Origin of the sequence: Pseudomonas sp. AK181 (genome assembly GCF_051122975.1) — a bacterium.
Lineage (GTDB): Bacteria > Pseudomonadota > Gammaproteobacteria > Pseudomonadales > Pseudomonadaceae > Aquipseudomonas > Aquipseudomonas lactis.
On sequence record NZ_CP146348.1, the window covers coordinates 1,019,744 to 1,076,854 of the forward strand.

Annotated in this window: 51 protein-coding genes, 1 other RNA gene and 1 riboswitch (2 of these 53 only partly in view); of the genes, 31 read left to right on the top strand and 21 right to left on the bottom strand. The window is 61.2% G+C overall.

The window, feature by feature from the left end; translation table 11 throughout:
- Positions 1-437, bottom strand: partial view of a 1-acyl-sn-glycerol-3-phosphate acyltransferase gene (locus V8689_RS04930; RefSeq protein WP_177343023.1) — the start only. The gene continues 727 nt to the left of window position 1, outside the view; 437 of the gene's 1,164 nt are visible here — the first part of the coding sequence; it begins with the start codon at positions 435-437; the stop codon falls past the left edge of the window.
- Between the two features lie 132 nt (positions 438-569).
- Between V8689_RS04930 and V8689_RS04935 the strand changes: the two genes are divergently transcribed.
- From V8689_RS04935 to V8689_RS04950, 4 genes are all read left to right on the top strand, one after another.
- Positions 570-752 (top strand): CPXCG motif-containing cysteine-rich protein, encoded by a 183-nt coding sequence (locus V8689_RS04935; protein WP_056789662.1) that lies wholly within the window; start codon positions 570-572, stop codon positions 750-752.
- 11 nt (positions 753-763) lie between these two features.
- Positions 764-1,024: a putative signal transducing protein gene (locus V8689_RS04940; protein ID WP_003188624.1), complete on the top strand. Its 261-nt coding sequence runs from the start codon at positions 764-766 to the stop codon at positions 1,022-1,024.
- Between the two features lie 37 nt (positions 1,025-1,061).
- A complete protein-coding gene (locus tag V8689_RS04945; RefSeq protein ID WP_056789665.1) occupies positions 1,062-1,682 on the top strand; it encodes an SOS response-associated peptidase in 621 nt (206 codons plus the stop codon).
- A gap of 121 nt (positions 1,683-1,803) precedes the next feature.
- On the top strand, positions 1,804-2,622 hold the full coding sequence (locus V8689_RS04950) for a M48 family metallopeptidase (RefSeq protein WP_014716953.1): 819 nt from the start codon (positions 1,804-1,806) through the stop codon (positions 2,620-2,622).
- Positions 2,623-2,738: 116 nt separating this feature from the next.
- On the opposite strand, the gene V8689_RS04955 is transcribed toward V8689_RS04950, so the two are convergent.
- The 3 genes from V8689_RS04955 to V8689_RS04965 form a co-directional block, all read right to left on the bottom strand.
- Complete coding sequence (locus V8689_RS04955) at positions 2,739-3,323, bottom strand: TMEM165/GDT1 family protein (RefSeq protein WP_054897011.1); 585 nt, start codon at positions 3,321-3,323, stop codon at positions 2,739-2,741.
- 87 nt (positions 3,324-3,410) lie between these two features.
- A riboswitch (yybP-ykoY riboswitch) is annotated at positions 3,411-3,532 on the bottom strand.
- 50 nt (positions 3,533-3,582) lie between these two features.
- The gene (locus tag V8689_RS04960) at positions 3,583-4,581 is read right to left on the bottom strand and encodes a class I SAM-dependent methyltransferase (protein WP_056789668.1); all 999 of its coding nucleotides are present in this window, start codon (positions 4,579-4,581) and stop codon (positions 3,583-3,585) included.
- Between the two features lie 30 nt (positions 4,582-4,611).
- Entirely contained in the window at positions 4,612-5,577 is a 966-nt protein-coding gene (locus V8689_RS04965; RefSeq protein WP_056790533.1) for a 2-hydroxyacid dehydrogenase, read from the bottom strand.
- Positions 5,578-5,661: 84 nt separating this feature from the next.
- Between V8689_RS04965 and V8689_RS04970 the strand changes: the two genes are divergently transcribed.
- The 5 genes from V8689_RS04970 (at position 5,662) to V8689_RS04990 (ending at position 15,204) form a co-directional block, all read left to right on the top strand.
- Positions 5,662-6,294, top strand: coding sequence for a LysE family translocator (locus V8689_RS04970; protein WP_056789671.1), 633 nt, complete (start codon positions 5,662-5,664; stop codon positions 6,292-6,294).
- A gap of 627 nt (positions 6,295-6,921) precedes the next feature.
- Positions 6,922-8,604, top strand: a complete 1,683-nt coding sequence (locus tag V8689_RS04975; RefSeq protein WP_003188638.1) for a fatty acid--CoA ligase — start codon at positions 6,922-6,924, stop codon at positions 8,602-8,604.
- 332 nt (positions 8,605-8,936) lie between these two features.
- On the top strand, positions 8,937-10,796 hold the full coding sequence (locus V8689_RS04980; protein ID WP_056789674.1) for a DUF1302 domain-containing protein: 1,860 nt from the start codon (positions 8,937-8,939) through the stop codon (positions 10,794-10,796).
- 42 nt (positions 10,797-10,838) lie between these two features.
- Positions 10,839-12,203 (top strand): DUF1329 domain-containing protein, encoded by a 1,365-nt coding sequence (locus V8689_RS04985; RefSeq protein ID WP_056789677.1) that lies wholly within the window; start codon positions 10,839-10,841, stop codon positions 12,201-12,203.
- 271 nt (positions 12,204-12,474) lie between these two features.
- On the top strand, positions 12,475-15,204 hold the full coding sequence (locus V8689_RS04990) for a LuxR C-terminal-related transcriptional regulator (protein ID WP_056789680.1): 2,730 nt from the start codon (positions 12,475-12,477) through the stop codon (positions 15,202-15,204).
- 9 nt (positions 15,205-15,213) lie between these two features.
- Here V8689_RS04990 and V8689_RS04995 read toward each other — a convergent pair whose 3' ends face one another.
- The 4 genes from V8689_RS04995 to V8689_RS05010 are packed head-to-tail and all read right to left on the bottom strand — an operon-like array spanning position 15,214 to position 18,647.
- Entirely contained in the window at positions 15,214-15,771 is a 558-nt protein-coding gene (locus V8689_RS04995) for a PqiC family protein (protein WP_056789683.1), read from the bottom strand.
- Between the two features lie 14 nt (positions 15,772-15,785).
- On the bottom strand, positions 15,786-17,435 hold the full coding sequence (locus V8689_RS05000; RefSeq protein ID WP_056789686.1) for an intermembrane transport protein PqiB: 1,650 nt from the start codon (positions 17,433-17,435) through the stop codon (positions 15,786-15,788).
- Positions 17,416-18,060 carry a paraquat-inducible protein A gene (locus tag V8689_RS05005; protein ID WP_056789689.1) on the bottom strand — a complete coding sequence of 215 codons (645 nt, stop codon included), beginning with the start codon at positions 18,058-18,060 and terminating at the stop codon, positions 17,416-17,418. Before V8689_RS05005 ends, V8689_RS05000 begins: the two co-directional genes overlap by 20 nt.
- Entirely contained in the window at positions 18,057-18,647 is a 591-nt protein-coding gene (locus tag V8689_RS05010) for a paraquat-inducible protein A (protein ID WP_014716964.1), read from the bottom strand. Before V8689_RS05010 ends, V8689_RS05005 begins: the two co-directional genes overlap by 4 nt.
- Positions 18,648-18,802: 155 nt before the next feature.
- Between V8689_RS05010 and V8689_RS05015 the strand changes: the two genes are divergently transcribed.
- Positions 18,803-19,447 carry an MBL fold metallo-hydrolase gene (locus tag V8689_RS05015; protein ID WP_056789692.1) on the top strand — a complete coding sequence of 215 codons (645 nt, stop codon included), beginning with the start codon at positions 18,803-18,805 and terminating at the stop codon, positions 19,445-19,447.
- A 193-nt stretch (positions 19,448-19,640) separates the two neighbouring features.
- The gene (locus tag V8689_RS05020) at positions 19,641-20,411 is read left to right on the top strand and encodes an OmpA family protein (RefSeq protein WP_020301258.1); all 771 of its coding nucleotides are present in this window, start codon (positions 19,641-19,643) and stop codon (positions 20,409-20,411) included.
- 200 nt (positions 20,412-20,611) lie between these two features.
- Here V8689_RS05020 and V8689_RS05025 read toward each other — a convergent pair whose 3' ends face one another.
- The 4 genes from V8689_RS05025 to V8689_RS05040 form a co-directional block, all read right to left on the bottom strand.
- Positions 20,612-21,193, bottom strand: a complete 582-nt coding sequence (locus V8689_RS05025; protein ID WP_003188655.1) for a BON domain-containing protein — start codon at positions 21,191-21,193, stop codon at positions 20,612-20,614.
- On the bottom strand, positions 21,190-21,783 hold the full coding sequence (locus V8689_RS05030; protein ID WP_007904374.1) for a phosphoheptose isomerase: 594 nt from the start codon (positions 21,781-21,783) through the stop codon (positions 21,190-21,192). Before V8689_RS05030 ends, V8689_RS05025 begins: the two co-directional genes overlap by 4 nt.
- Before the next feature lie 93 nt (positions 21,784-21,876).
- Positions 21,877-22,248, bottom strand: a complete 372-nt coding sequence (locus V8689_RS05035; protein ID WP_056789694.1) for a YraN family protein — start codon at positions 22,246-22,248, stop codon at positions 21,877-21,879.
- Entirely contained in the window at positions 22,248-24,059 is a 1,812-nt protein-coding gene (locus V8689_RS05040; protein ID WP_056789697.1) for a penicillin-binding protein activator, read from the bottom strand. The genes V8689_RS05035 and V8689_RS05040 overlap by 1 nt, the downstream gene beginning before the upstream one ends.
- Before the next feature lie 176 nt (positions 24,060-24,235).
- Between V8689_RS05040 and rsmI the strand changes: the two genes are divergently transcribed.
- From rsmI to lpxC, 18 genes are all read left to right on the top strand, one after another.
- Entirely contained in the window at positions 24,236-25,141 is a 906-nt protein-coding gene (rsmI, locus tag V8689_RS05045) for a 16S rRNA (cytidine(1402)-2'-O)-methyltransferase (RefSeq protein WP_020301255.1), read from the top strand.
- A gap of 96 nt (positions 25,142-25,237) precedes the next feature.
- An RNA gene (gene rnpB, locus V8689_RS05050) (RNase P RNA component class A) lies at positions 25,238-25,591 on the top strand.
- A 355-nt stretch (positions 25,592-25,946) separates the two neighbouring features.
- Positions 25,947-26,402 carry a division/cell wall cluster transcriptional repressor MraZ gene (mraZ, locus tag V8689_RS05055; protein WP_003171868.1) on the top strand — a complete coding sequence of 152 codons (456 nt, stop codon included), beginning with the start codon at positions 25,947-25,949 and terminating at the stop codon, positions 26,400-26,402.
- Positions 26,399-27,346 (top strand): 16S rRNA (cytosine(1402)-N(4))-methyltransferase RsmH, encoded by a 948-nt coding sequence (gene rsmH / locus V8689_RS05060; RefSeq protein ID WP_003188661.1) that lies wholly within the window; start codon positions 26,399-26,401, stop codon positions 27,344-27,346. The genes mraZ and rsmH overlap by 4 nt, the downstream gene beginning before the upstream one ends.
- Positions 27,343-27,636: a cell division protein FtsL gene (gene ftsL, locus V8689_RS05065; protein WP_003188663.1), complete on the top strand. Its 294-nt coding sequence runs from the start codon at positions 27,343-27,345 to the stop codon at positions 27,634-27,636. Before rsmH ends, ftsL begins: the two co-directional genes overlap by 4 nt.
- Entirely contained in the window at positions 27,636-29,378 is a 1,743-nt protein-coding gene (locus tag V8689_RS05070) for a peptidoglycan D,D-transpeptidase FtsI family protein (protein ID WP_019816949.1), read from the top strand. The genes ftsL and V8689_RS05070 overlap by 1 nt, the downstream gene beginning before the upstream one ends.
- Positions 29,378-30,841 carry a UDP-N-acetylmuramoyl-L-alanyl-D-glutamate--2,6-diaminopimelate ligase gene (locus V8689_RS05075; protein WP_056789700.1) on the top strand — a complete coding sequence of 488 codons (1,464 nt, stop codon included), beginning with the start codon at positions 29,378-29,380 and terminating at the stop codon, positions 30,839-30,841. The genes V8689_RS05070 and V8689_RS05075 overlap by 1 nt, the downstream gene beginning before the upstream one ends.
- Positions 30,834-32,204, top strand: coding sequence for a UDP-N-acetylmuramoyl-tripeptide--D-alanyl-D-alanine ligase (locus tag V8689_RS05080; RefSeq protein ID WP_056789703.1), 1,371 nt, complete (start codon positions 30,834-30,836; stop codon positions 32,202-32,204). The genes V8689_RS05075 and V8689_RS05080 overlap by 8 nt, the downstream gene beginning before the upstream one ends.
- On the top strand, positions 32,204-33,286 hold the full coding sequence (mraY, locus tag V8689_RS05085; protein WP_003188670.1) for a phospho-N-acetylmuramoyl-pentapeptide-transferase: 1,083 nt from the start codon (positions 32,204-32,206) through the stop codon (positions 33,284-33,286). The genes V8689_RS05080 and mraY overlap by 1 nt, the downstream gene beginning before the upstream one ends.
- A gap of 6 nt (positions 33,287-33,292) precedes the next feature.
- Positions 33,293-34,639 carry a UDP-N-acetylmuramoyl-L-alanine--D-glutamate ligase gene (gene murD, locus V8689_RS05090; protein ID WP_056789705.1) on the top strand — a complete coding sequence of 449 codons (1,347 nt, stop codon included), beginning with the start codon at positions 33,293-33,295 and terminating at the stop codon, positions 34,637-34,639.
- A complete protein-coding gene (gene ftsW, locus V8689_RS05095; RefSeq protein WP_003188673.1) occupies positions 34,636-35,859 on the top strand; it encodes a putative lipid II flippase FtsW in 1,224 nt (407 codons plus the stop codon). Before murD ends, ftsW begins: the two co-directional genes overlap by 4 nt.
- Positions 35,849-36,919: an undecaprenyldiphospho-muramoylpentapeptide beta-N-acetylglucosaminyltransferase gene (gene murG / locus V8689_RS05100; RefSeq protein ID WP_003188675.1), complete on the top strand. Its 1,071-nt coding sequence runs from the start codon at positions 35,849-35,851 to the stop codon at positions 36,917-36,919. The genes ftsW and murG overlap by 11 nt, the downstream gene beginning before the upstream one ends.
- Entirely contained in the window at positions 36,912-38,360 is a 1,449-nt protein-coding gene (gene murC, locus V8689_RS05105) for a UDP-N-acetylmuramate--L-alanine ligase (RefSeq protein ID WP_003188677.1), read from the top strand. Before murG ends, murC begins: the two co-directional genes overlap by 8 nt.
- Positions 38,357-39,313 carry a D-alanine--D-alanine ligase gene (locus V8689_RS05110; protein WP_056789708.1) on the top strand — a complete coding sequence of 319 codons (957 nt, stop codon included), beginning with the start codon at positions 38,357-38,359 and terminating at the stop codon, positions 39,311-39,313. The genes murC and V8689_RS05110 overlap by 4 nt, the downstream gene beginning before the upstream one ends.
- A gap of 4 nt (positions 39,314-39,317) precedes the next feature.
- Entirely contained in the window at positions 39,318-40,187 is an 870-nt protein-coding gene (locus V8689_RS05115) for a cell division protein FtsQ/DivIB (protein WP_032893516.1), read from the top strand.
- 15 nt (positions 40,188-40,202) lie between these two features.
- Positions 40,203-41,465, top strand: a complete 1,263-nt coding sequence (ftsA, locus tag V8689_RS05120) for a cell division protein FtsA (protein WP_003188682.1) — start codon at positions 40,203-40,205, stop codon at positions 41,463-41,465.
- A 74-nt stretch (positions 41,466-41,539) separates the two neighbouring features.
- Positions 41,540-42,736: a cell division protein FtsZ gene (gene ftsZ / locus V8689_RS05125; RefSeq protein ID WP_003188685.1), complete on the top strand. Its 1,197-nt coding sequence runs from the start codon at positions 41,540-41,542 to the stop codon at positions 42,734-42,736.
- 112 nt (positions 42,737-42,848) lie between these two features.
- On the top strand, positions 42,849-43,760 hold the full coding sequence (gene lpxC / locus V8689_RS05130) for a UDP-3-O-acyl-N-acetylglucosamine deacetylase (protein WP_003171886.1): 912 nt from the start codon (positions 42,849-42,851) through the stop codon (positions 43,758-43,760).
- A 169-nt stretch (positions 43,761-43,929) separates the two neighbouring features.
- Here the strand turns inward: lpxC and V8689_RS05135 are convergent, their stop codons facing one another.
- The 6 genes from V8689_RS05135 to V8689_RS05160 form a co-directional block, all read right to left on the bottom strand.
- Positions 43,930-45,426, bottom strand: a complete 1,497-nt coding sequence (locus tag V8689_RS05135; protein WP_060766179.1) for a GGDEF domain-containing protein — start codon at positions 45,424-45,426, stop codon at positions 43,930-43,932.
- 158 nt (positions 45,427-45,584) lie between these two features.
- Positions 45,585-46,907, bottom strand: coding sequence for an OprD family porin (locus V8689_RS05140; protein ID WP_056789714.1), 1,323 nt, complete (start codon positions 46,905-46,907; stop codon positions 45,585-45,587).
- Positions 46,908-47,271: 364 nt separating this feature from the next.
- Entirely contained in the window at positions 47,272-48,636 is a 1,365-nt protein-coding gene (locus V8689_RS05145) for a heavy metal sensor histidine kinase (RefSeq protein ID WP_056789717.1), read from the bottom strand.
- Positions 48,626-49,318, bottom strand: coding sequence for a heavy metal response regulator transcription factor (locus V8689_RS05150; RefSeq protein WP_003188690.1), 693 nt, complete (start codon positions 49,316-49,318; stop codon positions 48,626-48,628). The genes V8689_RS05145 and V8689_RS05150 overlap by 11 nt, the downstream gene beginning before the upstream one ends.
- A gap of 7 nt (positions 49,319-49,325) precedes the next feature.
- Complete coding sequence (locus tag V8689_RS05155; protein ID WP_056789722.1) at positions 49,326-52,421, bottom strand: multidrug efflux RND transporter permease subunit; 3,096 nt, start codon at positions 52,419-52,421, stop codon at positions 49,326-49,328.
- Positions 52,418-53,584 (bottom strand): efflux RND transporter periplasmic adaptor subunit, encoded by a 1,167-nt coding sequence (locus tag V8689_RS05160; RefSeq protein ID WP_056789725.1) that lies wholly within the window; start codon positions 53,582-53,584, stop codon positions 52,418-52,420. The genes V8689_RS05155 and V8689_RS05160 overlap by 4 nt, the downstream gene beginning before the upstream one ends.
- Before the next feature lie 193 nt (positions 53,585-53,777).
- On the opposite strand from V8689_RS05160, the gene V8689_RS05165 reads away from it, so the two are divergent.
- Positions 53,778-54,011, top strand: a complete 234-nt coding sequence (locus V8689_RS05165; RefSeq protein WP_044271955.1) for a hypothetical protein — start codon at positions 53,778-53,780, stop codon at positions 54,009-54,011.
- Between the two features lie 161 nt (positions 54,012-54,172).
- The gene (locus V8689_RS05170; protein WP_056790536.1) at positions 54,173-54,955 is read left to right on the top strand and encodes a transporter substrate-binding domain-containing protein; all 783 of its coding nucleotides are present in this window, start codon (positions 54,173-54,175) and stop codon (positions 54,953-54,955) included.
- A 556-nt stretch (positions 54,956-55,511) separates the two neighbouring features.
- Here V8689_RS05170 and V8689_RS05175 read toward each other — a convergent pair.
- The 3 genes from V8689_RS05175 to V8689_RS05185 all read right to left on the bottom strand — a co-directional run.
- On the bottom strand, positions 55,512-56,255 hold the full coding sequence (locus V8689_RS05175; RefSeq protein ID WP_056789727.1) for a YkgJ family cysteine cluster protein: 744 nt from the start codon (positions 56,253-56,255) through the stop codon (positions 55,512-55,514).
- 108 nt (positions 56,256-56,363) lie between these two features.
- Entirely contained in the window at positions 56,364-56,846 is a 483-nt protein-coding gene (locus V8689_RS05180) for a GNAT family N-acetyltransferase (protein WP_056789730.1), read from the bottom strand.
- 3 nt (positions 56,847-56,849) lie between these two features.
- On the bottom strand, positions 56,850-57,111 hold the final stretch of the coding sequence (locus V8689_RS05185) for a chemotaxis protein CheV (RefSeq protein ID WP_044271959.1). Its footprint extends 641 nt past the window's final position; only the last 262 of its 903 coding nucleotides appear in the window; its start codon lies off the right edge, out of view — the gene reads right to left on this strand; it ends in the stop codon at positions 56,850-56,852.

Consider the following 57,111-nt stretch of genomic DNA (forward strand, 5'->3'; position numbering starts at 1 on the left):
TCGCTGACAAACGGCTTTTGCAGCAGGTTGTCGCCGATGGCGATGCGCGGCGTCGGCAGGCCGGCGTGGTACACGGCGTAGTTGACGAAGGCCGGGTCCATCACGATGTCGCGGTGGTTGGCCAGAAACAGATAGGCGGTGCCGGATTTCAGTTGCTCGACGCCGGTATAGGTCACGCCGTCGGTCGCCCGGTCGATGGTGTGGTCGACGTAGTACTCGACTTTGTCCTGCAGCGTGGCCACGGTGGTGACGCCGGCGAACTCACGGCGCAGTTTGCGCGCGATCATCGGCTTGAGCAGCCAGCCCAGGGCGCCGGCAAACCGCGGGAAGCGGAAGTGGGTCAGGATGTCCAGAAAGGCCTTGTCACTGAACAGACGCGCCAGCACTGCCGGGACTTCGCTGTCGTTGTAAGGTCGGATGGTATCGAATTCGCCCATCATGCTCTCTTGTTAGAAACGGCTAGGGTAAGTAAAGGAAATAGCAGGGGCGGCGTGAGTAAACTGGCTCTGCCGGAAATAGCCCTGTAAATAGACCGGCGATTATACGCACAAGTCACCTGGGAGACTGCGATGCTGGAAACTGCGATGTACGATTGTCCTTATTGTGGCGAAGCGGTCGAGACAACGGTGGATTTGTCTGGCGGGGACCAGACCTATATAGAAGACTGCCAAGTGTGTTGCCGGCCGATCTCCTTCAGCCTTCAAGTCCATGGTGACGAGTGGATGCTTGAAACCCGCAGCGAAAATGAATAACAGGTACGCCCATGCAGCGAATCTACGAACCGGAAAACCTGATGGAGGGCGAGTTGCTGCAGCAGATGCTTGCCAGTGAAGGCATCGAGGCGCACCTGGTGGGGCGCCACCTGCTCGGCGGCACGGGCGAGTTGCCGATATTTGGCTTGCTGGGGCTGGAGGTCGACAACGACCAGGCCGCCAGCGCCCGTGAGCTGATCACTGCCTATATCGGCGCCCAACCGTTGCCCGGCGACGAACCCGACAGCTTCCCCGACGTATTGGTCTGTTAGGCTGTCGGTCGGTTTACCCCAAGAGTCGTGTTGCCCCATGTGTGGACGTTATGCCCTGTTTCGCTGGAACCCTGCCTTTGCTGCCTTGCCCGGCTTCCCCGCCGACCAGCAGGCCCAGTGGAACATCTCCCCCAATGATTCGGTGCTCATCCAGCGCCTGAGCGAGGGCCAGCTCACCCTGGCGCGTGCCCGCTGGGGCCTTACGCCGCCCTGGCTCACAGACCTGTCGCGCACCCCAGCCCACGCCCGCGCCGAAACCCTGGCCGAACAACCGATGTTTCGTGAAGCGTTCCGCCAGCGCCGGTGCCTGCTGCCCGCCAATGGCTTTTATGAATGGCGCGGCACCCAGCGCAAGCGCCCGTACTGGCTCACACCGGGGGAGGGCTCAACGCTGTTCTTTGCCGCGGTGTGGGAAGCGTATCCGGTGCAGGAGCAGGTATGGCTGAGCACGGCGGTGGTTACTCAAGCGGCGCAAAGTCAGCGCCGGCCATTGATCCTGGACGCGGCAGGGCAGGCCGCCTGGCTCGACCCCGAGACCCCGCTTCATGTGCTGCAGGGCATGCTGGCGGCTGAACCTGCCGTGTTGCGCGAGCGGGTGCTGGCCAATATGGTCAACGATCCGAAGCTCAATGGGCCGGAGTGCCTGACCCCGGCGTGAGCTTTGTTCAGTCGTTCCACGTTCGGATGTATCTGAAATTCAGCGGTTAAACGTCTGGTGTATCTGGCGCAGATACAAATGACCGCCTACGATACGCGCCATGTTTTCAGGGAGCGTGTTCATGAAGAAGTCATTGGTGGTAAGCGGTTTGGTTGCAGCGATGCTGCTGGCGGGTTGTCAGTCGGTCAATACCACCAGCGGCGGCGCCGTTGGGGTAGAGCGCAAGCAGTACATGTTCAGCATGCTGTCGAGCCAGGAAGTCGACCAGATGTATGCCCAGTCTTATCAGCAGACCCTGGGTGAAGCCAGCAGCAAAGGGGTGTTGGACAAGACCAGCGCCAACGCCAAGCGCGTGCAGGCCATTGCCAAGCGCCTGATCGCCCAGGCTCCGACCTTCCGTGCGGATGCCGCCCAGTGGAACTGGGACGTAAACCTGATCAAAAGCGATGAGATGAACGCCAACTGCGGGCCTGGCGGCAAGATCCTGGTGTACAGCGGCTTGATCGACAACCTCAAACTCACCGATGACGAACTGGCTGCGGTAATGGGCCATGAAATCGCTCACGCCTTGCGTGAACACGGCCGCGAAGCTATGTCCAAGGCTTACGGTATCCAGATGGCCAAGCAGGGCGCCGGGGCAATATTCGGTCTCGGCCAGGACAGCCTGGCACTGGCCGATACCGTGGCCAACTACGGCATGACCTTGCCCAACAGCCGCAGCAATGAAAACGAAGCCGACCTGATCGGCCTGGAACTGGCCGCCCGCGCTGGCTACAACCCCAACGCGGCCATCACGTTGTGGAACAAGATGGCCAAGGCTTCGGAAGGCGCACCGCCGGAATTCATGAGCACGCACCCGGCTTCCGACAGCCGCATCGCGTCGTTGCAGGCGGCGATCCCGAAGGTAATGCCGCTTTACCAGCAGGCCAAGAAGTCCTGATCCTGTAGGAGCGAGCTTGCTCGCGAAAAACTCACCGGCGCCGCGTTTATTCAGGCAGCACGCGTTATCGTTGACGTTTTTCGCGAGCAAGCTCGCTCCTACAGGCAGTGTTCGGCTTAGATCCAGCCGCTGCTTTGCATGGCCTTGTACACCGCAATAATCGCCAGCACGAAGAACGCCGTAGCCGCCAAGCGGCGAATCAAGGTCAGCGGCAGTTTCTCCGCGGCAAAATTCCCCGCCAGCACCACCGGTACGTTGGCAATCAACATGCCCAGGGTGGTACCGATAATCACCAGCCACAATTCCGGGTATTGCGCCGCCAGCATCACCGTGGCGATCTGGGTCTTGTCGCCGATTTCGGCGAGGAAGAACGCAATCAAGGTGGTCAGGAAGGGCCCGAACTTACGGGTAGTACTGGCTTCGTCATCATCGAGTTTGTCTGGCACCAGGGTCCACAGCGCCGTGGCGCAGAAGCTTGCGGCGAGGATCCAGTGCAGCACCGCATCCGAGAAGAAACTCCCGAACCAGGCGCCCACGGCACCGGCCGCCGCATGGTTGGCCAGGGTCGCGGCGACAATGCCGGCGATGATCGGCCAGGGCTTGCGAAAGCGAGCAGCAAGGATGAGTGCGAGCAGTTGCGTCTTGTCGCCGATTTCGGCCAAGGCAACGATTGCGGTAGGAACGAGTAGTGAATCCAGCATCAGGTAGTTTCCAGGGGCGGGTCGACACGGCTATGACACGTACAGCCTTCCCGCCCCGGGTAAGGTGTGCGTGTCATAGGTCTTGTCAAACCCCGGTCCGTCTGTGCGGACTCCTGGGTCGCATACGCCATGGTCTGCTGACCAAGTATGTTGACGTATGCCGGACGAGCATGGCGCTCGTGGGAGACTACTCCCCTAGGACGCTGCGGATTCTGCCTAGGCAAAACCCATTCGGCAAGCGTTCTTTTTCAAACGTCCGTCAGGGGCGCTTGGCGCGGTAAATGCGAAAACCATTGCCTTCGGCCTTGATTGCGCAGATGCCCAAATGCTCTTCGATCAGAGGTTGGTACTTCAAGAAGCTGTTAGCAACTAGGCGAAGTTCGCCACCTTTTGCCAGGTGTTTCGCCGCTTTTCGCAGCAGGTTCTCCGTGGCGAAATAATCGGTGTGCACGCCGACATGAAAGGGCGGATTGCTCAAAATCGCGTTCAAACCCATGGGCGCTGCGTCGATACCGTCACCGGTCAACACCTCGGCTTCCAGGCCGTTCGCTGCCAGCGTCAGTCGGCTGCTGGCGGCGGCAAAGGCATCCACATCCAGCATCGTCACCGTGTTGTGCGGGTAGCGGCGTTTGACCGCAGCCCCCAATACGCCGGCGCCGCAACCGAAATCGAGCAGGTTGCCGCTGGGCAGTTTGTCCAAGTGCTCCAGCAACAACTCGGTGCCGCGGTCCAGGCGACCATGGCTGAACACACCTGGCAAGCTCACGACCTTCAGTGGGCCTTCTGCCAGCGGTACGTCGAAAACTTGCGCCAGGCTCTCAAGCGCCACGGCTTGCGGCGCGTTGGCGACGGTGACCTGCCACAACTGGCAATGCCGTGCGCTATCGAGCTTGCGCGGTTTGCCGAACGGAGCCATCTGTTTGGCGGCGCTTTCGATACCACCCTTTTTCTCGCCCACCAGAAACAGCTCGGCGCCCGGCAGGCGCGCCGCCACGGCATTGAGCAGGTAGTCGGTGAGGTCTTTGGACTTGGGCAGGAAAATCACCGCCGCATCAAAGGCGCGCTCTGGGACATTCACGCCAAACTGGCTGCGTTCGGCGAAGCGCGCATCGAGCGCCGCCTGGTCACCGGCATGCCAGCACCAGCCGTGGGCGTTGGGCAGGCGCCCAAGCAAATCGTCGGCAGGCAAACCTACGAGCAGCAGGTTGCCTTGAAAAAGTTCGGCCTGGCGAAGCAGTACTTCACTGCGCGGATCCATAGTCTGCTCCTTGAAAAGGGGCGCAGTTTATCAACTGACGACGCGCAGCGGGGCGCCGCTGAAAAAGCCCAGGGCGTTTTCCGTGAGTTGGCCGACGATGCGTTGCCGCGCTTCGCGACTGCCCCAGGCGTTGTGGGGGGTGACGATCAAGCGTGGAATGTCTCCAGCCAGCAGCGGGTTGCCAGTGACTGGCGGCTCGACACTCAGCACGTCAGTCGCCGCGCCGCCAAGATGACCACTGCGCAATGCGTCGGCTAGGGCCTGTTCATTGATCAAACCACCGCGTGCGGTGTTGACGATAAATGCGCCGGGCTTGAGCAACGCCAGTTCACGAGCGCCGATAAAGTCGCGGGTATGCTCGTTGAGCGGGCAATGCAGGGTCAGCGCATCGACCTGGGGCAGCAATTGGTCCAGCGGCACACGGTCGGCGCGGGCAGGGCGCCCAGGTATCGCGCCGAGCACCACGCGCATGCCGAACGCTTCGGCCAGGCGCACCACGGCACTGCCCAGTTCACCGTGGCCGAGCAGGCCGAGGGTTTTGCCTTCCAGTTCGACGATCGGATAGTCCAGCAGGCAAAACTGTTTGGCCTGCTGCCATTTGCCCGCGGCGACATCCTGTTGATAGTCCTTCAAGCGCGTGGCGAGGTTGAGCAGCAGCATGATCGTATGCTGGGCCACTGACGGCGTGCCGTAACCCTGGCAGTTGCTCACGGTAATGCCCTGGGCGCGGGCGGCTTGAAGGTCGATATTATTGGTGCCAGTGGCCGACACCAGGATCAGCTTGAGCTCGGGGCAGGCGGCCAGGGTTTGGGCCGTGAGCGGGATTTTATTGCTGATGGCGACTTGGGCGCCCTGCAAGCGCTCCAGCACATTTTCTGGCGTGGTCTGTTCAAACAGCTGCAACTGGCTGAAGCAGTCATGCAAACCGCTGAGGTCGAGGTCGCCCAAGTCCAGGGAAGGGTGGTCGAGAAAGACGGCGCGGCGATTGTTCATGATCAACTGTACCTTTTGCGACGAGGTTCGAAGGCGTAATCTGCCGAGCCTATCAGATGAAATAATCAGTTACTTAATGGAGTGAGCATGTACGTCGCCGAGTTTTTGACCGTAGCCTTGATTCACTTGCTGGCGGTGGCCAGCCCCGGCCCAGATTTCGCCGTGGTGGTGCGTGAGAGCGTGACCCATGGCCGTCGCGCCGGCACATGGACGGCATTGGGCGTCGGTTCGGCGATTTTCCTGCATGTGGGGTACTCGTTGCTGGGTATCGGCTTGATCGTGTCCCAGTCCATTGTGCTGTTCAATGCGTTGAAGTGGGCAGCAGCGGCGTACCTGCTGTACATCGGCTTCAAGGCCCTGCGTGCCCAGCCGGCCAAGCCTGCGGCCGAGGGCGAGTTGCATCGTGAAGCGGGTGAGCGCACCCCTCGTGGCGCGTTTACCGCGGGCTTTGTGACCAATGGCTTGAACCCCAAGGCCACGTTGTTTTTCCTGTCGTTGTTTACCGTGGTGATTAACCCGCACACACCGCTGGCGGTGCAGGCCGGTTATGGGGTGTACCTGGCGGTGGCGACGGCGTTGTGGTTTTGCCTGGTGGCCATGTTGTTCAGCCAGCAGCGTGTACGTGCGGGGTTTGCGCGGATGGGGCATTGGTTTGATCGGGCCATGGGCGCGGTGTTGATTGCCATTGGGGTGAAGTTGGCCTTCACCAGCATGAAGTAAGCGCGGGCACGGTCAAAATGTGGGAGCTGGCTTGCCTGCGATGGCGGCCTACCAGCCGACGCCTATCTACCTGACACCCCGCAATCCAAATGCGGGAGCGGGCTTGCTCGCGAAGGCGGCCTGGCAGTCAACGCAGTTGGATTGGGTACATATCCGTTCCTGCGGTAACGGCCACTTAGGGTTCCGCCCTGACGGCGGCTCACTTTTGAAAAGCGCAAAAGTAAGCAAAACGCTCTTGCCCCACCACTCGGCACCTCGCTCAGGCTCGGTGTGCCCGTAATCCGCCAGTGATTTGGGGGGCCGCCGCCACGCGCCATCCATGGCGCGGGGCGGCTAAACCGGCATCCCTGCCGGTTTACCCCCCAAATCCCTGTCGAATTCCGGCCAGCGTGGTTTAACGGGGCGCCTAAGATCAAGATCAAAAGCAGATCAAGAGCAGATCAAGAGCTACTCGCTTCGCATCGTGGTTACTGTCGATTGCTGGAGCGCCATGATGTCCAGATAATGGCGTAACGCTAGCATTTGCTGGCCCCTGCAAATCATTCCTTTGGCTGATTTGGCTGAAACATAAGCCCTCTACAGTGCAGGTCTTCAAGTCAAGACCGTGCAGTCATTAAAGGGATTCTTATGTTGCAGACCCGTGTTATCCCGCCCGCCGAAGGTGCGTACCAGTATCCGTTGTTGATCAAGCGCCTGTTGATGTCCGGGACTCGCTACGAGAAGACCCGGGAAATTATCTACCGCGACAAGCTGCGCTACAGCTATCCGACGCTGATCGAGCGCGTTGCGCGCCTGGCCAACGTGCTGACCGAAGCCGGGGTCAAGGCCGGTGATACCGTGGCGGTGATGGACTGGGACAGCCACCGTTACCTGGAGTGCATGTTTGCCATCCCGATGATTGGCGCGGTGATTCACACCATTAACGTGCGTCTGTCGCCGGAGCAGATTCTGTACACCATGAACCACGCCGAAGACCGCTTTGTGCTGGTCAACAGTGAGTTCGTGGGGCTCTACCAGGCGATTGCCGGGCAGCTCACTACTGTCGACAAGACCTTGTTGATTACCGATGGTGACACCCACACCGCCGAGCTACCCAATCTTGTCGGTGAGTACGAAACCCTCCTGGCCGCCGCCAGCCCCAGCTATGACTTCGAGGATTTTGACGAAAACTCGGTCGCCACCACCTTCTACACCACCGGCACCACCGGGAACCCCAAAGGTGTGTACTTCACCCACCGGCAACTGGTGCTGCACACCATTGGCGTGGCGACCATCATGGGCAGCGTCGACAGCGTGCGGCTGCTGGGCACCAATGACGTATACATGCCGATCACGCCGATGTTCCACGTACACGCCTGGGGCTTGCCGTATGTGGCGACCATGCTCGGGCTCAAGCAGGTGTACCCCGGCCGCTACGACCCGGAATACCTGGTGGAGCTGTGGCGCAAGGAGAAGGTGACGTTCTCCCACTGTGTGCCGACCATCCTGCAAATGGTGCTCAACGCCAAGGCTGCGCAGAACGTGGATTTCGGCGGTTGGAAAATCGTCATCGGCGGCAGCGCCCTCAACCGCTCGCTGTACGAAGCCGCCAAGGCCCGAGGCATTCAACTGACCGCCGCGTATGGCATGTCCGAGACCGGGCCGCTGGTGTCTTGCGCTCACCTCAATGATGAGCTGATGGCTGGCAGTGAAGATGAGCGCACCACCTACCGCATCAAGGCCGGTGTGCCGGGCCCGTTGGTTGAGGCGGCAATCATGGACACCGACGGTCATTTCCTGCCCGCCGATGGCGAAACCCAGGGCGAACTGGTGCTGCGCGCGCCGTGGCTGACCGAGGGTTACTACAAAGAACCGCAAAAGGGCACCGAACTCTGGGCCGGTGGTTGGTTGCACACCGGTGATGTGGCCACGCTGGATGCCTTCGGCGTGATCGATATCCGCGACCGCATCAAGGATGTGATCAAGACCGGCGGTGAATGGATTTCTTCCCTGGCTCTGGAAGACCTGGTCAGCCGTCATCCGGCGGTGCGGGAAGTGGCGGTGGTGGGCATTGCCGATCCGCAATGGGGCGAGCGTCCCTTCGCGTTGTTGGTGGTGCGTGAAGGGCATGTGATCGATGCGCGAGAGCTCAAGGAACACCTCAAGCCTTTTGTCGAGCTGGGGCATTTGAGCAAGTGGGCGATCCCGAGCCAGATCGCCGTTGTTACTGAAATTCCCAAGACCAGTGTCGGCAAGCTCGACAAGAAACGTATCCGTGTCGACATCATCGAGTGGCAGGCCAACAACAGCACGTTCCTGTCCACGCTCTAAACCCTCTCGCCGCGCCCGTTCGGGCGCGGCAATGCTCTATATCAAGCCTTTACTTGTGATTTGCCGAATTTCAGCCATCCTTCCCGCGTCGACCTTCGTCGGCGTGGCGAAAGGGTCGTGGCAGACAGGTTGGTGATGCAAATCACACTTTAGAGGGATCAAGCACTACCCCCCTCTGGCTATAGTCCCTTTCAGAGTTTTTCGCGGATGTTGCGCTTCGAGCCATGGAGGCTCGGTGGCGATGCGGCATTGGAATCGTTGTATCCCGGCCGTTACATCTGAAGAAAGGGCTCACTGCCATAACAATAAAATATGCACATGGAGTAGCGTCGATGACCTCAGTAAACCAGTTCTGGCGCCGGGCAAGACTGCCCCTGGCCGTCAGCCTCGCTTCTACGCTCGCCGGGCCGGCATTCGGCGTCAGTTTCAACATTGGTGAAATCGAAGGGAGCTTTGACTCGTCGCTTTCCGTGGGCGCTAGCTGGTCCACAGCCAAACCCAATCGTGACCTGATCGGTGCCAACAACGGCGGCAAGGGCCTGTCCCAGACCTCCGATGACGGCCACTTGAACTTCAAGCGCGGCGAGACCTTCTCGAAGATCTTCAAGGGCATCCACGACCTGGAACTGAAGTACGGCGACACCGGTGTGTTTGTGCGGGGCAAGTACTGGTACGACTTCGAACTCAAGGACGAAAGCCGTCCGTTCAAGGACATCAGCGACAACAACCGCAAGGAAGGCGCGAAGTCTTCGGGCGGGCAGATTCTCGATGCATTCGTCTACCACAACTACTCGATTGCCGACGCGCCGGGCTCCGTGCGTTTTGGTAAGCAAGTGGTGAGCTGGGGCGAAAGTACCTTCATCGGTGGCGGCATCAACTCCATCAACCCGATTGACGTGTCGGCGTTTCGTCGCCCGGGGGCCGAGATCAAGGAAGGCTTGATCCCGGTGAACATGTTCTACGTGTCCCAGTCGCTCACCGACAACCTGTCGGCCGAGGCGTTTTACCAGCTGGAGTGGGACCAGACCGTGACCGATAACTGCGGCACGTTCTTCTCGCAGCCGGACGTGATCTCCGATGGTTGCAGCAATAACCTGCGGGTACTGAACAAGCGCTCCACCATTCCTGCCGCCGCCCTGCCGACCCTGGGGGCCTTGGGTGTGGACGTCAACAGCGAAGGCGTACTGGTGCGCCGTGGGCCGGACCGTGATGCACGCGACAGCGGCCAGTTCGGCGTGGCCATGCGCTACAACTTCGAACCGCTGGATACCGAATTCGGCGCCTACTTCATGAACTACCACAGCCGTGCGCCGATCTTCAGTGCACAGGGCGCGCCGTCGGCGGCCTACACGCGTCCGCTGGGGCCACTGGGAGCCTTGCGGCCGTTGATCGTGGCGGGCAGCTCGAATTACTTCGTCGAGTACCCGGAAGATATCCGCCTCTACGGCCTGAGCTTCTCCACCACCCTGCCTACCGGCACCGCCTGGAGCGGTGAGTTGAGCTACCGTCCGAATGCGCCGGTGCAGTTGAGCACCACTGACATTCTGTTCGCCGGCGTCACGCCGATCCCGGGCTTTGGCAATGCGTCCGTGCTCAAGGGCTCGCCGGGCCAGGACCTGCACGGCTACAACCGCAAGGAAGTCACCCAGTTCCAGACCACCTTCACGCACTTCTTCGACCAGGTCATGGGCGCCAGCCGTCTGACCACCGTCGGTGAAATCGGCGTGACCCACGTGGGTGGCCTGGAAAGCAAGTCCCAGGCTCGTTATGGCCGCGATCCGGTGTTCGGCCCAGGCACGCTGCCAGGTGGGTTCTGCAACGCCCTCAACAACTCCACCGCCAACGGCGCCGGCTTGCCCAACGCTGCCGGCCTGAACACCAACTGCAATAACGACGGCTACACCACCGCAACGTCCTGGGGCTACCGTGCCCGTGCTATCTGGGAATACCCGGACGTGTTCGCGGGTGTGAACCTCAAGCCTAACGTTGCCTGGTCCCATGACGTCAAAGGTTACTCGCCAGGCCCTGGCGGCAACTTTGAAGAAGGTCGCAAGGCGGTCAGCCTGGGCCTGGATGCCGAATACCAGAACACCTACACCGCGAGCCTGGCGTACACCAACTTCTTTGGTGGCAAGTTCAGCACCGTGGATGACCGCGACTTTGTCGCCTTGAGCTTCGGCGCCAACTTCTAAGCACACTCTTTTCAAGTGGCATGTATTCAGGAAGACCAGAGCATGAAAATAACAAAAAGTCTGTTGCACGTGGGTGTGCTTGGGCTGTCGATCCTGGCGAGTAACGTCATGGCGGCAGTCTCGGCAGATGAAGCCGCCAAGCTCGGCACGACCCTGACCCCGATGGGCGCAGAGATGGCCGGTAATGCGGCCGGCACCATTCCAAAATGGTCGCCAATGCCGACCAATGCCGGCGCAGTCGACGCCCGTGGCTTCCTCGCCAACCCGTATGCCAGCGAGCAGCCGCAGTTCACCATCACCGCGCAGAACGTCGAGCAGTACAAAGACAAGCTGGCCCCTGGGCAATACGCAATGTTCAAGCGTTACCCGGACAGCTTCAAGATGCCGGTGTACCCGACCCATCGCGGCGCCACCGTGCCGGCCGAGGTGTTTGCCTCGATCAAGAAAAACGCCACCACCACCAACCTGGTGTCCGGCGGCAACGGCCTGGAAAACTTCGAAACCGCCGTCCCGTTCCCGATTCCCAAGAGCGGCGTTGAAGTGATCTGGAACCACATCACCCGCTATCGCGGCGGCAGCGTGACCCGCCTGGTCACCCAGGCCACCCCGCAAACCAACGGTTCCTACAGCCTGGTGTACTTTCGCGACCAGTTCGTGTTCCGCGACAAGATGAAGGACTTCGACCCGAAAAACCCAGGCAACGTGCTGTTCTACTTCAAGCAGCAAGTGACTGCGCCAGCGCGCCTGGCCGGTGGTGTGCTGCTGGTGCACGAAACCCTGGACCAGGTCAAGGAGCCGCGTTCGGCCTGGGTCTACAACGCTGGCCAGCGCCGCGTGCGTCGGGCGCCGCAAGTGTCCTATGACGGGCCGGGCACTGCCGCCGATGGCCTGCGCACCTCCGACAACCTCGACATGTACAACGGTGCGCCGGACCGCTACGACTGGAAGCTGGAGGGCAAGAAAGAAATCTACATCGCCTCCAACAGCTACAAGGTCGACGATCCCAAGCTCAAGTACGCCGACATCATCAAGGCTGGCCACATCAACCAGGACCTGGCTCGCTACGAGCTGCGCCGTGTCTGGCACGTGGTCGCCACCTTGAAGGAAGGCCAGCGCCACATCTACGCCAAGCGTGACTTCTACATCGACGAAGACACCTGGCAAGCCGCGGTGATCGACCACTACGACGGTCGCGGCCAACTGTGGCGTGTCGCCGAAGCCCATGCCGAGAACTACTACGACAAGCAAGTGCCGTGGTACGCCCTGGAAACCCTCTACGACCTGCAGTCCGGCCGCTACCTGGCACTGGGCATGAAGAACGAAGAGAAGCAGGCCTATGACTTTGGCTTCACCGCCAGCACCAGCGACTTCACCCCAGCGGCCCTGCGCCAGGACGGTGTTCGCTAACCTCTGCTGATGCTCGCTCCCACGCTCTGCGTGGGAGCGCTTCCTGTGACGCTCTGCGTCACGCCTCACGCGCCCATCCTGAATGGGCGCGTTGTTTTTGAGCCCTTCGCGAGCAAGCTCGCTCCTACTTCTTTCCAGGAGGCTGGAAGGGATATTTCTTGTCGCAGTTCTTTTTCAGCCATTTGTTGCAAAGATCTACAATCCCGCCGCTTTTACCGCTAGTCTGCGGACATCTGCAATGCCGACAACAGCCTTCTACAAGAGCCCGGCGATGACTGATCTGTCCCGAACCCATAGGCCTGCCAGTGTGGTGATGCCGACCCTGGAAGGCCGCTTCTACAGGCCGCCGTTGCCCGACGGCTACGTGCTGCGCCCGCGCCTGTGCGAACGGCTGAATGCCGGCCTGGAAGGGCGACTGTTGCTGGTCAGCGCGCCTGCGGGGTTTGGCAAAAGTTCGTTGGCGGTGGAGTTTTGCCAAGGCTTGCCAGCCCAGTGGCAAAGCCTGTGGTTGGGCCTGAGCTCACGGGATAGCGACCCCGGCCGTTTCCTGGAGCGGCTGCTCGACGGCTTGCAACAGTATTTCCCGCAACTCGGCGCCCAATCCATGGGCTTGCTGAAAATGCGCCAGCGTCACCAACCCTTTGCCTTCGAAGAATGGCTCGATGGCCTGCTCGACGAGCTGGCCGTGCACCTGTCTGCACGCTCGCCGTTATTGCTGGTGCTGGATGACTATCACCTGGCCCAGGGCCCGGTGCTGGATCGCTGCCTGCAGTTTTTCCTCAATCATTTGCCCGATGGCCTGGTGGTGCTGGTCACCAGTCGGCAGCGACCGGACTGGCACCTGGCACGCCTGCGCCTGTCGCGGCACCTGCTGGAGTTGCATGAGCAAGACCTGCGCCTGACCCACGACGAATCCCTGGCGGTGCTGGATGGACACAGCAATGCGTTGCGCGGTGAGGCGTTGGAAAACCTGATCCGCCGTAGCGAGGGCTGGGTCGCCGGCCTGCGCTTCTGGCTGTTGGCGGCCTCCGAAGCGGGCAGTGATGGCGCCTTGCCGCAAAGCCTGCACGGTGGCGAAGGGCTGATTCGCGATTACCTGCTCGAAGAAGTCATCGACTGCCTGCCTGCGGAAGTGCAAGCGTTCCTGTACGACACCGCACCGCAGGAGCGCTTTTGCAGCGAACTATGCGACGCCGTTCGCGAGGCCCATGACAGCGCAGAAATCCTGCGTTACCTGCAGGCCCATCAAGTATTCCTGGTGCCGTTGGATGAGCAAGGGCACTGGTACCGCTATCACCATTTGTTCTCCGACCTGCTGCGCACCCGCCGCGAGAAAAGCGCCACTTTGCCGCCGGCCAGCTTGCACTTGCGCGCTTGTCGCTGGTTTAACGCCCAGGGTTTGATCGATGAGGCGGTGGAGCAAGCACTGCGGGCCGGCCACCTGGATGTGGCGGCGAACCTGGTGCAGAACCTGTCCGAAGAACAACTGCTGGCAGAGCAGAATATCGGCATGCTGCTGCGCTGGAAGATGGACCTGCCCGACAGCCTGCTGATCAGCACGCCGCGTTTGATCGTGCTCTACAGCTGGGCGCTTGGGCTCGCATGCCAATTGGATGCAGCGCAGGAGCTGTCCAGTTACCTCAGCCGCTTCCTGCCGGCCCCGTCGGCCACCGCGCAAAAATCCATGCTGGCCCAATGGTTGGCGCTGAGCGGGATTATTGCCCGTGGGCGCGGAGACCGTGAGCTGACCCAGCGCTATTGCCAAGAGGCGTTGGAAAGCCTGCCGCAAAAGCGTTACGGCCAGCGCCTGATGTGCCTCTCGACCCTGTCCAACCTGGCGATCGTCGATGCCGACCTGTGGCGCGCCCGTGGCCTGAACCGCGAATCGTTGGAACTGGCGCAGCGCGTCGGTAATCCCTTGTTTGAAGCCTTGGCCCATTACGACCGTGCGCGGGTGCTACAGGCGCGGGGTGAGATCCTGCGTTCCCTGGATGAAGTGCGCCAGGGCCTGGAACGCTTGCATGGGCTTGCCTCCCAGCGCCTGTACGCCGTGCGCGCACGGCTGTCGCTGTACGAAGGTTACCTGCTGCTGGTGCGTTGCCAGCCCGAAGCCGGCCTTGCGCGTTTGCGCGCCGGCTTGGCCGAAGCCCGCGCCTGCCGCGATATCAGCGTGCTGATCGGGCATTGCGTCATCGCCAGTTTCGAAGGGCGGCGTGGGGAGTTTGCCAATGCCTTTGCCGAGCTGGCCGAGGCCGAACGCTTGATGCATATCTGGGATGTGCCGCCGATCTATTATCTGGCGATGATCACCCTGATCAAATGCGAGCTGTGGCTGGCCCAGGGGCGCACTGACCTGGCCGACGCCTGGCTGGCCCGCCTGGGGCAAACCTACAACGGCGAGCACGCCGCGGCCGCCCCCGAGTTTCATCCGCACCTGCCGCAACATATCGAGCTGCAACAAGCCGCGCTCGATGCCACTCGCCACCAACCCGACAGCGCGCTGCAACGCCTGGAAGCGCTGGCCCAACAGGCCCATGACAGCGGGCGCCAGATGATTGCCTTGATGGCGCTGGCCCAGCTGGTGCAGTTGCTTCTGGAGAATGGCCAGGAGGCCAAGGCCAGGCCGGTATTCGCCCGTGCCCTGCACGCTGGTTCGGGCGGTGCGTTGCAACCGTTTCAACGCTTGTTGGAGGGACACCCGCAGTGGATGCGCGAGCAGTTGGGCAAGGACTCCCATGGGCTGCTCAACCAGGGCTTGCTGGCGCTGCTGCCCCAGGCCAGCGCAGTTGAAACCTCACCTCAACAGGAAACCCTCAGCACCCGGGAGTTGGCGGTGCTGCAACTGATTGCCCAAGGCTGTTCAAACCAGGAAATCAGCAACCAGCTGTTCATCTCCCTGCACACGGTGAAGACCCACGCCAGCCACATCAACAGCAAGCTAGGCGTGGAGCGCCGCACCCAGGCAGTCGCGCGGGCCAAGGCCATGGGCTTGCTGGCCTGAGCCCATGGCTCAAGGCGCGGTTGGGCAGCCTTTGAGTGAAGTGTCGACGGTCTGATTGATCAGCGCCGCGAACCGCTTGAGGTTGTTCTGATGCGCCACCACCAACTCGTCGATGCTCGGCCCGGCGGGTGATTGCAAGGTGGTACGGCAGGTCAACGCTGGGCGGTCGCCATTGATTTGCCTCAGGCGCCAGCGCACATCGAGCAGCGCGTACTGCCCCGGTACCGAGTCAAACCGCTGCACATCTACGCGCAAAGCCACGGCTTGCCGGGCATTGCTGTTGGCCAACTGATCCACCAGGGCACTCTTGAGCTCATCGGCGAGGGTAGCGGCCCACCACTGGGTTTCGAGAATCGCCAGGCCACTGTCGCCCTGGCGGATGACTATTTGCGCGCGGTCGACCTGGGGCGGCACGCTGATGCTCTCAATGCGAACACCGCCGGCATCTGCTCGTGCGCTGGGGCTCAAGTGTGCCGGGGTCAGGGTGTGAAAGGCGATGGGTTCACTGCGACAGGCACCGAGCAGCAGCAGGGCGCTCAGCAACGTGATCTTCAACGGCAATGTCATGGCGGCTCCAATGGTCATTTGCGGGGTGGCCCTTGCAGGTCCGTCGGTGCGGCGTTATCGGGGCGGCCGCGAATCAGCGACTCCGGATGCCGGCCCAGGTAATCCGAAAGCTCGCGCAGGGAGCGCGACATGCGCCCCAACTCGTCGAGCGTCTGGGTCAGTTGTTCACGCTGCGGCGAGTCTTCGGCCAGGGTTGAACTGGCCGATTGCAGGGTCTTGCTCACGTCGGTCAAGGTCGTCTGCACGCCCGGCAGCGTCTTGGCGTTGAATTGCGCCAGGCCCTTGCGCAGTTCGACCAGGCTGGCGTCGAGGTTGCCGGCAATGCGCTCCACAGGCAGTTGGCTGATCTTGTTGACGATGCCTTCGAACTTCTCCTGCAGTTGCTCCAGGTTGCCCGGGATGGTGGGGATGCCCACCGGGCGTTGGTTCGGGTCGAACGCGACTTTCTCGGCCTTGGGGTAGAAGTCCAGGGCGATGTAGAGCTGGCCGGTCAGCAAGTTGCCGCTGCGGGCCTGGGCGCGCAGGCCGTTTTCGATGAAGGTGCCGATCAGGCGTACGCCGGCTGCCTCATCGTCAGGGTTATTGTTCATGGCCTTGAGCAGCTTGGTGTGGGCCTCGCCGAGCAGTTGCGGGTAGATCACGATGCCGACATTGACCGGAAAGGTGCGTTTCTTCGCATCGAAATCCAGGTTGATCGATACCACCCTGCCGAACTCCACGCCAAGGAACTCCACCGGTGCGTCGACTTTCAGCCCGCGCAGAGCCTGATCGAAACGCAGGACCATGTATTGCCCCTTGCCATTGGGTGGGGCGAGGGCGCTTTGCTGGTCTTCGAACAATTCAAAGCTGCGGCTTTCTTCGGCCGGTTTGTCATTGGGGTTGTAGGGCGGCGCCTGGAAGGCGATCCCGCCCATCAACATGGACGACAAGGATTCGGTCTTCAGCGCGAAGCCATTGGCGCCGACGCTCAAGTCGACGCCACTGGCGTTCCAGAACCTTGTGTTCTCAGTGATGTACACATCATTGGGCGCATGCACGAAGATCTCGACATTCACGCCCTTGCCCTCGTTATCCAGCTCATAGGCCACCACCTGGCCTACCGGGATTTTGCGGTAATAGACCGGTGAGCCGATGTCCAGGGAACCCAAGGCCTGGGTGTGCAGCGTGAAGCGCTTGCCCGGTTCGCCGTAAGTGATGGGCGGCGGGTTTTCCAAACCGGTGAAGTGTTTAGCGCGGGTCTCGGACTGGCCGATGTCTGCGCCGATGTAGTCGCCGGACAGCAACGTGTCGATGCCCGACACGCCGCCTGCGCCAATGCGCGGGCGCACCACCCAGAATTTCGAGTCTTCGCGGGTGAAGCTTTCGGCCTGTTTGACCAGCTCGACGGTGGCATTGACGCTTTTCTGGTCATCGCTCAGGGCCACGGCGGTTACCTGGCCGATCACCACGTTGCGGTATTTGACCTCGGTTTTGTTGGCAACCAGCCCGCTGCCGGTCTTGAAGTTGAGGACGATGGTCGGGCCTTGTTGCATGACGCTGTGAATCACCAGCGAGATCCCCACCAGCACGGCAACAATCGGCACGATCCAGACCAGCGAGACACTGAAGCGACGCGTCTTGATCACGGGTTGCCCCGCAGGGGTTTCAGCCTTGGATGAGCTCATCCGAGGTCTCCTCGCTAGGTGGGTTTTCCCAGATTAGCCGGGGATCAAAACTCATGGCCGCGAGCATCGTAAACACGACCACCAGGCCAAAAAACAGAATACCCAGGCGCGGTTCTATCGTGCCCAAGGCTTGAAACTTCACCAGCGCGGCCACCAGGGCGACCACGATGACGTCGAGCATCGACCAATAGCCGATCAACTCGATAAACCGAAACAGCTTCGAACGCTCCTTGCGCGCCCACTGGCTATTGCGCTGCACGGTGACCAGCAACAGCCCCAGCGACAAGAACTTGATGCCCGGCACGGCAATGCTGGCGATGAAAATGATCAGCGCAATGTCCCAGGCGCCATGCTGCCAGAACTCCAGCACGCCACTCATGATGGTGCTGTCTGCGCCTGAGCCGAGCATGGTGGTGTTCATCACCGGCAGCAAATTGGCCGGGACGTAAAAGGCGAGGGCGGTGAGCATGTAGGCCCAGGTTCGGGTCAGGGACTGCACCTTGCGCCGATGCAACGCGGCGCCGCAGCGCTCGCACTCGGTGGGCTCAAGGCGCATGTCGCAGGGCTGGCCGCAGGTGTGGCACAGGCACAGGTTCAGCTCGCGGGCGGTAGGCGGTGAGTTCATACGGTGTCCCACAGGTCGCGCACATCGCGCCCGGCAATGCGGATCAGCAACAGGCTCAGGGCAGCCAAGGCAAACAGGCCGGTGCCAGGAATCACATCCAGCATACCGGCCAGCTTGAACACCGCGACCATCGCGCCCAGCAGGCACACCTCCAGCATGCTCCAAGGCCGGAGTGCTTCGAGCCAGCGCATGCACAGCTTGAACGCCGGCGAGCGTCTGCCGGCCAAGGCGAAACTCAGCACCCAGATCAGCAACAGCAACTGGAACACCGGCGCGATAATGATGGAAATTGCCGCCACCAATGCAATGAATGTGATCGGCCCCAGGCTCAGCGCAACCACCGAATCCCAAAGGGTCGCGCTGTTTTTCAAGCCTTGCAGGCTGATGCTCATCACTGGGTAAAAGTTGGCAAAGGTCCACAGCACTGCGGCAGTCACCGTCAGGGCCAGACGTTGCTGCACCGACAGGCCGTTATAGCGCTGCAGCACGCCCGAGCAACGCACACACAGGGCCTTTTGATGTTTGGCGAGCGTGACTTTCTCGTACACGCAGTCGCAGTGTTCGCAGATGATCTGTTGATTCGCCATGGGTGTTGCTCCAAATGCGACTGACTGCAGCAGGGGATTTCAATGGCGCGTGTGTAGCTTAGCAGCGGATAGACCGCGCAATCGACGCCTTCCCGCGCAGAGGCAAGCTACACCATACTGCACTTGGAACGCGCCAGAGAGCTTGCAGGACACCCATGACTATTGAAAAACAACCGTTGATTCGCGAAACCTTCCCCGTCGGGCCGTTGCAGTGCAACTGCACCATCATTGGCGACCCGATCACTAAAAAAGCCATCGTAGTCGACCCCGGCGGCAATCACGAGTTGATCTTGGCGCGCCTTGATGCGCTGGGCCTGAAGGTGGTGAGCATTATCCACACCCATGCTCACCTCGATCACTTTCTGGCCTCCGGGCAACTGAAAGAAAAGACCGGCGCCACGCTGCACCTGCACAAAGAGGATCAATTTCTATGGGACAACCTGGAAATGCAATGCCAGATGTTTCGCGTGCCCTACGTCCCGGTGCCGTCTCCGGATCGCTGGCTGGAGCATGACGAAGAACTCGCCTGCGGCTGCGGCGTAGCCTTGCATACTCCTGGGCATACGCCGGGCTCTATGAGTTTCTGGTTTGCCGACGCCAAGCTGTTGATCGCCGGCGATACCTTGTTTCGTCGTGGCGTAGGGCGTACGGATTTATGGGGCGGCGACCAGGCGACGATCGTGCGATCGATCAAGCAGCGCCTGTATACGCTGGACGAAGGCGCGACGGTAGTCACTGGGCATGGGCCGGATACGTGTCTGGGGGATGAGATGCGTGAGAATCCGTTTGTGCGTGCGTGATTGGGCTTATCAGTCAAAACTGGGGCGAGCTCTCTCTCGCCACAGACACACACAGACACAGGCCCAAGCCAAAGACAGCTATGCTTTACGCACCCCTTCACGGAATTTTTGCCGTTTGTCGCGTTCCAAACCCGGCACAGGTCCATTGCCAATGTCCTCTGCATCACAGAATGCAAAAGTAGGAGCTTCCTTCATGTTCACTCCGCGTCGTCTGCTTGTTGTCGCTACCGCCGTAGCCCTGTTGTCTGGCTGCGCCTCACCTAACCCTTATGACGGCAGCCAGGGACAGGCCAGCAATGGTTCCGAAAGCGGCATGAGCAAAACCGCCAAATACGGCGGCCTTGGTGCGCTGGCTGGCGCATTGGCCGGTGCGGCCATCGACCATAACAACCGTGGCAAGGGCGCGCTGATTGGCGCAGTGGTTGCGGGTGCCGGTGCGGCAGGCTATGGCTACTACGCCGACCAGCAAGAGAAAAAACTGCGTGAAAGCATGGCCAACACCGGGGTTGAGGTGCAGCGCCAGGGTGACCAGATCAAGCTGATCATGCCGGGTAACATTACCTTCGCCACCAACTCGGACGCGATCTCCAGTAGCTTCTACCAGCCGCTGAACAACCTGGCCAACTCCCTCAAGCAGTTCAACCAGAACACTATCCAGATCGTTGGCTACACCGACAGCACCGGTAGCCGTCAACTGAACATGGACCTGTCCCAGCGCCGTGCGCAGAGCGTGGCCAACTACCTGACCTCCCAAGGTGTCAACGGTGCCAACCTGAGCGCACGCGGTGCCGGCCCGGATAACCCGATTGCCAGCAACGGCGATGTGAATGGTCGCGCCCAGAACCGTCGCGTCGAAGTCAACCTCGGCCCGATCCCTGGCCAGCAATACGGCCAGCCTGGCCAGCAGCAGGCGCCACAGCAGAACAACCAGTTCCAGGGCAACCCGTACCAGCAATACCAGTAAACGCTGGGCATTAAAAAGGGCGCCGTGCAGTCAATGCACGGCGCCCTTTTTTTGATCGTTCCCACGCTCTGCGTGGGAATGCCCGCTCGGACGCTCCGCGTCCCACTGATGGCGCAAAAGTCGCGGCCTGTGGGGTGGTGACGCGGAGCGTCACGGGATGCGTGCCCACGCAGAGCGTGGGAACGATCAAGGACTCTACATCAGTCGATGTATTCGAACACCTTCACGATCTTCTGTACGCCCGACACACCCTGCACCAGGTTGGCGGCGCGGGTGGCTTCGGCCTGGGTCAGCAGGCCCATCATGTAGACGATGCCGTTATCGGTGACGATCTTGATCCGCGAACCAGGCACCGCACTGTCGGTCAGCATCTGGGCCTTGATCTTGGTGGTCAGCAAGGCATCGTTGCTGATGGCCAGCAGGGTGATCGGGTCCATGACCTGCAGTTCGTTGTGGACCTTCTTCACGCGTTGCACGCCGGCGGCGGCTTGCTCGGCCTGGGCCTTGAGATCGGCGCGGGGCGTTTGGCCTGCCAGCAGGACTACGCCGTTGAAGCTGGTCACCACAATGCGCGAGGCACCGTTGCCCAAGTCGGTAGCGGCCTTGGCGACGTTGACCTTCACCTTGGTTTCGATCAGCGAATCATCAATGGTGCTGCCGAAGGTGCGTGTGCCCCGGTCGTCCTGGATAGGGGTATCCCGTGTAGCGGTGATAGCCGAGCTGCAGCCGCTGATGGCGACGCACAGCGTGATGGCCAAAAGACTGAGGCGATTAACGGTCATTCTTCACTCCCGAACAGTTGGCTGTCGATCAGATCGCACAGGCAGTGGATCGCCAGCAGATGAACTTCTTGGATACGTGCAGTGACATTGGCCGGGACGCGAATCTCCACGTCCTCTGGCAGCAGCAGCGACGCCATGCCGCCACCGTCGCGACCGGTCAAGGCTACGACAATCATTTCGCGATCATGTGCGGCCTGGATCGCTTGAATAATATTGGCCGAGTTGCCGCTGGTGGAAATCGCCAGCAACACATCGCCGGGCTGGCCGAGGGCGCGGATCTGCTTGGAGAAGATTTCGTTGTAGCTGTAGTCGTTGGCAATCGAGGTGATCGTCGACGAATCGGTGGTCAAGGCAATAGCCGGCAGGCTCGGGCGCTCACGTTCGAAACGGTTGAGCAGCTCGGAGGAAAAATGCTGGGCATCGCCAGCCGAACCGCCATTGCCGCACGAAAGCATTTTGCCTTCGTTGAGCAAGGCATTGACCATCACCTGGCTGGCTTGCTCGATGTGCGGTGCAAGTACGTCCATCGCCTGTTGCTTGGTGTCGATGCTGGCCTGGAAAAGCTGGCGAATTCGGGATTGCATGTCCATCTGTGTGACCTTAAGTAGCGCGGCTGTTTGGCACAGGTAATGTGCAGCCCGCAAAGCAAAGAGCAAAAATGAGTGGTGAAGGTGCCCGGCGAATCAGCTGTCGAAGGCATTTTTGAGCCAGGTCAGATCAGCTGTGCCTGACGGGGTGCTTTCCATGGCAACCACATCGAAACGGCAGGGGCAGTCAGCCCAGCGATGCTCTTTTTGCAGAAAAAACTGCGCAGCGAGTATCAGCTTTTGACGCTTGCTCCCGTCGATACTGGCGAGCGCGCCACCCCATTGTGCGTGTTTTCTGTAGCGGACTTCGACGAATACTACTGTATCGCCGTCAAGCATGACCAGATCAAGCTCGCCGCGTTTACATAACCAGTTCTGCGCCAGAAGGCGCAGACCCTGTTGTTGCAGGTAATTGAGTGCATGCAGTTCGGCATCCTTGCCGCTTTGTGCGCTGGACCGCTCGGGCATCAGCGTGGGGTATCGGGCAGGCGCTGAATGTCGCCGCCGACGAACTTCGCCCACGGCATCTGGCGATCGACGCGCTGGTTGGCGCTGATGCCCAGGTTGCCCGAGAGGCCGTCTACACGGGTGTCCGGCAGTGCCTTGAGCTGGCCCAGGCGTGGCGCCAGGCGGTAGGCATCGACGCCCATCGCGTAGAGGCGGCCCAGGCTGCCATTGGCTTGCGGCCACTGCGCGGCGACCTGGTTGCGCAGCGGGTCGGTGGTGTTAAGCAGCCAAGGGGTTTCGCAGAACATCACATTGGTCATGTCCAGGTACTGGTTGCGGTCACCGCTGGCACTGAACACGTGAGAGGTCGCGTACACCGGCACATCGCCAGCGTATTGGAAGTTCAGGGTCGGCTTGATCTGCTGGGCCAGTTGAGGCGTAACAGCCAGGAAGATGAACTCGATGTCCTGGCGACGCGAAGGCTGGGCGGCAACGTCGGTGCCGACCGTGCTTTGCAGGCTCTTGGCGCGGCCTTCGCTCTTGCGCAGTTGGAACAGATCGGCGATCTGCTGGGCCAGGGCCACAGGTTGGTCGACATATTCAACACCCATGACGGTGCCGCCGTTGGCTTCCCAATCCTGGCGGAACGCCTTGTACACGCGCTCACCCCATTCGCCACGGGGCACCATGGCGGCGGCGCGATGCAGGCCATCAGCACGGGCGCGGCGCGACACTTCACGGGCTTCGTCTTCAGCGGCCAGGCCGAACTGGAACAACTGCGCCGGGCCTTGATCGGTCTCGCTGTAGTTCAGGGCCAGGGTGGTGATCGGCAACTGCGGGCGCGCGCTGAGTTGCTTGACCAGCGGTTTTTCCAGCGGGCCGACCACCAGTTGCACGCCAGCGGCCTGGGCCTTGGCGTAGAAGTCGTCGAGGGAGGTCAGGCGCGAGCTGTCAAAGAACTCGATGACCGGTGGCTTCTGCCCGGCTTGCTCAGCCTGGTAGTGAGCCGCCATGAAGCCTTCGCGCAGCGCTTTGCCCACAGCAGCCAGCGGGCCTTCCTGTGGCAGCAGCAGGGCGATCTTGTTCAGGGGCTGGCTGGCCAGTTCCTTGAGTTTGGTCAGCGGCGCTGGCAGTTGCACAGCCGCCGGGTGGCCCGGATTCTGTGCGCGCCAGGTGTCGATGGCGTCTTGTTGTTGCTCCAGCGTACCGGCGCCCTTGACCGCCTGAGCCAGGGTGATCCAGCCATCAAGTGTCGGGTTGCCGGTGGCTTGCAGCTGTTCGGCTGGCAGCGCGGCTATCAATACCCAGATGGCCTCGTGATTGCTGCTGGCAGCCTCACCCGTCAGCAGGGGCGCCATGGCCACGCGCTCGCGAGCGGCGGCGAGGGTCTGGCCGTCGGCTTCATAGGCGCGTGCATGCACAGTGCCGGTACGGATCTGCTGGTCGGTCGGCAGTTCCTTCAGGCTTTGCAGGCTGGGGTGGTTCAGCGCTGCCAAAGCCGCCTTGGGCTGGTTGCGCCCCATGGCCAGTTCTGCGGCCAGGGTGCTGGCAAATACTTGCGCGGCTGGCTTCAGGGCATCCAGGGGCACTTGCGCAAGGATCTGCGAGGAGCGGCCGGGATTGTTCTGCTGGTAGGCCAGGTCTGCCGCGCTCAGGCGCAGCAACGCGGCTTTTTCTGGCGTCTTGGCGTTCGTCGCCTGTTCGAGCAGTTGCTCGATACTGGCATCGGGCGTGCGTGGCAGTTCGCCAAGACTGGAGGAGGGCGAACTGGCGCAAGCGACCAGCAAGGCAGCGAGGCAGAGGGCGGAGAGCAGCCGCAGGCAAGCGATCATGTAAGTGTTCCTGATACCGATCAAATTAGCGTGGAAGTGTACCCAAGCACTGGCCCAGGCGCGATGTTCATGGCGTTAAACCGTGGATTTAGGTCGTGCAAATGTTGCCAATAGCTGACGGTGGCTGAAACGGCATCGGCCGTGATGGCATATTTTCAAGGCGTCTACGCGCTACAATGTGGCTTTTGCCAACCATCGAGGTGTGCGCTTTGACTGCTCCAGGTCCTTTGAATTCCACTGCTGGCTCGCTTTTTGTGGTGGCGACGCCCATTGGCAACCTGGACGACATCAGTGCCCGGGCGCTGAAGGTGTTGCGCGAGGTGAAATTGATCGCGGCAGAAGACACGCGACACTCCCAACGGTTGATGCAGCATTTTGGTATCAGCACGCCATTAGCCGCCTGCCACGAACACAACGAACGTGAAGAGGGTAGCCGCTTTATCACGCGCCTTTTGGCGGGTGATGACGTCGCGCTGATTTCCGACGCGGGCACGCCGCTGATTTCCGATCCGGGTTACCACCTGGTCCGCCAAGCGCGCGCCGCAGGTATCAATGTAGTGCCTGTTCCGGGAGCCTGCGCGCTGATTGCTGCGTTATCGGCCGCCGGGTTGCCCTCGGACCGCTTTATCTTTGAAGGCTTCCTGCCCGCAAAGGCTGTAGGGCGTCGGGCGCGTCTGCAGGCACTTAAAGAAGAGCCGCGCACCTTGATCTTCTATGAGGCCCCGCATCGCATTCTTGAATGCCTGCAAGACATGGAGCTGGTGTTCGGCGGCGAGCGCCTGGCCTTGCTGGCCCGGGAGTTGACCAAGACCTTCGAAACCCTCAAGGGGTTGCCGCTGGAAGAGTTGCGGGCGTTTGTCGAGGGCGACAGCAATCAGCAGCGCGGCGAATGCGTGGTGCTGGTTGCCGGCTGGACAGCGCCGGAGAATGAGGACGCAGTGGGCAGCGAGGCCATGCGCGTCCTCGATTTGTTGCTCAAGGAAATGCCACTCAAGCGCGCCGCCGCCCTGGCTGCCGAAATTACCGGGGTGCGCAAGAATGTGTTGTATCAGGTCGCGCTCGATAAACAGAAGGCCGAATAGTTCCGGTGCCAAAACTGTATTTCGTCTGAACGTGATGGCAATGCTGCACTTTTAATACTTGTCCTCAAGCCGCCGTGCCGTTAACCTTCGCGGCGGAGAGTCGATTGGACAGTCGCTGCCCTCTATGAAAATTAGGGGGGGGAGGAAAGTCCGGGCTCCATAGGGCGAAGTGCCAGGTAATGCCTGGGAGGCGTGAGCCTACGGAAAGTGCCACAGAAAATAACCGCCTAAGCACTTCGGTGCCGGTAAGGGTGAAAAGGTGCGGTAAGAGCGCACCGCACGACTGGCAACAGTTCGTGGCTAGGTAAACCCCACTTGGAGCAAGACCAAATAGGGTCCCAAGGCGTGGCCCGCGCTGGGACCGGGTAGGTTGCTAAAGATGTCCAGTGATGGCCATCGTAGACGAATGACTGTTCAAGACAGAACCCGGCTTACAGATCGACTCTCCACCTTTTTTCCTTGCGTTCGAATCTCGTGCGCAAACCCGGTAGTAGCGCAAGAATCCCTCCCTGCCAAATCATTGGCAGATGCATCTTCGTAATACCAAAAAAATCTTACTCTTAATAAATTACTTTAACTTTGCGCCCTAGCTCTTTGAGCTATTTGCTGTTGTTGAGTCAAAAACATCGCAAAACTCTCGTTTCTCCTCCCTTTACCTTCCTAAATCTCCGTTCTGTAAGGCTTTTCCTTGAATACGCGCCTTGACGGTGTGGTAGGCGCATTCCTATAGTGTGCGCAAGTGGCGGAAAGTGGCACAAAGTGGGTTTTTTGAACGTAAAACGCTAAAATTTGGAGAAACGCATCTGTGTTTCGCGGAGCTAACGCTATCAGTCTCGATGCAAAAGGCCGTCTCGCCATGCCGAGCCGGTATCGTGACGAGCTCATTTCGCGAAGTTCAGGGCAGTTAATCATCACGATTGACGCCGTTGACCCCTGTTTGTGTGTTTACCCCCTCGACGAGTGGGAGTTGATTGAAACCAAGTTGCGCGCGCTGCCTTCATTGCGTGAAGAAAACCGCCGCCTTCAGCGTTTGCTGATCGGTAATGCCGTCGACCTTGAACTCGATGGCAGCGGTCGTTTCCTGGTGCCTCCGCGACTGCGCGAGTACGCCAAGCTCGACAAGCGCGCAATGCTGGTAGGCCAACTGAACAAGTTCCAATTGTGGGACGAAGATGCCTGGGATGCTGTGTCTGCAGCGGACCTGGCTGCTATTCAACAACCGGGCGCCATGCCTGATGAACTGCGTGATTTGATCCTGTGACTATTGATAGCGGCTTTAACCACATCACCGTACTGCTTGACGAAGCCGTTGAGGCTCTCGCCGTACGTGCCGATGGCTGCTATGTCGATGGCACATTCGGCAGGGGCGGACATAGCCGGTTGATACTCAGCCAGCTCGGGTCCGACGGCAAACTCCTCGGGTTCGACAAAGACCCTCAAGCGATTGCCACCGGGCAAGCGCTAGCGGCCGAAGACGGCCGCTTTGTCGTTGTGCAGCGCAGCTTTGCCGAGCTGGGCGCCGAAGTTGCCGAGCGCGGTATGGCGGGCAAGGTGGCCGGGGTTCTGCTCGACCTGGGCGTGTCTTCGCCGCAGCTCGATGACCCGGAGCGCGGCTTCAGTTTCATGAACGACGGCCCCCTCGACATGCGTATGGACCCTACCCGTGGGGTCAGTGCTGCACAGTTCATCGCCACCGCGCCGGTGGAAGAAATCGCCCGTGTGTTCAAGGAATACGGTGAAGAGCGCTTCGCCGGTCGCATGGCGCGTGCCGTGGTCGAGCGCCGCGAAATCCAGCCGTTCGAACGCACCGCTGACCTGGCCGAAGTGCTGAAGGTCGCCAACCCGGCCTGGGAAAAGGGCAAGAACCCGGCGACCCGTGCGTTTCAGGGCCTGCGCATTCACGTCAACAACGAATTGGGCGATCTGGAAGCCGGCCTCGAAGCCGCTCTGGATGCTTTGGAAGTGGGTGGTCGCCTGGTGGTGATCAGCTTCCACTCCCTGGAAGACCGCATCGTCAAACTCTTCATGCGTCGTCTGGTCAAGGGCGAATCCGATAACCTGCCGCGTAACCTGCCGGTGCGTTTCGAAGCCTTTGTGCCGAAAATCAAAATCCATGGCAAAGCGCAGTTCGCTTCCGAAGCCGAACTCAAGGCCAACCCACGTTCCCGTAGCGCCGTCATGCGTGTTGCGGAGAAGTTGCGGTGAGCAAGCTTTTCGCCAAACCCCTGCCGGGCGGCAGCTTCTTTATGTTGCTGCTGTTTGTCGGCGTGCTGGTGTCCGCGATTGCGGTGTCCTACAGCGCCCACTGGAACCGTCAGTTGCTCAATACCCTGTACGGGGAATTGAGCGTGCGTGATAAAGCCCAGGCGGAGTGGGGTCGGTTGATCCTGGAGCAAAGCACCTGGACGGCCCACAGCCGTATCGAAGTGCTGGCCACCGAACAGTTGAAGATGCACATCCCTGGCGCGGCTGAAGTTCGCATGGTGGCGCCATGATGAAACTCGAAGGGGCACTCTACCCATGGCGCTTCCGTCTGATGCTCGGCTTGCTGGCATTGATGGTGGGCGCGATCGTCTGGCGCATCTTCGACCTGCAGGTGGTCGATCGCGACTTCCTGATCGGCCAGGGTGACGCCCGCAGCCTGCGGCATATTCCAATTCCTGCACACCGTGGCCTGATCACCGACCGTAATGGCGAGCCCCTGGCCGTCAGTACCCCGGTGACCACCCTGTGGGCCAACGCCAAAGAGCTGCAAGTTGCCAAGGACAAGTGGCCTGAACTGGCGGCTGCCCTCGGGCAAGACCGCAAGGCCCTGACCGAGCGCCTGGAAGCCCAGGCCAACAAAGAGTTCATCTACCTGGTGCGCGGGCTTACCCCTGAGCAAGGCCAGCAAGTGCTCGACCTTAAAATTCCCGGTGTCTATGGCATCGAGGAGTTTCGTCGTTTCTACCCGGCCGGTGAAACCACCGCGCACATGGTGGGTTTCACCGACATCGATGACCACGGCCGCGAAGGTGTCGAACTGGCCTATGACGAATGGCTGGCCGGCGTTCCCGGCAAGCGGCAGGTCATCAAGGATCGGCGCGGCAGGCTGATCAAGGATGTCCAGGTCACCAAAAACGCCAAGGCCGGCAAGCCTCTGGCGTTGTCGATCGATTTGCGCCTGCAATACCTGGCCAACCGCGAACTGCGTAACGCGATCATCGAGAATGGCGCCAAGGCCGGCAGCCTGGTGATCATGGACGTGAAGACCGGCGAGATCCTCGCCATGGTCAATCAGCCGACCTATAACCCCAACAACCGTCGCAACCTGCAACCGGCGATGATGCGTAACCGCGCAATGATCGACGTGTTCGAGCCGGGTTCGACCATGAAAGCCATCTCCATGAGCGCTGCCCTGGAAACCGGGCGCTGGAAACCCAGCGACAAGGTCGAGGTTTACCCAGGCACCTTGCAGTTGGGCAAATACACCATTCGTGACGTATCCCGCACTGAAGGTCCGGTGCTGGATCTGACAGGCATCCTGATCAACTCCAGTAACGTGGGCATGAGTAAAGTTGCCTTCGACATTGGCGGTGAAACGATCTATCACCTGGCGCAAAAAATCGGCCTGGGGCAACCCACCGGCCTGGATTTCCCAGGTGAGCGCGTGGGCAACCTGCCGAACTACCGCGAATGGAGAAAAGCCGAGACTGCCACGTTGTCCTACGGCTACGGCCTGTCGGTGACCGCCATCCAGTTGGCCCACGCTTTCTCGGTATTGGCCAATAACGGCCGCATGGTTCCGCTGAGCCTGATCCATGTAGACGAAGCGCCAAAAGCCACCCAAGTGATCCCGGAAAACGTCGCCAAGACCATGCAAGGCATGCTGCAACAAGTGATCGAAGCACCGCGTGGCGTTTTCCGCGCCCAGGTGCCGGCGTACCACGTGGCAGGCAAGTCCGGTACAGCGCGTAAGACCTCGGTGGGCACCAAAGGCTATGCCGAAAACTCCTACCGTTCGCTGTTCGCCGGCTTCGGCCCAATGAGCGACCCGCGCTACGCCATCGTCGTGGTCATCGACGAGCCTAGTAAAGCCGGCTACTTCGGTGGCCTGGTTTCGGCGCCGGTGTTCAGCAAAGTGATGTCCGGCACCCTGCGCCTGATGAACATCACGCCGGACAACCTGCCGCCGACCCAACAAGCCAACGCCGGCCCGCCGGCTGCCGCTGTCAAAGCCAATGGAGGGCGCGGCTGATGTCTCTTAGCCTGAACAAGATTTTTGCCCATGCCGGCCACGATCTGCTGATTCGTGAGCTGACCCTGGACAGCCGTAATGTGCGCGCCGGTGACCTGTTCCTGGCGGTACCCGGCGGCAAGCTCGATGGCCGTGCGCATATCGCCGATGCCTTGCAACGTGGTGCGGCTGCGGTTGCCTATGAAGTGGAAGGCGCCACCGTGCTGCCGATCACCGATGTGCCGTTGATTCCGGTCAAGGGCCTGGCTGCGCAGCTGTCCGACATCGCCGGGCGTTTCTACGGCGACCCGAGCCGCCAACTCAACCTGGTGGGCGTGACGGGCACCAACGGCAAGACCAGCGTGACCCAATTGGTTGCCCAGGCGTTGGACCTGCTGGGTCAGCACTGCGGCATCGTCGGCACCCTGGGCACCGGTTTCTATGGCGCGCTGCAAAGCGGCCTGCACACCACGCCAAACCCGATTGCCGTGCAAGCGACCCTGGCCGACCTGAAAAAGGCCGGCGCCAAGGCGGTTGCCATGGAAGTGTCTTCCCACGGCCTGGACCAAGGGCGAGTCACTGCACTGGCCTTTGACGTGGCGGTGATGACCAACCTGTCCCGCGATCACCTCGACTACCACGGGACCATGGAGGCGTACGCCGCCGCCAAGGCCAAGCTGTTTGCCTGGAATGACCTGAAGTGCCGGGTGGTCAACCTCGACGACGCATTCGGCCGCCAACTGGCGGGCGAAGACAGCGATGCGCGCTTGATCAGCTATAGCCTGCAAGATGCCAGCGCCTACCTGTATTGCCGCGAAGCCCAATTCAATGACGAAGGCGTGCGCGCCACGTTGGTGACGCCGCAGGGCGAGCACCACTTGCGCAGCACCTTGCTGGGGCGGTTCAACCTGAGCAACGTGCTCGCCGCTATCGGCGCACTGCTGGGCCTGGACTACGCCCTGGATGAAATCCTGCGCGTACTGCCAAAGCTGGAAGGCCCGGCCGGTCGCATGCAGCGCCTGGGTGGCGGCACGCAACCGTTGGTGGTGGTCGATTACGCCCACACACCGGATGCCCTGGAAAAAGTCCTCGAAGCCCTGCGCCCACATGCCAAGGGCAAGCTGCTGTGCCTGTTCGGTTGTGGCGGTGATCGCGATCGCGGCAAGCGCCCATTGATGGCCGAAATTGTCGAGCGCTTGGCCGATGGTGTACTCGTCACCGACGACAACCCGCGCAGCGAAGACCCGAGCCAGATTTTCGACGACATCCGTGTCGGCTTCAAAGATGCCTCCAAGGTCACCTTCGTCGCGGGCCGTGGCGCCGCCATCGCCCAGTTGATCGCCAGTGCCGGCGCGGACGACGTAGTGGTGCTGGCGGGCAAAGGTCACGAGGACTATCAGGAAATCAACGGTGAGCGCCATGCCTTCTCCGATCTGGTCGAGGCGGATCACGCCCTGACCGCCTGGGAGGTCGCCCATGCTTAAAGCGATGACATTCAGCGAGCTGGCCCAGGCCTTGTCGGCCCGTGTGCTGTCGAGCGACTGCACATTCAATGGCGTGAGTATCGACAGCCGTAACATCCAGCCGGGGCAACTGTTTGTCGCCCTGGCCGGCCCGCGTTTCGATGGTCACGACTACCTCAACGACGTTGCCGCCAAAGGTGCCGTCGGTGCTCTGGTACAGCGTGAAGTGGCCGACTCTGCCTTGCCGCAATTGCTGGTAGCCGACACCCGCCTGGCCCTGGGCCAACTGGGCGCGCTTAACCGTGCCGCTTTTGATAAGCCGGTGGCGGCCATTACCGGTTCCAGCGGCAAGACCACGGTCAAGGAACTGCTTGCCGGCATCTTGCGTACGCGCGGGCCGGTACTCGCGACCCGTGGCAACCTGAACAATGATTTCGGCGCACCGCTGACCCTGCTCGAACTGGCCCCGGAACACACGGCGGCAGTGATCGAACTGGGGGCTTCGCGTATCGGCGAAATCGCTTACACCGTGGCGCTGACCCAGCCGCACGTGGCGATCATCAACAACGCCGGTACCGCCCATGTCGGCGAGTTCGGCGGCCCGGAAAAAATCGTCGAAGCCAAGGGCGAAATCCTTGAAGGCCTCGACGCCTCGGGCACTGCGGTACTGAACTTGGATGACAAGGCCTTCGAGACCTGGCGTGTACGCGCCGCCGGTCGCAAGGTCCTGACGTTTGCGGTACTGAATACCGCAGCCGATTTTTACGCCTCCAACATCCATGTCGATGCCCGTGGCTGCCCGTCCTTCACCTTGCACACCCCGCAAGGTGACGAGCACGTGCAGTTGAATTTGCTAGGCAACCATAACGTCGCCAACGCCCTGGCCGCCGCCGCTGCCGCCCATGCCCTGGGTGTGTCGCTGTTCGGTATTGCCACGGGCCTGGGCGCGGTGCAGCCGGTCAAGGGCCGCACCGTGGCGCAACTGGCTGGCAACGGTATGCGCGTGATTGATGACACGTACAACGCCAACCCGTCCTCCATCAATGCCGCTGTGGACCTGCTCAAAGGCTTTGATGGGCGCAAGGTGCTGGTGCTGGGCGACATCGGCGAATTGGGCGATTGGGCTGAACAAGGCCACCGTGAAGTCGGCGCCTATGCCTCTGGCAAAGTGGACGCGCTCTACGCCGTTGGCACCAATATGGCCCATGCGGTCAACGCTTTCGGCCCTGGCGCGCGGCATTTCGCCAGCCAAGCCGAGCTGATCCAGGCGTTGACGGCGGCTGAACATGACAAACACACAACCATTTTGATCAAGGGATCGCGCAGCGCGGTGATGGAAAACGTCGTCGCAGCCTTGTGTGGCTCAAGTACGGAGAAACATTAATGCTGCTGCTGCTGGCTGAGTATCTGCAACAGTTCCACAAAGGCTTCGCGGTCTTCCAGTACCTGACCCTGCGCGGGATCCTGGGCGTGCTGACCGCGCTGTCTTTGTCGCTGTTTTTAGGGCCGTGGATGATCCGCACCCTGCAGAACCTGCAAATTGGTCAATCGGTTCGTAACGACGGCCCGCAGTCGCACCTGTCCAAGTCCGGCACGCCCACCATGGGCGGCGCGCTGATCCTGTCATCCATCGGCGTTAGCACCTTGCTCTGGGCCGATCTGCACAACCGCTACGTGTGGGTGGTGTTGCTGGTGACCCTTCTGTTCGGCGCCATCGGCTGGGTGGATGACTACCGCAAAGTGATCGAGAAAAACTCCAAGGGGCTGCCAAGCCGCTGGAAGTATTTCTGGCAGTCGGTGTTCGGCCTGGCCGCCGCGATCTTCCTGTACACCACCGCGCCAAGCGCCGTGGAAACCACCTTGATCATCCCGATGCTCAAGGACGTGAGCATCCCGCTGGGTGTCGGTTTTGTGGTGTTGACCTATTTCGTGATCGTCGGCTCCAGCAACGCGGTGAACCTGACCGACGGCCTCGACGGCCTGGCGATCATGCCCACGGTGATGGTGGGCGGCGCGCTCGGCATCTTCTGCTACCTGTCGGGTAACGTGAAATTTGCGGAATACCTGCTGATTCCTTATGTACCGGGCGCTGGTGAACTGATCGTGTTCTGCGGCGCGCTCATTGGTGCCGGCCTGGGGTTCTTGTGGTTCAACACCTACCCGGCACAAGTCTTCATGGGCGACGTCGGCGCACTGGCGCTGGGCGCGGCCTTGGGCACCATTGCGGTTATCGTTCGTCAGGAAATCGTGCTGTTCATCATGGGCGGCGTGTTCGTGATGGAAACCCTGTCGGTGGTCATCCAGGTGGCGTCCTTCAAGTTGACCGGGCGCCGCGTGTTCCGCATGGCGCCGATTCACCACCACTTTGAACTCAAGGGCTGGCCTGAGCCACGCGTGATTGTCCGCTTCTGGATCATCACCGTGATTCTGGTACTGGTCGGTCTTGCCACCCTGAAACTGAGGTAGAAACGAGTGTCCCTGATCGCTTCAGACCACTTCCGCATCGTTGTCGGCCTCGGCAAGAGCGGCATGTCCCTGGTTCGCTTCCTGGCGAACCGGGGCACGTCGTTTGCCGTGGCCGATACGCGGGAAAATCCACCGGAGCTGGTCACGCTGCGCCGTGACTACCCGCACGTGGAAGTGCGTTGTGGCGAGCTGGATGTCGAGTTTCTGTGCCGTGCCGATGAGCTCTACGTGAGCCCGGGCCTGGCCCTGGCGACACCGGCCCTGCAAGCGGCGGCGGCCCGTGGCGTGAAGCTGTCTGGCGATATCGACCTGTTCGCGCGCAACGCGAAGGCGCCGATCGTGGCCATCAGCGGTTCCAACGCCAAAAGCACCGTCACCACCCTGGTGGGTGAGATGGCAGCGGCGGCGGGCAAGCGTGTGGCCGTCGGCGGCAATCTTGGCGTGCCGGCCCTGGACCTGCTCAGCGACGACGTCGAGCTGTACGTGATGGAATTGTCGAGCTTCCAGCTGGAAACCACCCACGATCTGGGCGCTGAAGTGGCGACGGTACTGAACGTCAGCGAAGACCATATGGACCGCTACAGCGGCCTGCCGGCTTATCACCTGGCCAAGCACCGGATCTTCCGTGGCGCCAAGCAATTTGTCGTCAACCGCCAGGATGCCCTGAGCCGTCCGCTGATGGGCGAGGGCATGCCCTGCTGGACCTTCGGCTTGGGCAAACCGGACTTCAAAGGCTTCGGCATTCGTGAAGAGAACGGCGAGAAGTACCTGGCGTTCGAATTCCAGAACCTGATGCCGGTACGCGAACTGAAAATCCGCGGCGCACACAACCAGTCCAATGCCCTGGCGGCACTGGCGCTCGGTCACGCGGTTGGCCTGCCGTTCGACGCCATGCTCGCCAGCCTGCGCACCTTTGCCGGGCTTGAACATCGCTGCCAGTGGGTGCGCGACCTCAATGGCGTCAGCTATTACAACGACTCCAAAGCCACCAACGTCGGTGCGGCCCTGGCGGCCATCGAAGGCCTGGGTGCCGATCTCGACGGCAAGCTGGTGCTGATCGCCGGCGGCGATGGCAAGGGTGCCGACTTCAAGGACCTTAAAGCGCCAGTGGCCGCCCATTGCCGCGCCGTGGTGCTGATGGGCCGCGATTCGGACCTGATCGCCGCCGCCCTCGGTGACGCTGTGCCGCAAGTACGCGCAGCTTCCCTGGACGACGCGATTGCCCAGTGCAAAGCCCTGGCCCAGCCTGGCGATGCGGTGTTGCTGTCGCCCGCGTGCGCCAGCTTCGACATGTTCAAGAACTATGAAGAGCGCGGCCACCTGTTCGCCCGCGCCGTGGAGGCTTTGGCATGAGCCTCAACCTGAGAAACATCATCAAGCCCTACCCGTCGCCGATCATTACCGGGCGCGGCATTGACCTTGATTTCCCTATGCTCGCCGGTTGCCTGGCGCTGCTCGGCCTGGGCCTGGTGATGATCACCTCGGCGTCCTCCGAAGTGGCTGCCGTGCAGTCGGGCAACACGCTGTACATGATGATCCGTCACCTGGTGTATCTGGTGATCGGCCTCGGCGCCTGCATCGTCACCATGATGATCCCGATTGCCACCTGGCAGCGTCTGGGTTGGCTGATGCTGATTGGTGCGTTCGGCTTGCTGGTGATGGTGATCGTGCCGGGCATTGGCCGCGAGGTGAATGGTTCGATGCGCTGGATCGGCTTCGGCGCGTTCAACGTGCAGCCTTCGGAAATCGCCAAGGTGTTCGTGGTGATCTACCTCGCAGGCTACCTGGTGCGCCGTCAGAAAGAAGTACGCGAAAGCTGGATGGGTTTCTTCAAGCCGTTCATCGTGCTGCTGCCCATGGCTGGCCTGTTGCTGATGGAGCCCGACTTCGGGGCCACGGTGGTGATGATGGGCGCCGCCGCCGCGATGCTGTTCCTGGGTGGGGTCGGGCTGTTCCGCTTCACCTTGATGGTGGTGCTGGCGGTGGCGGCGGTGACCATCCTGGTGCAGGCGCAGCCCTACCGGATGGCGCGTTTGATCACCTTTACCGACCCCTGGTCCGACCAGTTCGGTTCCGGCTACCAGTTGACCCAGGCGCTGATCGCCTTCGGTCGCGGCGAGTGGCTGGGCGTGGGCCTGGGCAACAGTGTGCAAAAGCAGTTCTACCTGCCGGAAGCCCACACCGACTTCGTGTTCTCGGTATTGGCCGAGGAGCTGGGTGTGGTGGGTTCGCTGTGCACCGTCGCACTGTTTGTATTCGTCTGCGTGCGCGCCATGTACATCGGCTTGTGGGCCGAGAAGGCCAAGCAGTTCTTCGCTGCCTACGTTGCCTATGGGTTGGCCTTCCTGTGGATCGGCCAGTTCCTGATCAACATCGGCGTGAACGTCGGCCTGCTGCCGACCAAAGGCCTGACCTTGCCGTTCCTCAGTTACGGCGGCAGTTCGTTGGTGATTTGCTGCGCCTGTCTCGGCTTGTTGCTGCGTATCGAATGGGAGAGCCGTACCCACCTGGGCAGCGAAGAGATGGAGTTCAGCGAAAGCGACTTCGCCGAGGAGCCGACTCATGGGCGCTAATGTGCTGATCATGGCAGGTGGCACCGGGGGCCATGTGTTCCCGGCCCTGGCTTGCGCCCGTGAATTCCAGAACCGTGGCTACACCGTGCACTGGCTGGGTACGCCCCGTGGTATCGAAAACGAATTGGTGCCCAATGCCGGCTTACCGCTGCATTTGATCAACGTCACCGGTTTGCGCGGCAAGAGCAAGTTGTCCCTGCTCAAGGCGCCGTTCGTGTTGCTCAAGGCGGTCATGCAGGCGCGCAAGATCATTCGCGAGCTCAAGCCAGTGTGTGTGCTCGGCTTTGGCGGTTATGTGACCGGCCCCGGTGGCGTCGCGGCGAAACTCGCGGGCGTGCCGGTGATCGTTCACGAACAGAACGCCGTCGCCGGTACCGCCAACCGCCTGCTGGTGCCGTTGGCTGCGCGGGTGTGTGAAGCCTTCCCGAAAACCTTCGCCGCCTCCGACAAGCTTCGCACCACCGGCAACCCGGTGCGTACCGAACTGTTCATGGCCATTGCGCGTGACGCGCTGGCGGGGCGCAAGGCTCACCTGCTGATCCTGGGCGGAAGCCTGGGCGCCGAGCCACTGAATAAATTGCTGCCTGAAGCCGTTGCGCAACTTCCTGAGGATGTGCGCCCGGAGATCTTCCATCAGGCCGGCAAGAACCACGATGAAGTCACCGCCGCGCGTTATCGCGAGGCCGGTGTAGAGGCCAATGTACAGCCCTTCATCAAAGACATGGCCCAAGCCTATGGCTGGGCCGACCTGGTGGTCTGCCGCGCTGGTGCGCTGACCGTCAGTGAACTGGCGGCCGCCGGTCTGCCGTCCTTGCTGGTGCCTTTGCCCCACGCCATCGACGATCACCAGACCCGCAACGCCGAATATTTGGCCGGGGAGGGCGCTGCCTTCCTGCTGCCGCAAAGAACGACTGGCGCCGCCGATTTGGCCGCTCGCCTGACCGAGGTTTTGATGCAACCGGAACGACTCAACAGCATGGCGAGCACCGCAAGCCGCCTGGCCAAACCTGACGCAACCCGCACCGTGGTCGATATCTGCCTGGAGGTGGCCCATGGTTGAGAATCAGAAAGCCATGCCGCAACCCGAGATGCGCCGCATCCGTCGTATTCACTTCGTCGGTATCGGTGGCGTGGGCATGTGCGGGATTGCCGAAGTGTTGCTGAACCTGGGCTACCAGGTGTCCGGCTCGGACTTGAAAGAGTCGCCGGTCACCGAGCGCCTGAAGTCCTTTGGCGCACAGATCTTCATCGGCCACCGTGCCGAGAACGCCGCCGAGGCTGACGTGCTGGTGGTGTCCAGCGCCGTGAACACCTCCAACCCGGAAGTGGCCACCGCCCTTGAGCGCCGTATCCCTGTGGTGCCGCGTGCCGAGATGCTTGCCGAGCTGATGCGCTACCGCCACGGCATCGCCGTCGCCGGTACCCATGGCAAGACCACCACCACCAGCCTGATCGCCTCGGTGTTCGCCGCCGGTGGCCTGGACCCGACCTTCGTCATCGGTGGGCGCCTGAATGCAGCCGGCACCAATGCCCAGCTCGGCACCAGCCGTTACCTGATTGCCGAAGCCGATGAAAGTGATGCGAGCTTCCTGCACCTGCAACCGCTGGTCGCCGTCGTCACCAATATCGACGAAGACCATATGGCGACCTACGACGGCGACTTCAACAAACTGAAGAAAACCTTCGTCGACTTCCTGCACAACCTGCCGTTCTACGGGTTGGCGGTGGTGTGCCTGGACGACCCGGTGGTGCGTGAAATCCTGCCCCAGGTCAAGCGCCCGACCGTGACCTACGGCTTCAGCGAAGACGCCGACGTGCGCGCAATCAATGTGCGCCAGGAAGGCATGCAAACCTTCTTCACCGTGCTGCGTCCTGATCGCGAGCCGTTGGACGTGTCGGTGAACATGCCGGGCAACCACAACGTGCTGAACTCTTTGGCGACCATCTGCATTGCTACCGATGAAGGCGTCAGCGATGAAGCCATCGTCGAGGGCCTGTCGCGCTTTGCTGGTGTGGGCCGTCGTTTCCAGGTCTACGGCCAACTGCCGGTTGAAGGTGGTGACGTGATGCTGGTGGACGACTACGGTCACCACCCGACCGAAGTTGCGGCCGTGATCAAGGCCGTGCGCGGTGGCTGGCCGGAGCGCCGGCTGGTGATGGTGTACCAGCCGCACCGCTACAGCCGCACCCGAGACCTGTACGACGATTTTGTCAATGTACTGGCCGATGCCAACGTACTGCTGCTGATGGAAGTCTACCCGGCCGGTGAAGAACCGATTCCGGGCGCTGACAGCCGCAAGCTGTGCAACAGCATCCGCCAGCGCGGCCAGTTGGACCCGATCTACATCGAGCGTGGCGTGGACCTGGCGCCTATCGTCAAGCCGCTGCTGCGTGCCGGCGACATTCTGCTGTGCCAGGGCGCCGGTGATATCGGTGGCCTTGCGCCCAAGTTGCTGGCGAGCCCGCTGTTTGCAGCCGCCGCCAAGGGGAAGTCGAAATGACCACTGACTACGGCTCCCTGTTTTCCACCCTCGCGCCTGCCGACTTCGGTCGCGTTGCCGTGCTGTTCGGCGGCAAGAGCGCCGAGCGCGAAGTGTCGCTCAAGTCTGGCAATGCGGTGCTTGAAGCGCTGCGAAGTGCTGGCGTGAATGCCTTCGGTATCGATGTGGGCGATGATTTCCTCGCCCGCCTGCAGGCCGAAAAAATCGACCGCGCCTTTCTCATTCTTCACGGCCGTGGCGGTGAAGACGGCAGCATGCAGGGCCTGCTCGAATGCGCCGGCATCCCTTACACCGGCAGCGGCATCCTCGCCTCGGCCTTGGCGATGGACAAGTTGCGCACCAAGCAGGTATGGCACAGCCTGGGCATTCCGACCCCGCGTCACGCCGTGTTGTGCAGCGAAGACGATTGTATTTCTGCGGCCAAGGAACTGGGCCTGCCTTTGATCGTCAAACCAGCCCATGAAGGCTCCAGTATCGGCATGGCCAAAGTGAACTCGGCCGCCGAATTGATCGACGCATGGAAAGCGGCAAGTACCTACGATTCGCAAGTGTTGGTGGAACAGTGGATTTCCGGTCCCGAGTACACCATCGCCACCCTGCGTGGCCAGGTATTGCCGCCCATCGCTTTGGGCACGCCCCACACCTTTTATGACTACGACGCCAAGTACCTGGCTTCCGATACTCAGTACCGGATCCCATGCGGCCTCGAAGCAACCAAGGAACAAGAATTGATGGACCTCACGGCGAAAGCCTGTGAGGCGCTGGGTATCGCCGGTTGGGCGCGGGCAGACGTGATGCAGGATGACCAAGGGAATTTCTGGTTCCTTGAAGTCAACACCGCACCGGGCATGACCGACCACAGCCTGGTTCCCATGGCAGCCCGTGCCGCCGGTCTGGATTTCCAGCAGTTAGTGCTGGCGATCCTGGCCGACAGCATTGAGCCAAGAGGCTAAACACATGAACGGCGCATCGCTTCGTCATCAGCCCCCACAAGCACCGAGCCGCAAGCCGGTGCCACGGGGTGCAAGCCGAATGGTGGCTAAAGAGCCGATGTCTTCGCGCCTGCCAAAAGCCAACTTTGGTTTTATCAAGGCGCTGTTCTGGCCGGTGCTGCTGGTGGTGTTGGGCTTTGGTACGTACGAAGGCGCACAGCGCCTGTTGCCGTATGCCGACCGGCCGATCACCAAGATCAGTGTGCAGGGCGACTTGAGCTACATCAGCCAGCAAGCGGTACAGCAGCGCATCGGCCCGTACTTGGCGGCGAGCTTCTTTACCATCGACCTGGCGGGTATGCGCTCAGAGCTGGAGCAGATGCCGTGGATCGCCCACGCCGAAGTTCGCCGGGTATGGCCGGACCAGGTGACGATCCGCCTGGAAGAACAACTGCCCGTGGCCCGTTGGGGCGATGAAGCGCTGTTGAACAACCAGGGCCAGGCGTTCACCCCGCGTGAGTTGGCCAACTATGAACACCTGCCGCAGCTGTTCGGGCCGCAGCGGGCGCAGCAGCAAGTGATGCAGCAGTACCAGGCCTTGAGCCAGATGCTGCGGCCACTGGGCTTCTCCATTGCACGCCTGGAATTGCGTGAGCGGGGCAGCTGGTTTTTGACGACCGGGGCAGGCAGTTCCGGCCCGGGCATCGAGTTGTTGCTGGGACGCGACCGCTTGGTGGAAAAGATGCGCCGCTTTATTGCCATCTATGAAAAAACCTTGAAAGAACAGATTACGAACATTGCGAGCGTCGACCTGCGTTACGCCAACGGCCTGGCCGTCGGCTGGCGTACACCGGCTGCGCCCACGGCAGCACAACCCGCTGTCGCGAAGAATTAAGAAGAGGCAGGACCCATGGCAAACGTGCAAAGCGGCAAAATGATCGTCGGTCTCGATATCGGCACCTCCAAGGTGGTGGCGCTGGTGGGTGAGGTCGGGGAAGACGGCGCGATCGAAATCGTCGGTATTGGCACGCATCCGTCCCGGGGCCTGAAGAAGGGCGTGGTGGTGAACATCGAGTCCACCGTGCAATCGATCCAGCGCGCCATCGAAGAAGCGCAGCTGATGGCCGGTTGCCGGATTCACTCGGCGTTCGTCGGCGTGGCTGGCAACCACATCCGCAGCCTGAACTCCCACGGCATCGTGGCGATCCGCGACCGTGAAGTCAGCTCGGCCGACCTTGAGCGCGTCCTCGACGCTGCCCAGGCCGTGGCGATCCCGGCGGACCAGCGCGTGCTGCACACCCTGCCGCAGGACTACGTGATCGACAACCAGGAAGGCGTGCGCGAGCCCCTGGGCATGTCGGGCGTGCGTCTGGAAGCCAAGGTCCACGTGGTGACCTGCGCCGTTAACGCTGCACAAAACATTGAAAAATGCGTGCGTCGCTGTGGCCTGGAAATCGACGACATCATTCTCGAGCAGTTGGCCTCGGCCTACTCGGTACTCACCGACGACGAAAAAGAGCTGGGCGTGTGCCTGGTGGACATCGGCGGCGGCACCACCGACATCGCGATCTTTACCGAGGGTGCGATCCGTCACACCGCGGTGATCCCGATTGCCGGCGACCAGGTCACCAACGACATCGCCATGGCGCTGCGCACACCGACCCAGTACGCCGAAGAAATCAAGATCCGCTACGCCTGCGCCCTGGCCAAGCTGGCCGGTGCCGGCGAGACCATCAAGGTGCCAAGCGTGGGTGATCGTCCACCCCGCGAGCTGTCGCGCCAGGCCTTGGCCGAAGTGGTCGAGCCACGCTACGACGAGCTGTTCACCCTGATCCAGGCTGAACTGCGCCGCAGCGGCTACGAAGATTTGATCCCGGCGGGCATCGTGCTGACCGGTGGTACCTCGAAGATGGAAGGCGCGGTTGAGTTGGCCGAAGAGATCTTCCACATGCCGGTGCGCCTGGGCGTGCCCCATGGCGTGAAAGGCCTGGGCGACGTGGTGCGTAACCCGATTTATTCCACCGGTGTGGGCTTGCTGTTGTACGGGCTGCAAAAGCAGACCGACGGCATTTCCCTGTCGGGCCCCAGCATCCGTGACAGCTACCGCAGCGATGACGAAGCCAAAGCGCCGTTGTTCGAGCGGCTGCAGGCTTGGGTAAAAGGCAATTTCTAAAGATTTACCGCGACACCGCAACACCGCAACAAGCAGTAGGCGAAAAAACTAGAGAAAATGAAAGGAGAGGGAACATGTTCGAACTCGTAGACAATATCCCCGCTAGCCCGGTTATCAAAGTAATCGGTGTCGGCGGTGGCGGCGGCAACGCTGTCAACCACATGGTCAAGAGCAACATTGAAGGCGTTGAGTTCATCTGCGCTAACACTGATGCCCAGGCGCTCAAAAGCATCGGCGCGCGGACCATCCTGCAATTGGGCACCGCGGTGACCAAAGGCCTCGGCGCTGGCGCCAATCCGGAAGTCGGCCGTCAAGCCGCCCTGGAAGACCGCGAGCGTATTGCCGAAGTGCTGCAAGGCACCAACATGGTGTTCATCACCACCGGCATGGGCGGCGGTACCGGTACCGGTGCTGCACCGATCATTGCCGAAGTGGCCAAGGAAATGGGGATTCTGACCGTTGCTGTCGTGACGCGTCCGTTCCCGTTCGAAGGCCGCAAGCGCATGCAGATCGCCGACGAAGGTATCCGTCTGCTGTCTGAAAGCGTCGACTCGTTGATCACCATCCCCAACGAGAAGCTGCTGACCATCCTGGGCAAGGATGCCAGCCTGCTGTCCGCCTTCGCCAAGGCTGACGATGTACTGGCCGGTGCCGTTCGCGGTATCTCCGACATCATCAAGCGCCCAGGCATGATCAACGTCGACTTTGCCGACGTACGTACGGTCATGAGCGAAATGGGCATGGCGATGATGGGCACTGGCTGCGCCAGCGGTCCGAACCGTGCACGCGAAGCCACCGAAGCGGCCATCCGCAACCCGTTGCTCGAAGACGTGAACCTGCAAGGTGCACGTGGCATCCTGGTGAACATCACCGCCGGTCCCGACCTGTCCCTGGGCGAGTACTCCGATGTGGGTAGCATCATCGAAGCCTTCGCTTCCGAGCACGCCATGGTCAAAGTCGGTACCGTTATCGATCCGGACATGCGCGATGAGCTGCATGTAACCGTGGTTGCTACCGGCCTGGGTGCGAAAATCGAGAAGCCTGTGAAGGTCATCGACAACACCCTGCACACCAGCCAGGCCAGCCAGGCAGCTGCCGCTCCAGCCCCTGCTCGCCAGGAACTGCCGTCGGTGAACTACCGTGACCTGGACCGTCCGACCGTGATGCGCAACCAGGCTCAGGCCGGTGCTGCGGCGTCCCGTAGCCCGAATCCGCAAGATGACCTGGACTACCTGGACATCCCGGCATTCCTGCGTCGTCAGGCCGATTAATGGAATGTATCAGGGCTATGAAGGTGATTGGTGTTCAGCAAAGGTCTGGTCTGCTATTATCGCCAGCCTTTGTTGATACCAGTTCGCAATTTGCGCTGAAGCGGTCCAAGCCATGATTAAACAACGCACCCTGAAGAATATTATTCGTGCCACAGGTGTAGGTCTGCACTCCGGGGAGAAGGTATACCTGACCCTCAAGCCTGCACCTGTCGACACCGGCATCGTGTTTGTGCGTGCCGACCTGGACCCTGTGGTGCAGATTCCTGCTCGCGCGGAAAACGTTGGCGAAACCACTATGTCGACCACATTGGTCAACGGTGACGTCAAAGTGGACACGGTGGAGCACTTGCTCTCGGCCATGGCTGGCCTGGGCATCGATAACGCCTACGTCGAGCTCTCCGCGTCCGAAGTCCCGATCATGGATGGCAGCGCTGGCCCCTTCGTATTCTTGATTCAATCTGCCGGCCTGGAAGAACAGGACGCAGCCAAGAAGTTCATTCGCATTCTGCGGGAAGTGACAGTAGAGGACGGCGACAAGCGCGCCACCTTCGTCCCGTTCGAAGGCTTTAAAGTGAGCTTTGAGATCGATTTCGATCACCCGGTATTCCGTGACCGCACCCAAAGTGCAAGCGTGGATTTTTCCAGCACTTCGTTCGTAAAAGAAGTCAGCCGCGCCCGCACCTTTGGTTTCATGAGTGACATCGAGTACCTGCGCAAGCACAACCTCGCACTCGGCGGCAGCGTGGAAAACGCCATCGTGGTCGACGCGGATGGTGTACTGAACGAAGACGGCCTTCGCTATGAAGACGAATTCGTGAAGCACAAGATCCTCGATGCAATCGGTGACCTCTACCTGCTGGGCAATAGCCTGATAGGCGAGTTCAAAGGCTTCAAGTCGGGCCACGCCCTTAACAACCAGCTGCTGCGCAAGTTGATTGAGCAGACAGACGCTTGGGAAGTCGTGACCTTCGAAGATGCCAGCACCGCACCGATCTCTTACATGCGTCCCGTTGCGGCGGTGTAAGTAACAACTCTCTTTCTTTAGTTTTGAAAGGCTGCCTTCGGGTGGCCTTTTTTTATGCCCGACGTTTGCCCCCCTGTAGGAGCGAGCTTGCTCGCGAAAAACCTGAGAGCACCCTGCACATTCAGGAAGCCCTCGTTATCGTTGACGTTCTTCGCGAGCAAGCTCGCTCCTACAGGGGCCGGGTTGTGGCATCCATTGTCCGGTTACGGCCGCTGTGCTTGGCCTGATACAACGCCTGGTCAGCCTTGAGCAGCAGGTCTTCAAGAGAAATACGGCTGTGCTTCTGCCATGTACTCAAGCCGATGCTTACGGTGATCGGTTGCTCGTCCCCGGCCACTCTCGGCAAGTGCTGGACCCCCTCGCGGATATGTTCGGCGATCACCCACGCCCCCTTGGTGTCGGTATTGGGCAGCACCACCGCGAATTCTTCACCGCCATAACGCGCCGCCAGGTCGGCAGGGCGGCGGATATGGCTGGCGATCACCTGCGCAACTAAACGCAAGGCCTCATCGCCGCCCTGGTGGCCATGGCGGTCGTTGAAGGCCTTGAAGTGGTCCACATCGATCATCAACACGCTCAACGACTCGGTGGAGCGTTGTGCCCGGTCCCATTCCAGCCGCAAGCGTGCGTCCAGGGTGCGGCGGTTGGCCAGGCCGGTAAGGGCGTCGGTGGCTGCCAGTTCTGACAGCACCTGTTCGGCGCGATGGCGACGGCGCAGCTCCATGCACAGCGCCCAGGTCAGCCACAACAGGCCCACGCACAGCACTCCGGTCGCGATGCTGACCAACCACGCCGCACGCCGCCAGGGTGCAAACATTTCATCGCTGGACAGGGCCACTGCCACGATCAGCGGCAAGTCGCCCACATTAGAAAAGCTGTAGAGCCGTGCCTGGCGATCGACGCTGGAGATGCTTTGGAAGCTGCCGTCCCGTTCGCGCAGCATGCGCGCCACATTCGGGCGCTGGCTCAGGTCCTTGTCGATGATATCCACTTCCAACAAAGGCTCTTGCGCCAGCAGGATGCCTTGGTGGTTGAGCAGGTTGATGGTGCTGTTGTTGCCGATGTTCAAGCTGCTGAATAACTGATGAAAGTACGACAGGCGCATGGACGCGACCGCCACTCCCAGAAAACGCCCGTCCGCTGACGAAACGCGGCGGCTGAACGCGATGCGCCACGGGTCGGCACACTCGCAGCGCGCCATGAACGGACGGCTGATATACAAACCCAGGTCGGGGTTGTTGCGGTGGGCCTGAAAATAATCTCGGTCGGCAAAGTTACCCAGCTTGGGCGTCAGCAGGGACGAATCGGCAATCACCTCGCCGGCCGGGTCCAGCAGCAGGATATCGCCCTTGTAGGGCGCCGCCGCGGAACGATCGAACAGCACCAGGTGCCGGATGCTTTCGGAAACGTCCTGCAGGTCAGTGCGCTCGGTAGCGGTTATCAAGCCTTTGAGGGCCATGTCGTACAGTTCGACATTGCGCAGCACGTCAGCGTCGATCAATTGCGTGATGGTGTTGGCGGTGCGCTTGGCCGTCTGCAGGGTGTTGGCATGTTCACGAATCAGCAGCGCAGTCACGACCCCCACGATCAGCAACACCGTGAGCGTGCTGCCCAGGATCAGCAGGCGCTCCGGGCGGCGGTTGGGGCGGGTAGGGCTTGAACTCATCGGGCACACTTCTGCGTTGAGAATGCCCTTAGCGTAGTAGCAACTCTTAACTATGGCTGTAGGAGCGTGCTCGCGAAAAACTTAACGACGCCGCGTTTACTCAGGAAGCACGCGTTATCGTTAACGTTTTTCGCGAGCAAGCTCGCTCCTACCTGTATTCAGAATACGTTGATTGGGTAGTCCACGATCACGCGGTACTCATCCACATCGCGGTCCACCGCCGAGTAGCCATTGCTGCCGCGGTTGGTCGCCCATTGCAGGCGCACGGCCAAGTCCTTGGCCTTGCCGCCCTGCACCACATATTTCAGGTCGATATCGCGCTCCCAGTGCTTGGCGTCCTTGCCATCGGCGCTGTACCAGTTGCTGTAGCCGCGACTGTTGGGATCGACCTTGGTCAGGTCGGTCTTGCCGCTGATGTAGGACACGGCGGACGTCAGGCCGGGCACGCCGAGGCCGGCGAAGTCGTAGGCGTACTTGAGCTTCCAGGAGCGCTCGTTGGGCCCGTTGAAATCCGAGTACTGCTGGGAGTTATCCAGGTACACGCTGTCGCCCTGGGTGATGTAGTCGAACGGCGTGTTGCCGTTGACCCGCTGATACGTCGCCGTGACGCTGTGGTTGCCTACGCCCACGGTGAAATGCAGGCTGTAGGTGTTGTTGTCGATATCCCCCAGCAGCGATTGGCCGGTGTCCTGGGTATGGTAGTAATGCAGGCCGGGCGTCAGGCTGACCAGGTCGTTCACGGCGTAGGTGTATTCCAGGTCGTAGTAATACTGGTGCCAGACGTCCTTGAGTTCGGAGGCGTACAGGTTGCTGGTCAGCCCCGGAGTAGCGCTGAATGAAACGCCAGCCCAGTCCAGGTGCTGGCTGTCGGTGTTGGCGGGCAGTGTGCCGTAGCTGGTACCAATGCGCCGATGGCCGCTCTGGTTGTAGAGCTTGGTGAAACTGGCCTGGCCACCTTCGAACATCCAGCCGTCGAAGCTGTGGTTGGTCAGGCTCACGCCACGGAAAGTCTGCGGCAACATGCGCGTCATGCCGCCGGCGATCACCGGGTTGTTGAGGAACAGGTCGCCGGCTTTCAGTTCGGTGTCGAAGGCGCGCAGCTTCAAGGTGCCGCCGGCCGTCGAAAACGAACCCGGCGCCTTGCCGTTGCCGCTGCCGTACGGGAGGATGCTGGAGCCATCCGTACCGCCACCGCCGTCGAGCTTGAGGCCGAGCATGGCATTGACGTCCAGGCCGAAGCCGACGGTACCCTGGGTGTAGCCGGATTCGAAAGTGCCGATAAAGCCCTGGCCCCATTCCTTGCTGTCATCCTGGTGAATGTCGCGCCGGTCGCGGTTCATGTAGTAGTTGCGGGTGTTGATCGTGAGGTGGGAGCCTTCGACGAAACCGTCGTGGGGGGTAGTGTCTGCCGCGTGGGCCAGCGGGGCGATCGTTGCTGCAATCGCGAGGAATAACGGGGTGAACGTCAGCGAGTTCTTCACCGGTAAAGCTCCTTTGGTCAATCCATAACGGCCAGTGTCGTGAGGGTGTGCCCGGCCTTTTTTTACGGCAAAAAAAAGCCGCTGAAAGTCAGCGGCTTTAAGACAGATTCCCAGTGTAGAGCCCTGGAAAAAAGTCGAGGGAAATTCGGGTAAGCGGGTCAGCTGTCTTTGCCACCGCGCTCATCGATGCGTCAAAGTAACGCAGGCGAGCGCTGCGATACAGAGTGTAACAAGATAATAACTATTGCCCAAACCGCAACAGTGTGGGAGCTGGCTTGCCTGCGATGCAGACACCTCGGTATGTCAGGCGCACCGAGGTGATGCTATCGCAGGCAAGCCAGCTCCCACATTTTGACCGAGTTGTTTAGACCGGCAGGGTGATACCAAACGTATTGCCACCGCCCTCACTGCGCACAAACACATCCCCCCCATGCATCAACGCAATCGCCTTGACGATGGCCAGCCCCAGCCCGTGATTGGCCCCGCTGTTGCTGCGCGAGGCATCTACCCGATAGAAGCGTTCGAACAGGCGTGGCAAGTGTTCGCTGGCAATGGCCTCGCCGGGGTTGGTCACGCCAATTGTCACCTGGTGTGCCTGCACTTGAATGTGCACGTCGATGACGTGCCCCGGCGCGGTGTGTTGTACGGCATTGCTCAGTAGATTGATCAGTGCGCGCCGCAGGTGGGCCTTTTCGATCTGCACCACGGCATCGCCGTGCACGCGTACTTCGACCTGGGCGTCTTCGAGGATGAAGTCCAGGTAGTCGAGGGTGGTGGCCACTTCATCGGCCAGGGCGCTTTCGATCAGCTTGGTGGCCTTGCTGCCCTGGTCGGCGCTGGCGAGGAACAGCATGTCATTGATGATCGAGCGCAGCCGTTCCAGCTCTTCCAGGTTCGATTGCAGCACCTCGAAATATTGCTCTGCCGAACGGCCGCGAGTGAGGGCCACCTGGGTCTGGCCGATCAAATTGGTGAGCGGCGAACGCAGTTCATGGGCGACGTCGGCGTTGAACGACTCCAGGCGCGAATACGCCTGCTCGACCCGGTCGAGGGTGGCGTTGAACGAGTTGACGAACTGGCTCAGTTCCGGCGGCAAGGGTGACAATTGCAGGCGCCCGGAGAGTTTCGGCGGCGCAAGTTTTTGCGCCTCATCCGAGAGTTTGCCCAGGGGCTTGAGGCCGATACGCGCGACCCAGAACCCCAACAGCGCCGCCAGTATGACGCCCACCAGTGCCAGGCTGATCAACGCCACCAGCAGATGATGCTGGGTGGCGCGGAAGTTCTCCGTATCGATAGCAATCATGAAGCGTAACGCCGGGCGTTGGTCCTTGGCGGCAAACTGGCTGACCAGCACCTTGAACGGATAATCGTGACCGGGCAGGCGCAGGTCGCGCTTACCCGTGGCGCCTTCGGCAAAGGCGCGAATCTGCGCATCCGGCTCACCGTATTCGTAGCTCGGGTCGCTGCTGACCACCCAAAAACGGATGCGCTTGTCTTCTTCGCCCAACAGCTTGAGCTTGGACCTGATCTTGGCCCAATGCTCCGGCGTGCCGAAGCGATTGATCGACGATTCCAGCACGCTATAGCGCGCATCCAACTCGGCCCCTGGCAACAACCCCAGGCCACGGTCCACCTGCTGGTACAGCGCGCCGCCGATCAACAGGAAGATCAGCAGCGCCACCAGGGTGAACATGCCACTCAGGCGCAGGGCGATGGAGTTAGCGACCACTGTGGTTTTCCTGCATGCGGTTCTCCAGCACATAGCCCATGCCACGAATGGTGTGCAGCAGCTTGTGTTCGAACGGCCCATCGAGCTTGGCGCGCAGGCGCTTGATCGCCACTTCGACCACGTTGGCATCGCTGTCGAAATTGATGTCCCAGACCATCTCGGCAATCGCGGTCTTGGACAGGATCTCGCCCTGGCGCCGCGCCAATACGCTGAGCAGCGAGAACTCCTTGGCGGTCAGGTCCAGGCGCAGGCCGTTGCGGCTGGCCTTGCGGCTGATCAGGTCGATCCACAGGTCGGCGACGGTGACCTGCACCGGTTCGTGGCCGCCGCTGCGGCGGGTCAGCGCTTGCAGGCGGGCCACCAGTTCCAGAAACGAAAACGGTTTGCCTAGATAATCGTCGGCGCCTTCGCGCAGGCCGCGGATGCGGTCTTCCACGCGCTCGCGGGCGGTGAGCATGATCACCGGCGTCTGCTTGCGGGCGCGCAGGGCGCGCAATACACCGAAGCCATCCAGGCCGGGCAGCATCACGTCGAGCACGATCACCGCGTAATCGTTCTCCAGCGCCAGGTGCAGGCCCTCGATGCCTTCGCGGGCCACATCGACGGTGTAGCCTTGCTCGGTCAGGCCGCGGTGCAGGTAGTCTGCGGTTTTTTCTTCATCTTCAATAATCAGGACGCGCATGACCGCCTCAGTGTGTGGTCGCCAGCGCCAGCGCTGGTTTGGGCCTGTGGAAAAAACGTTCAAGGTACAAGTATATGACCGGCGTGGTGAACAGCGTCAGCGCCTGGCTCACCAGCAAGCCACCGACCACCGCGATGCCCAGCGGCTGACGCAGTTCCGCCCCAGGGCCTGCGCCGAGCATCAACGGCACCGCGCCGAGCAACGCGGCAAGGGTGGTCATGATGATCGGCCGGAACCGCGTGACGCAGGCTTCATAAATCGCATCTTCGGGTGGCAGCCCGCGTACCCGCTGCGCCTCCAGGGCGAAGTCGATCATCAAGATACCGTTTTTCTTCACGATGCCGATCAGCAGCACCAGGCCGATCAAGGCCATGATCGAAAAGTCCTGGCCCAGCAGCCACAGCATGATCAGCGCACCGAGGCCCGCCGAGGGCAGGGTGGAAATGATCGTCAACGGGTGCACAAAACTCTCATACAGCACGCCCAGGATAATGTAGACCGCCACCAGTGCCGCGAGGATCAGCCAGGGTTGGCTGGCCAGCGAGCTCTGGAACGCCTGGGCCGCGCCCTGGAAGTTGCCGATGATCGTGCTCGGCATCCCGATTTCGTTCTTGGCCTGGTCGAGCATAATCACCGCATCGCCCAGGGCCACGCCAGGCGCCAGGTTGAACGACAGGTTGGCGGCAGGGAACATGCCGTCATGGCTGATGGACAACGGCCCGACTGTGGGCGGGTCGACTTTGGCCAGTGCCGACAGCGGCACCATTTCATTGGTCAGTGGCGAGCGCAGGTAAAAATAGTCGAGGCTTTCGGCCTTGCCGCGCTGTTGGCTGTCCAGTTCGAGTATCACTTGGTACTGGTTGATCTCGGTCTGGAACTCGTTGATCTGGCGCTGACCGAAGGCGTCGTACAGCGCCTGGTCGACATCGGTGGCGGTCAGCCCGAAGCGGGCGGCGGCCTGACGATCGATACTGATGTGGGTGATGCTGCCGCCCAGTTGCAGGTCGTTGGACAGGTCACGAAACGCCGGGTTGGCGCGCAGTTTTTCGGTGAGGCGTTGGGTCCAGGTGTTCAGCGTCGGGCCGTCGTTGCTCTTGAGCACATATTGGTACTGGGCGCGGCTGGGGCCGGAGCTCAGGTTGATGTCCTGGCCGGCGCGCAGGTACAGCACGATACCCGGCACCTTCGCCAACTGCGGGCGGATGCGGTCGATGAACTGGCTGGCGGACACGTCGCGCTCACCACGGTCTTTCAAGGCGATCCAGAAGCGGCCATTGGCGATGGTCTGGTTGCTGCCGGTGACGCCGACCGAATGGGAAAACGCCTGCACCGCCGGGTCGGCCTTGACGATCTCGGCCAGAGCCTTGTGCTTGGCGACCATGTCCTTGTACGACACGTCAGCCGCCGCTTCGCTGGTGCCGAGCACGAAACCGGTGTCCTGCACCGGGAAGAACCCTTTGGGAATGAACACATAGCCGACCACCGCCAGCGCCAGGGTCACCACGAAGATCCCGGCCATGCTGCGTTGGTGCGCCAGGGCACGGCGCAGGTTGCGCGCATAGCCGGCCAGCAGGCGTTCGCTGAAGCTGGGCTTGGCGTGGGCAGGGTGGGTGGGGGCACGCATAAACAAGGCGGCTAAGGTCGGTGCCAATGTCAGCGACACCACCACTGAAATCAGAATGGTCGCGGTGGCCGTCAGCGCAAACTCCTTGAACAATCGCCCGACCACGCCGCCCATGAACAACAGCGGAATAAACGCTGCCACCAGCGAGAAGCTGATGGACACCACCGTAAAGCCAATTTCGCCGGAGCCCTTGATCGCCGCTTCACGCTTGCCCAGGCCGGCTTCCAAGTGCCGATGAATGTTCTCCACCACCACAATCGCGTCGTCCACCACAAAGCCCACGGCAATCACAATGGCTACCAGGGTCAGGTTGTTCAGGCTGAACCCCATCACATACATCAGGGCGAAACTGGCCACCAGCGAGACGCCCAGCACCGCAGACACAATCAGCGTCGCCGACAGTTGACGCAGGAATAACGCCATCACCGCCACCACCAGCAGGATGGCGATCAGCAGGGTCATTTCCACTTCATGCAGTGAGGCGCGGATGGTCTTGGTGCGGTCGGTCAACACGCTGACCTGCACCGAGGCCGGCAACATGCCTTGCAGGCGCGGCAGCTCGGCCTGGATGCGGTCGACGGTGTCGACGATGTTGGCGCCGGGCTGGCGCGAAATCACCAGGTTCACCCCGGGGGTATCGCCGGACCAGGCTTGTACGTAGGCGTTTTCCGAACCGTTGATGACCTTGGCGATATCGCGCAGTTGAACCGGCGCCCCGTTCTTGTAGGAAACGATCAGTTGGCCGTATTCCTCCGGGTGAAACAGCTGATCGTTGGTCGACAGGGTGGACACGCTGTTTTCGCCATAGATCGCGCCCTTGGCCAGGTTGAGGCTCGACTGCTGGATGGCCAGGCGTATATCGGCGAGGGTCAGGCCGATGGCCGCGAGCTTGTCAGGGGACGCCTGCACGCGAATCGCCGGGCGTTGCTGGCCGGTGATGTTGATCTGGCCGACGCCGTCGATCTGGCTGATCTGGCGTGCCAGCAGGGTTTCCACATAGTCGCTCAGCTCGGTGCTGGGCATGCTGCTGGAACTGACGCTGAGGATCAGCACCGGGCTGTCCGCCGGGTTGACCTTTCTCCAGGTGGGCAAGCTCGGCATGTCGCTGGGCAACTTGCCGGACGCGGTGTTGATCGCGGCCTGCACTTCCTGGGCGGCGGTATCGATGCTTTTTTCCAGGGTGAACTGCAGGGTCAAGAGGCTGGAGCCCAAGGCGCTGCTGGAGGTCATCTGGGTCATGCCGGGGATGGCGCTGAACTGCACCTCCAGGGGCGTGGCCACCGAGGAGGCCATGGTGTCCGGGCTGGCGCCGGGCAGTTGCGCGGTGACCTGAATCGTCGGGAATTCCGCTTCCGGCAGTGGCGCGACGGCCAGGTTCGGGAAGGCAATCATCCCCAGCAGCACCAGGGCGAAAGTCAGCAGCAAGGTGGCGACCGGGTGATCAACGCACCAGGCCGAGGGCGACCGGCTGGCGCTCATGGTTGCACCTGGGCGTCGGCGGTGTGGATCACTTGCGGCGGCTCCTTGAGCACCTCCACCTGCGCACCGGCCTTGAGCCGCGATTGCCCATCGCTGACCAGCACATCGCCGGCCTGCACGCCTTTGATGATGTTGATAGCGCTGTTCTGGTAGGCGACCTGCACCGGCACCACCTCGACTTTGTCAGCGCTTACGCGGTACACGAAATGTGAGTCCAGGCCGCGCTGCACCACGGTGGGCGGTACCACCAGGGCGTTCTTGTCGAGGGCCGTCTGGATCTTGATGGTCACCAATTGCCCCGGCCATAGCTTGTGCGCCGGGTTGCTGAACTCGGCCTTGGCCCGCAGGGTGCCGGTGGTGGAACTGATCTGGTTGTCGATCAGGCTCAGGTGGCCTTCGCCGAGCAGGTCGCCGGTCTGGCCGTCGGTGTCGGCGCCCAGGTAGGCATCGACGGTGGCCCGGGTGGGGGCGGCGATCAGGCCCTGCAAGGTCGGCAGCATCTGCTGTGGCAGGGAGAACTCAACGGCAATCGGGTCGAGCTGGGTGACGGTAAACAGCCCCTGGGTATCGCTCATGCGCAGGAAATTACCTTCGTCCACATTGCGGATGCCCACGCGGCCGCTGACCGGGGAGCGGATCTGGGTATAGGAAAGTTGTACTTGAGCCGCATCAATGGCCGCCTGATTGCCCTGCACCGTGGCCTTGAGCTGGTTGACCAGCGCCTGTTGCTGGTCATAGGTCTGTTTCGACACGCCGTCGTCGATGCTCAGCGCTTTGTAGCGCTTGAGGTTGACCAACGCCACTTGCAACTGCGCCTGGCTTTCACCGAGTTGCGCCCTGGCCTGGTCGAGGTTGGCGCGGATCGAGCGGTCGTCAATGGTGGCCAGCAGGTCGCCGGTCTTCACCGATTGGCCTTCCTTGACCAGCAGTTGGGTGAGAATGCCGTCGATCTGCGGGCGAATCACCACGCTGTGCAATGACAACACCGAGCCGATGCCGCTGACAAACCGAGGCACATCCTGTTGCGTCACGCTCACCACCCGCACAGGAATGGCGGTAGGCGCTGCCAGCCGGGCCTTGGCCGGCCGGGTTAACGCCCAGGCTGCAACGGCCAGTATCAGGAGGGCACCCAGCATCAGGGCCACGTTTCGTTTGATCTGCATAGGAGGACGCCGGCGGAAACTGCATGTTGGAGTTCGGAACGTCCTTTATAGCGCTGTTCCGCCGTCAGCACGGTGACGGCAAACTGACAGCCGTGACAGCTAGGCCATGTGAGCTTGTCGCTTGAAGTTACTGCTGGCAGCTCAGGCCCCGTATACTCGCGCTTTTACACCTATTAGCTGTGCCGGAGCCCTTATGACTTCCCCAACCCAACCCGCTGTCGACGCGGCCGACCTCGTCGATCCGGCCACCGCCGACGGCGTTGAAAAAGCCGAGATCCCGGCGTTCAAGTTCCCTTTCAACCCAGGTGAACTGGCTGGCGCCAAGCATGCCAGCCAGCCTTGGTACAAAGGCGGCGCCAAGAACGGCCATACCAAGACGCCAGGCATGGCGCCGCCGGGCACTCGCCGCTCGATGGGTAAACGCTGAGATTAAAGCGTTTAGTACGTTATAGGCAGTTGCCTACATCGTGCGTAGACATTTCTGCTTGTAGGGCCGTCACCGATTCTTGAAAGCTGCACAGCGTTTGCTTCGTCCCGATGACGCTCATCGGGGCGTGGCGAGTCAGCTTTCCGGAAAAGGACATTCCCGTGGCCCTGATACACCTCTGTGCAGTGCTTGCTCTCTTGCTCTCGACGAGTGCCGTCGCCGCCGACGTTCAACCTCGGCGAGAAATCCGTTTCGCCGTTGCCGCGCATTTTCCGCCCTTTCAAAGCCGCAATGCCCAAGGGCAATTGGTGGGGCTGAATATCGAACTGGGCAATGCCCTGTGCGAGCAGCTCAACGTGCGCTGTACTTGGGTTGACCAAATCGTCATGGAAAATTTCCCGGCTCTAGAGGCCAGGCAATTCGACGCGATCATGGGCATGGCGACCACCTGCCGTCGGCGGCAACGGGTGAGCTTCACCGATGACCTCTACCCGATCACCACCCGGCTGGTGGCGCGTAAAACCTCGGGCCTGCGTCCTGATCGACGGTCCCTTAAGGGCAAGCGTGTCGGGGTGCTGGTGCGCAGTAATCGTGAAGCCTTTGCCCTGTCGCAATGGGCGCCGGCGGGGGTGATCATCAGGAGTTTCTGGCTTAACGACCAACTGGTGCAGAGCCTGGTTTCGGGCGATATCGACGCGACCCTGCAAGGCGCGGTGGAGATCCGTGAAGCCCTGCTCGACACGCCCCAGGGGCTGGACTTCGATTACATGGGGCCGCCTGTGTCGTCGGGCCTGCTGGGTAATAGCGTGGCGATTGCGGTGCGAAAAACCGATACTGCATTGCGTAATGAGCTTAATCATGCGCTTGAGCAATTGATGCAGAATGGCGAGTACCAACGCATTCTCCAGTCGTATCGGCTCGATGTATCGCCGCCCCATTCATGATCGCGAATGTGTGAGTGCCGCTCTGCACCCGTGAGGCACCTATCTACCTGACACGGCGAGATCCAAATGTGGGAGCTGGCTTGCCTGCGATGACTGCCTACCAGCCGACACTTCTCTACCTGACACCCCACAATCCAACTGTGGGAGCGGGCTTGCTCGCGAAGGCGGCCTGGCAGTCAACACAGTTGGATTGTGTACATATCCATTGCTGCGGTAACGGCCACTTAGGGTTCCGCTCTGACAGCGGGTCACTTTGGAAAAGAGCCCCAAAGTAACCAAAGGGCTCTTGCCCCACCACTCGGCACCTCGCCCAGGCTCGGTGTGCCCGTAATCCGCCAGTGATTTGGGGGGCCGCCGCCACGCGCCATCCATGGCGCGGGGCGGCTAAACCGGCATCCCTGCCGGTTTACCCCCCAAATCCCTGTCGAATTCCGGCCAGCGTGGTTTGACGGGGCGCTTAAGATCAAGATCAAAAGCAGATCAAAAGCAGATCAAGGGCGGCTCGCTTCGCATCGTGGTTAGCGTTGGTTGCTGCGAACTACAGTTGTGTCGTTTTCTATGCCGCTCTCAACGAGATGAACGCGTAATTGGCCGGAACTTCGGTGGCAATTTGCGCCCCGGCATCCAGCACCTGTTCGGCGATGTCCATCCCGGACACATGGAACACCCATTCATTGGTCACCGCTGGCTGTTCAATCGCCAGTTCAATGGCCTGGGCAAACGCCTGCATGTCCGGCAAGTACGCGGTAAACCCGTCGCCCTTGAGCGCGGTCGTGCGGATGCCGAGCAACGCGCATACGGCTTCCTTGGTCTGTACGTCATCACGGTCGGCCTGGCGCGAACGGCGAATCAGTTCGGCCAGTTGCGTGTCTATCAATTCACCTCCGACGATCAGCGCGGGGCCTTGCTCCCAGGATTCCGGTGGGCAGTCCTTGGCGCTCGGGTTCAGCGGGATATGCGGGTTGATTTCCATCGGGTAGATGCGGCACACCAGCGGGCGCCGTTCGTAGATGCGGCAGCGGTTGTCTTCGTCAAGATTCCGGCAGCGTCCGGCGTTGTAGGCGGCAAAGGTGATTGCCACAAACGCCTCGGTAGTGCCGCTGGGCACGATCACTGAGCGACGCTCGGCGTGTTCCCGTTGTTGCAGGGGCAGGCCCAGGCCGTTGCCAAGAAAGCCCTCGACCAGAACGATGACGTTGCCGCCGTCCGCCGCCCAGCTGCGGGCTTCTTCGAGGGTCAGGGGCACGTGATGGTCGCTGCAGCATTTGCCGCAACCGACGCAGGAAAAGTGTGTGTTCATGGCGGATCTGTCACCAAGCAAGGTCAGAGGGCACGCTTGAGGGGCGACGGGTTTTTACCTCTATCGACCGCTCAGGGGCTCTGGAAGCAAGTTATGCGCCAGTGAGGGTCAGCCGTTGGATAGGATGTCGCGCAGCACAAACCGCATGCCCGCACTTTCATACAGGTGCCGGGCGCGCAGGTTGCTCTCCAGCACCTTGAGGTCCACATAGGGTTCGCCGCGCTGCTTGAACACCTGGAAGCTGTGCAGCAGCAAGGCGCGGCCCAGCCCTTGGCCTTGGGCACAGGGGTGGACGGCCAGGTTCTTGATAAAGGCACTGGTCCAGCATTGCGCCACTGCGAGAATACCGTCGCGGTTACTGGCCACCAGGCACAGCGTCGGGTCGTACTCGGCATCGGTGACGAACTGCCGGCGCCACTCATCCAGGTGGCCGACACGGCCGCCGCCCTGGTCCTGGGTCATGCGCAGCACGGCATGGATCGCCGGGGCCAGTTCATCGCGATAATGATCCAGGCGAGTATTCGCTGGCCACTGCGGGGCGGGCAGGCTGCCGGTGAGGTCGCGACGCAGCAGTTGGTAATACTCGGCCAAGGCTTACAGGCCCTTTTGCGCCACGGTTTGCGCGGCAATGACCAGGCATTTGGTCAACTCTGGGGATGAGAATTTGGTGAGTACCGAGTCGGCACCGGCCAGGCGTGCTTTTTCGCTGTTCATCGCGCTGTCCAACGAGGTGTGCAACAGCACATAGAGGTCCTTGAAATCCGGGGTTTCGCGCAAGGTGCGGGTGAGGGCGTAGCCGTCCATCTCCGACATTTCGATGTCCGACACCACCACGTTGATCTGTTCAACCGTGCCT

Excerpts from the sequence above, each read along its gene's own strand:
- V8689_RS05150 (WP_003188690.1), bottom strand. The coding sequence starts at position 49,318 with ATGCGCGTCCTGATTATTGAAGATGAAGAAAAAACCGCAGACTACCTG.
- V8689_RS04985 (WP_056789677.1), top strand. The coding sequence starts at position 10,839 with ATGAAAATAACAAAAAGTCTGTTGCACGTGGGTGTGCTTGGGCTGTCG.
- V8689_RS04970 (WP_056789671.1), top strand. The coding sequence starts at position 5,662 with ATGTACGTCGCCGAGTTTTTGACCGTAGCCTTGATTCACTTGCTGGCG.
- V8689_RS05030 (WP_007904374.1), bottom strand. The coding sequence starts at position 21,783 with ATGGACATGCAATCCCGAATTCGCCAGCTTTTCCAGGCCAGCATCGAC.
- V8689_RS05080 (WP_056789703.1), top strand. The coding sequence starts at position 30,834 with ATGCTTAAAGCGATGACATTCAGCGAGCTGGCCCAGGCCTTGTCGGCC.
- V8689_RS05015 (WP_056789692.1), top strand. The coding sequence starts at position 18,803 with ATGACTATTGAAAAACAACCGTTGATTCGCGAAACCTTCCCCGTCGGG.
- V8689_RS05025 (WP_003188655.1), bottom strand. The coding sequence starts at position 21,193 with ATGACCGTTAATCGCCTCAGTCTTTTGGCCATCACGCTGTGCGTCGCC.
- V8689_RS05165 (WP_044271955.1), top strand. The coding sequence starts at position 53,778 with ATGACTTCCCCAACCCAACCCGCTGTCGACGCGGCCGACCTCGTCGAT.
- V8689_RS04995 (WP_056789683.1), bottom strand. The coding sequence starts at position 15,771 with ATGACATTGCCGTTGAAGATCACGTTGCTGAGCGCCCTGCTGCTGCTC.
- rsmI (WP_020301255.1), top strand. The coding sequence starts at position 24,236 with ATGTGGCTTTTGCCAACCATCGAGGTGTGCGCTTTGACTGCTCCAGGT.
- V8689_RS05110 (WP_056789708.1), top strand. The coding sequence starts at position 38,357 with ATGACCACTGACTACGGCTCCCTGTTTTCCACCCTCGCGCCTGCCGAC.
- V8689_RS05035 (WP_056789694.1), bottom strand. The coding sequence starts at position 22,248 with ATGCCCGAGCGGTCCAGCGCACAAAGCGGCAAGGATGCCGAACTGCAT.
- ftsA (WP_003188682.1), top strand. The coding sequence starts at position 40,203 with ATGGCAAACGTGCAAAGCGGCAAAATGATCGTCGGTCTCGATATCGGC.
- V8689_RS04975 (WP_003188638.1), top strand. The coding sequence starts at position 6,922 with ATGTTGCAGACCCGTGTTATCCCGCCCGCCGAAGGTGCGTACCAGTAT.
- V8689_RS04980 (WP_056789674.1), top strand. The coding sequence starts at position 8,937 with ATGACCTCAGTAAACCAGTTCTGGCGCCGGGCAAGACTGCCCCTGGCC.
- ftsZ (WP_003188685.1), top strand. The coding sequence starts at position 41,540 with ATGTTCGAACTCGTAGACAATATCCCCGCTAGCCCGGTTATCAAAGTA.
- V8689_RS05000 (WP_056789686.1), bottom strand. The coding sequence starts at position 17,435 with ATGAGCTCATCCAAGGCTGAAACCCCTGCGGGGCAACCCGTGATCAAG.
- V8689_RS04950 (WP_014716953.1), top strand. The coding sequence starts at position 1,804 with ATGAAGAAGTCATTGGTGGTAAGCGGTTTGGTTGCAGCGATGCTGCTG.
- V8689_RS05135 (WP_060766179.1), bottom strand. The coding sequence starts at position 45,426 with ATGAGTTCAAGCCCTACCCGCCCCAACCGCCGCCCGGAGCGCCTGCTG.
- mraY (WP_003188670.1), top strand. The coding sequence starts at position 32,204 with ATGCTGCTGCTGCTGGCTGAGTATCTGCAACAGTTCCACAAAGGCTTC.
- ftsW (WP_003188673.1), top strand. The coding sequence starts at position 34,636 with ATGAGCCTCAACCTGAGAAACATCATCAAGCCCTACCCGTCGCCGATC.
- V8689_RS04940 (WP_003188624.1), top strand. The coding sequence starts at position 764 with ATGCAGCGAATCTACGAACCGGAAAACCTGATGGAGGGCGAGTTGCTG.
- V8689_RS05160 (WP_056789725.1), bottom strand. The coding sequence starts at position 53,584 with ATGCAGATCAAACGAAACGTGGCCCTGATGCTGGGTGCCCTCCTGATA.
- V8689_RS05075 (WP_056789700.1), top strand. The coding sequence starts at position 29,378 with ATGTCTCTTAGCCTGAACAAGATTTTTGCCCATGCCGGCCACGATCTG.
- V8689_RS05005 (WP_056789689.1), bottom strand. The coding sequence starts at position 18,060 with ATGAACTCACCGCCTACCGCCCGCGAGCTGAACCTGTGCCTGTGCCAC.
- V8689_RS04945 (WP_056789665.1), top strand. The coding sequence starts at position 1,062 with ATGTGTGGACGTTATGCCCTGTTTCGCTGGAACCCTGCCTTTGCTGCC.
- V8689_RS05175 (WP_056789727.1), bottom strand. The coding sequence starts at position 56,255 with ATGAACACACACTTTTCCTGCGTCGGTTGCGGCAAATGCTGCAGCGAC.
- murG (WP_003188675.1), top strand. The coding sequence starts at position 35,849 with ATGGGCGCTAATGTGCTGATCATGGCAGGTGGCACCGGGGGCCATGTG.
- V8689_RS05010 (WP_014716964.1), bottom strand. The coding sequence starts at position 18,647 with ATGGCGAATCAACAGATCATCTGCGAACACTGCGACTGCGTGTACGAG.
- lpxC (WP_003171886.1), top strand. The coding sequence starts at position 42,849 with ATGATTAAACAACGCACCCTGAAGAATATTATTCGTGCCACAGGTGTA.
- murC (WP_003188677.1), top strand. The coding sequence starts at position 36,912 with ATGGTTGAGAATCAGAAAGCCATGCCGCAACCCGAGATGCGCCGCATC.
- V8689_RS05040 (WP_056789697.1), bottom strand. The coding sequence starts at position 24,059 with ATGATCGCTTGCCTGCGGCTGCTCTCCGCCCTCTGCCTCGCTGCCTTG.
- V8689_RS04935 (WP_056789662.1), top strand. The coding sequence starts at position 570 with ATGCTGGAAACTGCGATGTACGATTGTCCTTATTGTGGCGAAGCGGTC.
- V8689_RS04955 (WP_054897011.1), bottom strand. The coding sequence starts at position 3,323 with ATGCTGGATTCACTACTCGTTCCTACCGCAATCGTTGCCTTGGCCGAA.
- V8689_RS05070 (WP_019816949.1), top strand. The coding sequence starts at position 27,636 with ATGAAACTCGAAGGGGCACTCTACCCATGGCGCTTCCGTCTGATGCTC.
- V8689_RS05115 (WP_032893516.1), top strand. The coding sequence starts at position 39,318 with ATGAACGGCGCATCGCTTCGTCATCAGCCCCCACAAGCACCGAGCCGC.
- V8689_RS05155 (WP_056789722.1), bottom strand. The coding sequence starts at position 52,421 with ATGAGCGCCAGCCGGTCGCCCTCGGCCTGGTGCGTTGATCACCCGGTC.
- V8689_RS05020 (WP_020301258.1), top strand. The coding sequence starts at position 19,641 with ATGTTCACTCCGCGTCGTCTGCTTGTTGTCGCTACCGCCGTAGCCCTG.
- V8689_RS04960 (WP_056789668.1), bottom strand. The coding sequence starts at position 4,581 with ATGGATCCGCGCAGTGAAGTACTGCTTCGCCAGGCCGAACTTTTTCAA.
- V8689_RS04990 (WP_056789680.1), top strand. The coding sequence starts at position 12,475 with ATGACTGATCTGTCCCGAACCCATAGGCCTGCCAGTGTGGTGATGCCG.